The sequence below is a fragment of the Carnobacterium sp. FSL E2-0243 genome, from assembly GCF_038003605.1.
Lineage (GTDB): Bacteria > Bacillota > Bacilli > Lactobacillales > Carnobacteriaceae > Carnobacterium > Carnobacterium maltaromaticum.
The window spans coordinates 2,191,517-2,249,187 of the sequence record NZ_JBBOPM010000001.1 but is presented as its reverse complement, the minus strand read 5'-3'; the positions used below and the strand labels follow the sequence as shown (position 1 = coordinate 2,249,187).

The window sequence follows — 57,671 nt, the reverse complement described above, 5'->3', positions numbered from 1 at the left end:
AATTAAAAACGGTTTTAAAAATAACTTCTGATAAAGTAATAACGGGAGCTGATAAAATGCAAGAAATTGATGCGTTATTAGCAAAAAATATTTCTGGAATGGAAGATTGGAAGGTAAGTAATGGGAAGCGATGAGAATAAACGTATAATGAACCCTGACCATTTAGCAAGTGTAGAAACCACACTTACTACTCATAATTCAGATATTCAAACCATCTATGGTACTACTTGGAAGTCATATAACACTATAGATAAAATTTCGAAAAAGTATAAGTCAGAAGGATTAACTGTCGTTGGCTATGATGGTGGTAACGGTGCTACCTTTAATTTTACAGGAGATTTTTCAGGTAATTTAGCAAGTAGAGCTACATCTTACTCTGAAGGATTCCAAGAAGTTTTTGATTTGTATAAAGAAGCTAAAACTTTTTATCCATTTGCTGATGTGACATTACAATCAAAAATTCAAGAAAGAACGGATGAATTAGTGGAATTAGTGAGCATTCTTTCCTCCTACGGAGATTTTGTAACATCTGGGAAGGCTGAAAGTAACGCTCATGCAAATGAGTTATCTGAGTTGAGAGCTAGAAATTATTCAGTAGGTACTATTTGGGAAAGTACCATTAAAAATATTGAAAAACATTTTGAAAAACAAAAAAATATGACTACAGAAGAAATTATCGCCTATTTAAAAAAAGAATATGGCGATGTTATGGATGAAAATCAAATCCATTTAGTTGCTGCTTTTGCGGAATATAAAGTTAAGAATATTCCAGTTGAGGAATACCATGAAGGTAGAAAAGTGACAGTTTTAAAAAGCAAAGAAGAGTTAATGGAAGGTACAGAAGTAGCATTAATTCGACTTGAAGATGGAACCTATGTTTTCAAAGAAATCAAGGACGTAAAAGGGAATATTGTTTATACTGTAGGTAAAACAAAAGTATCTGCATCAGTTGCTTTACTTGGCCTAGTTAATTATAATTTAGCTACTGGAAAGGCAGAAGCTAATGCAAAAGTGAGAGTTAATCGAGTAAATGGTCAAACAGAATCTGTTTTACCAGGAAATAAGAAAAGTAACATTTCAGTAGGAGCGAGTTTTGCTCTGCTAGGTATTAAATTCCCAGAAAAAACTTTTAATCAGGATGAAAATATAAATGCATTTACTAGTGGAGAAGCTACTTTTGGTAAAGCTGATGCTACATTTAGGTTTGGAAACTCAGAAAGTGCAGTTGATGTAAGAATAGGAGCAACTGCAGCAGAACTATCAGGTAATATAATTGATATTCATGGAGAAGATTATGGTTTTTTTGTCGACGGCAGTTTAGCTGTAGGATCAGCAAGAATAGACGCTAAAATTTCGTGTAATGAAGTTTCGCTAAAAGTAGGTGCTGGAATTATTGGCGGTGGTCTTTCTCTGGGGACCTATGAAACAATTGATAAAAACTTGAACTTTTAGAACTGGAGACTAGACAATGAAAAACATAAAAAATGGGTTATTGATCTTAATGTGTGTATTTATGGTGGCATGTGGGAATAACCCTGATAATGGAATTGATAAAAAGAAATCAGGTGATAAGCAGAGTTTAGTAAGTCACTCAGAAAAGGATACAAATAGTTCGAATAAAGCATACACTACTAAAATGCCTAATAAAATTAATAATGAATTGAAGGATATTTATGAAGCTACAGGCAAAGACATAAATGCTGATAGTGATAAGTATCCCAATAATAGAATTACTTTAACAGGAATTCTAGGAGATTTTGATAATTTTGGCAATTCAATGGTTTTTATGTTAATTAATAAATCTGATAAAAGAGTTACTAATTATAAAGCTGATGTTACAATTGTAAAAAAATCTCTAGGAATAATTATTTTTGATAAATATCAAATAAGTTTTACAAAGGAGGAATACGGGGTTTTAGAGCCTGGACAAATGTTTCCCCAACTTATTCCATTTTCTGAAGACAAGCAGTTTGATATGGAAGTTTGGAATAGTTCCGATTTCAGTTTCCTTGTAGAAAATGTCACCGGAGATTTTGAATAATATTCAGGATAAGAAATTCGTTATTTTTAACTATATATAATAATAAAAAATCAGATTTAGTTTTTCAATAAATAGTTATAGGGAGGTTTTTGATTGATTGAATTAGCATGGCCATTATATTATTTAAAAGATGAGTCAATAAAAAAAGTTTTTAATAAAAAAGAAAATTTAAATGCTTTAAGGATGTATGAAGATGAAGTTAACAAGGAATTAGTAACTTTTAATAGGGAAATAGTTGCTTTTCCAGGTAACATATATATATATCCAGACTATATAGATGTTACGCTAATTATTGTAAATAATACAGATAATCCAATTGCTAATATTGGAATTGATACAGTAATTTCCATAGGGAATGAATTTGTAGAAGGTGGATTCATTTTTATGAAAGATAAGTATGGTGAAATTAAGGAACACACTGGAATTGTCGAATTTTTAAAAATACCAAACCAATTTAAACAAAAATTTAATGAATCTATATTAACAAGAAATGACTATCAAATAGAAGCAAATATTTCCTATGGAATTTATCAAAGTGAAGAGAAGTTAGATTAAGTTTTTAATGGAGGATTTTATGAGTAAAGGGCGTTATCAGTATCAAAAAATTAACTCTTTAGCAGGATACATGATTATAGTTCAAGTTTTTGCGACAATAGCAATTCTAGTAGGTGGTTTTTATATTGACGGTCAAACAGGTTATGATGTTAGTATGACTGCCTTTGTGATTAAAGCAGTGATTCAATGTGGAACCTCTATATTTATGTTGGTTAGACAAATGGAAGAACCCTCTTTGGGGAAAGCACTTTTTGTTCTAATTTTGGCTTTTAGTATTGGGTGGACACGATATAGTGTGATGTTAGCAACTAATTTTTATGTTAGTTTTGGCTTGTCAGGAATAGCGTTAGTCATTATGGCAATTGTTCTTTTAGTTTTTCAAATTAATTATGAACAATATCAAGAAGAATAATGAGTAAATGTGGAGCAAGTATAGTTAGCTGTTATACTTGCTCCATTTTACATAGGTCGAGTGCCGTCAAGTAGTGATATTAGCTATAAAGACAGTATAGGAGATTTAGATAGTGAACTAAATGAGATAGGAATTCCAGAAGACGTAAGAAAAGTAATTATTTCTCAATTGTATGGCGCATATTAAAAAATAAGGTGTTGTATTTATGGGACTTTTTTCAACAATAATTGAAACTCTTTTTAAGAGTAATGAAATAAATGAAATTGGAAATACCGAATTATGGTGAGAAGCAAAAAGAAAGAATAATAAGGAAAAGTTAGAACAATATGATAGCAAATTAAAAAAAATGTTATCTGAAAAAAAGCCAGTTAAACAGAATTATGCAGCTTTTTTATTAACAGTAGGTAGGGATAAAGAAGGAAAGAAATTTTTAGAAGAAAGTCTAGTAGATAAAGAAATTGGCTCAGAAAACAATTATGTTTTATCCTTAAATTATTACTTTACATGGACCGGAAAAGCTTTTTCTGATCATCAAGATAATTCATGGCTGAATGATTTAATTTTTCAAGCAGAAAAAAATGTGGAATTATCTATTCCCAATGCTCATGTAGAGTTAGCAAATGTTTATAATAGTTATTTTAATGTTTGGGATAAGGATTCTGAGGTGCCGAATAAATAAAATTGAAAAACTATTCATTCTCAAGACTATATAAATAGTCTTAGACTTAAGTTAAAGTAAGGATAAAATTATGGGTCAGCATAAAAGAACTTCAGAAGAATTAAACGAATTATTAAAAAAAAGCAAATAATGAATTTCATATGCATTATAGAAAAACAAATTAAATAACAATGGATTTTTTTTGCAACCTGAAGAAGCAATACAAATTGCGAAAGAGTATCATAAGCGAGAAAAAATAGAAGGGGTAGTAAATATAAATTTAGATAGTATTTTATTTGATGAGGCTTATACTTTTAAAATTAATAATAAAGAAGATGATATCAGATCGGTGTTGAGAATTCAAGTTGATTTACCACCAAATGATTTTCTCATGGAAGATTATACACTGATTGTATCAGATAAAGATAAAAAAGTGCTGGGAGTTATAGATCCAAACGGTCATCCAATATTTGAAGGAAATGACTTTACAGATGAAGATATTAAGTATATTACAAATGATGGAAGTGTATAGTTTTTAACTTTTATATAAATTAATTTCTATAAATTTATTATAAAGTAAACCCAATATTTTAGTCTAGTGTTGGGTTTCTTTATAGTAAGCAGTTTACTATAAAGAGATTAGTTATTTAAAAATACATAGACCAAGGTGAATTATGCACCGTTGATTTTAACTGGAGAAATATCAATAAATTAGGCACAAAAGCAGATCCAATTTAGGCAGAGCCAAAATAAATTTTTTCTTTTTCATTTGAAATAATTATAGTGTTCGCTGAATGAGGCCATCTTGAATTGTAAAAATCCTATATATATCCAAAAGAAGATTGTTCTACTTCTTGGATTTTTTAGCTGTTCTACGATTAATATTTTATTTTTTCATATGTTTGACAAAAGACTCGTTTACTGCATTATTCCAGGGATAGGCTATTTTAAATAACAGGGAACGAGGGTATGGTTGTCTAAAAATTGACGTATACTCGTTAACAGTAATTCAAGATATAGAGCTTTTGTCTGATACTAAATTTGTTAGAGTGTATGATGGTACCAATTCAAAACTACAGGGTGGTTGGCTCATGAAAGCTGAAGATATCAAAGGACTTACGCCAGCTCAAATTAAAGATAAATTTGCATTACCTAATTTGCCAGAATATGTTGGAGAGGTGACTCTTCCTAAAGGGAGTAACATCAGAATGGGAGAAGTAAATCCTCTTTTTGGCAGCAATGGTGGTGGTATCCAGTTTGATTTGAAAGGACAATATATTGGAGAATTTAAAGAGGCAGGAAAAATAATAGATTGGAGTGGTTTAAACTAATGTTTAATGTTGAATATAATAAAAATAAATTAAATGTTTCAGGTAAAATCATCGAATTTAAAAGTGAAATTTCAGAATTGAAAGAAAATGATAATTATTTATTTGTAAGAGTGTCTGTTACACCTAGTTTAGAATTAAATGATAATATTTTAAGTAATATATATGCTATAAATAAACTTGGTGAGATTCAATGGCAAATAAAAAATAATGCTCCTAAAGGAAATGCTGAATATATATGTGCTCCTTTAGTTGGTATGGATATAAAAAAAGATGGTTCATTATTTGTAACTGATTTTATGGGTAGAAGATTTGAAGTAAATCAAAAAAATGGAGTATTAGAACAGATGAAAATAGTTAAATAAAATGATATGAATTTTTGCAAGTAATTTTATTTGTAAATGCTATTAATGATTATGGCAACCATTCTTTTAATGTTTTAAATTAAATATGAGAAATACTAAGAGGAATAAGTATTAGGTGTGGAACGAGGGTGGGACAAAAGGCACAAAATAACAAAAATAGGGTGAAATCCATTTTTTAAATGTTTATTTCATCCTATTTATTATTTTGCAATAATCTAAATTTTTGGTCAAAAATAGACTTTTTTCCCACCCTCATTTCCTTTTACATATAGGCCTTGATCCTGATTATTTGGTTGATACTCCTATTTTATTAGATATTAATAAAGTAGATGGATTAAGGGTTCCTGCTGGAAATGAATCTGTTGCGTGTCAAGGACTTTGGGAGCCAGGAGGTTTTACAAATAAGTGATGAATATATTGTTAAAAATATATTTAAATAATAGGAGGACGAATTTTAATGGAAAAAATTCATAAAGGAAATGGATTTGCAGTAATAGAAAGAAATGGAGAATATCAAATAACTTTTCCTAAAGGAATAACTGGTGAACCTGCATTCTTTCCCATTACAAAAGAGTTTATGGAAAAAGCATTCAAGTCATCAGATGATGCATACGAAGTAATGATATATTCTGAAACTGGATTATGGCCAAAGAAAACAACTGAAGAAGAAGAGAACGAGAGAGTACGAGAATTTATTAGACAGTTTCCAGAGTTGCTAATTAAAGTTCCTGATAATCAAGATCTTTTTACTAAAAGAGAGTTAGACGAGTTACTTCCTTTAGCTAAAAAAGAGATAGCCGAATCAGAAGAAAATGAATAAATAGGGTTTTATTGCAAACTTTAAAATTTAAGGAAACTATCGATGTAGCATCTCATCTTTTTTGAGCATAGGGGTGAAAGTTTCTATTCCTTTAATTTAGACTATAAAAGAATAAAGTTTCAAACAAATTCAATTGGTGAAGCATTATAGATACTATATAAAAGGCGATAATATACGGTGGATTTTCATTGTATACATGATTTTATTTACTATGAAAAAATAAAGGAGGTAAAGAATGATTAGGAATTTTCATTTTGATTTTGCTCAAGTTAATTGGTTGTTTAAAGGACGAGAAATAAATATAAAAATGGAGAATATTATTTTTTCTTCAATAGATAAAATCAATGATCAGGTATCCGTTAAAGTAGGCGGAAATTTTATAAGTGAAAGTGAGTATTACTATGATTTTTCTGGGAATTTATTATTTGAACTTCATAAAATGAACGGCGAAATCAAATGGTGTCATAATGGTGAATTATTTAAACGAACTGTTTTAAATATAGAAAACATAGGATTCTATACTAACAAAAGAATCATACTAATCATGTATAAATCAAATGAAAATGAAGCTTTTTTTTGTTGATTTAAAAAATGAATTCTTACATGAAGTAAATAAACAAAAAGGGTTTCAGCTCGCATATTTTGAAGAAACAAAAAATAATATATTAATTGTTTGTAATGGAGATACAGAAAACACTGATAAATTTGGTCGTGATCAGAAAAATTTTATTCTAGATATTTCAACTGGTGAGGTACAAGAAAATGGAATAGCATATTAAAAGTAATAGCAACAAACTTATCTTTTAAAAGAAATCTATATAGATAAATTATCCATTTAAGTAAAAATATTAAGGAGCAAACAAAAATGAGTATTTCAATCAAAAGAGCAACAGGAGTTATGGGGGGCACATCAAAAATTGATGTCCTAGTCAATGATAAGAAAGTCAATAAACTAAAAAATAATGAAGAAATAGTGATTTCAACAGAAACAGAAGATTCAAAAATAAAAGTAAAACAATGGTTTTTTGGTAGCCTAGATACAGTAGTTAAACCCAATTCAAAAATCGAAGTTAAAATCAATCAGACAACTTTATATCTCTATATTGGAGCTTTACTATTAGTTTTTGCAGGGCTTGCTAGCCAATTGATCTTATTCAGTTTCGCAGGGTTAATAGCTTGTATCGCAGTAATCGTCTATTCAAATAAAAATTGGTTTAAACTTGAAATAAATGAGTGATAAATAAAATCTACCTCCTCTAACTTTTACTAAAAATTAGAGGAGGTATTTTAATAAAGGTCATTAAAAAAGTTACCACAAAACCGATAAAAAAGAATATAAATAAAAATATAGTCCATGTTATAATTAAAAGAGATGAAAAGGAAAGTAGGAAATAACATGACAACAATTGGTATTGATTTAGGAACGTCTAATAGTTTAGTTGGCTATTGGAATGGAGAATCAGCTGTTTTAATTGAAAATGAATTTGGCGAAGTATTAACGCCATCGATTATCAGCGTTGATGATAATCAAGAAATATTAGTGGGACAAATTGCGAAAGAGCGTCTGATGACTCATCCACAATTGACATCAGCAACGTTTAAACGTTTTATGGGAACGGAAAAAATTTATAAAATGGGTACATATTCATTTACACCTGTAGAACTCTCAACTCTTTTACTGAAAAAATTAAAACAAAATGCTGAACGTACGTTAAATGAAGAATGCCGTCATGCGATTATTAGTGTTCCAGCCTATTTTAACAATGTTCAACGAGCAGCGACGATTGAGGCGGCGAACTTAGCTGGTTTGGAGGTTAATCATTTAATTAGCGAGCCAACTGCAGCAGCGATGGCTTATGGTATTCATCGACTAGAAGAAGATAGTCGAATTTTGGTCATTGATTTAGGTGGAGGAACGTTTGATGTTTCTTTGTTAGAGATGTTTGAAGGCATCATGCAAGTAGAAGCGATAGCTGGTGATAATCGTTTAGGCGGGGAAGATTTTACTTATGCTATCTTAAAAGATTGCTTAGCTGAAAATAAATTGAATCAAGAAGTATTGCCGGCTGAAATAGAAGCGAGTCTTTATAAAAAAATAGAAATGATCAAGAAAGAACTATCCCCAACGACACCGCAACAATTTGAGTTTGTTTTAGATGAAAAAGAATATACCTATCAACTGACAGAAGAGCGATTTAGGAGTATTTGTCAGCCATTATTAGCTAAATTACGCGCGCCGATTATTCGCGTTTTAAATGACTCAGGAATCAAGTTAGACGAAATTGATCGCATTATTTTAATTGGCGGTGCGACTAAATCAACAACAATTCGTAGTTTTGTCAGTAAGCTTCTAGGCAAGCTACCCTTTACACAAATTAATCCAGATGAAGCAGTTGGTGTTGGAGCAACGATTCAAAGTGCCTTAAAGGAAAACAAAGAGATGCTGGAAGAAATGATTTTAACAGATGTTTGTGGACACACACTAGGTGTCAATACGTCTCGGTTTATGGAGAATGATTATCGAGATGGTTATTTTTCACCTATTATTGAACGGAATACTACAGTTCCCGTTAGTAAAATACAAACATTTTGTACGGTTTATGATGACCAACAAGCTATTGTATTTGATATTTACCAGGGTGAAAATCGACTAGTGAAAGATAATTTGAAAATTGGATCAGTGGAAATCAAGATGCCAAAGGTACCTAAAGGAGAGCCAGTAGATGTTCGATTTACATACGATCATGATGGCATACTAGAAGTAATCGTTACGGTACCACGTACGAAAAAAACAAATCGTATTGTGATTGAAAATACACCAGGTCAGTTAAGTCAAATAGAGATTGAAAATCGACTAAAAAAATTGGAAAGTTTAAAAATTCATCCTTTGGATCGAGCAGAAACAAGATTGCTGTTGGCAAGAGCCGAACGGTTATATGCCGAATCAATTGGTGAAAAACGAGAGTACATTCAGTATTTAATCGGTAATTTTGAAGCAGTCTTACGTAAACAAGATGAAAAAGAAACACGCAAAGCGAGTAGTGAATTGAATAAGTTGCTAAATAAACTAGAAGAGAATTTTCAATTATGAGCATTTGGGAGCAGTTAGAAATAGAGCGAACAACTGATTTAAAACAAATAAAAAAAAGCGTATGCTAAAAAAATGAAAATAGTTTTAAAAGCTGGAAATGATGCAGAATTTCAAGCTTTAAAAGAGGCCTACGACTTAGCCGTTAAATGGGCCAAGTCTGGAAAGGCAGAATCACAAGAAAGTAGGCATGTGGTTCTGCCTAAAGTTGAAGCGACTCAGGAATTTCATGTAGAAAAAGAAGGAAATCACTCTCAATTGCCAACTTTTATTGAAGCAGTAGTAAGTTTAATTAAAACAAATGAACGTAGACAGAAAATTACTGAATGGGAGTTGCTTCTGAAAGATAAGGAAAATTGGAGCATTCCTGAGTATGTTCAGTATCGTGAATTTATGATGCGCTTTTTAATTGATTGGTACATTTTTATCCCTAAAAAAATCATTCGGTTCTTAATTAATAATTTTGAGTTGATTCCTGAGACGGAAGAGGTTGCTAGTGATTCGTTATCTAGTTATTTTAGAGTAGTAAGCCATCAGATTATCAATGTACCCAATTTTTCTTTTGCTGCTTTTTCTGGAATGACAGAAGACTCGATTTTTGAATTTTGCCGTTTACGCTATACGATTTATCAAAAATTGACTACAGACCTAAAAGATGAAAATATAACAGAATTATATTCTGTCGCTATCAAATTAAATGAAAAGGATACCGATTTAATCAATTTATATATATTGTATCTAGTTAAAAAAGAATTGAATCCGAAATGGCAGCCAGAAGAATATATTCATGAACTGGATAGTTACCTAATTAGAGCGAAAGAGAATCAATCTGACAATGAAGTGACCATTTTTATTGATATGTATTATCAAGCGATTACGACTAAAAGCGGTTTGGATCAAAAATTTTTAAATGCATGGCATGATTACTATATTCCAACTGAATTAGCTTACTTAATGACAGGTTATATTTATGATTACAATGGTGACCAAATTACAGCAGTCCAAATTTGGAAAAATTTGCCAAATATTTATTCTATGATTGTTCAGAAAAAAATAATTGCCGTTAAAAAAACTGTTGATGTTGAAGTGAAAGAAAAAAAAGAGAGGAAACAGAGTTATAATGTGGTTATTTGGTTGGCTGTATTTGTGGTTATCGGAATTTTTATTGCGGGTATTACGCAAACTAAAAAACAAGAACCAGATCCTGATTTTGTAAAGTATCTACAAAGTAGAAATGATTTTTCTAGTATTCATAAAGAATATAGAGAAAAATTTCAAGAAAATAGTTGGGGAACAGAAGAGGAAACTAACAACGAATCTGAACCAGTAGATGAAGCAACATTATTAGATGACCAAAAGTTTATCTATTATTTTTTAATGATGAATGATGCTGAAAAACGTCAAATGTTTATTGATCAATCGGTTGCTGAGGATGCTAAAGCCTTTTTCCTAGAACATATCAATGATGCTCCAGCGTTTCCAAGAGCCGACTTTACAGAGTTCAGAATACAGAGCGATTATATAGTCGATTTTGGTAAAGCTCAACTCATTACCTATTCTTTTGAGCAAAGTTATCTTTTACAAGTAGATGAGAATGATAAAATTATGAATGTTCTAGCAAAGGGTTGGACAGAGACGTCAACTGCAGAATTTCAAGCATTAGTTGAAGATATTCATGTGCGTCCAGAAACAAGCACAAACTTTTTTGTGATGGATTATTTACTTTCCGAAAATCAAAAAGAAAGTTTACAAGTGAATTCAGAGTATGTAACGAAAGAGCTATATGGAATATTAGAAAAAAATGCTTCAGGAGCAACTAATGATTATGATGAAGCCTCGTGGCAACTATCTAAATTTAGTGACGGGCGTGTGGCAATTGTTGTCAACGATAATAATGGTAAACATAGGTATATTTTAAGTTTTGATAGGGACGGACGATTAGAGCATATTTATTCTGGTGGTTGGGAGCAGTTAGATTTAGCTGAACGAGAATTTGTTTATGATAATTGTGAGGAAAAAGAAAATTTTTATACATTTTAAAAACGGGAAAATGGGGATGAGATACAATGAAAAAATTAGGATTAGCGTCATTAGGATTTTTAACAATGATAACATTAGCGGGGTGTAGCCCAGAAGCAACGACTCAAAATGAGGCGGAAAATCAAATATCTCAAACATCTGAAACAGACACAAAAGCAGAAACAAAAATCACAGAAGAAATGGTTAATGAGGCTCAACAAAAGTGGGCAGATGGATTAGTGGCAATTGGAAAAGCGTATCAAGAGGGAAATGATTACGAAGAAGAAGCTTCTAAGATGATTGATGATCGTTATGGCTTTCAAGATGGGGTTGTTCTTTTTAAACCCACGAAAACCAGTGAAGAGAATTTTAGATTAACTAAAGAAGATGCGTTGTCATACTTTGTTGGTGGTGCGCATGAAGAAGATGAAGGCTTTGCCTTAGCACCTTGGTCTAACGTACGATTTGAAAATGAAGCAACAATTATAGATTCTGATTCAGCACTTGCATCTGGTTTATATTACTTTACTTCTGCAGAAACTGGTGAAGAAACAGAAGTAGAATACACATTTGGATACTATTTAGATTCAGATGGCGTGTTGAAAATACAATTGCAACATTCAAGTCTTCCGTTTGAGGCTAAATAAAAATTAAGATAGTAAACTAATAGAACAAACTAAAAAATGATAGACAAGTTGAACGTAAAAATTCATCTAGTCTATCATTTTTCTATTTAAATTCGTTTCTGTGCAATTTCAGTATAAACTTCATAGCCATATTTTTGATACGTGTGCTTAGCTATACCGTTATTTGGCTAATAATGCAATTCAACATGTTGGATGTCATGTTCTTTTGCATAAGTGTCAGCAAATTTCAGCAATTCTTGACTTAAGCCTTGTCCTTGGTAGCTAGGCATAATTAAAATATGATGTAAATATAAACGTGTATAGCCATAGCGATAAACGTTTTCTGGCATTTGTTCTTCTTCTAGCCAAAGGTAGGCTGCAATCGCATCTTGATTGTTCTCATCTTGCCACAAATAGACCCGTTGTTTAGGATTCTTAAAATAGTCAATAAAGCTTTTTGTTACGGCTTCAGCATCATAGGGTTTAAAAAAATCAGGATAAAGCTCAATGTGTTTATCTTGCATGGTTTTGCCAAGTAAACCCATCAATTTGGCATCTCTTGTTTCATTAATTTTCATTGGATTCACCTTCCTTAACTAAATTGTGCATCTTAGTTTAACATAAATCATTGAAAGGGGCTATTTAAAAACAGAGGATCGAAGTAAAAAAGAAACAGCATTTTGTTTCAATTTATGCGATAATAGAAGTTCCTTTATAATAGAAGGAGAAAGTGGTGCAAGCATGATGATAGAAACGGACCATCTCCTATTAGTACCTTATAAAATAGCTTTTCTGGAAGCTACATTAATAGGCGATGATAAACTTACAGAAGTGTCTGGTTTTCAAGTTGCCAAGCAGTGGCCTGGAGTAGAATTCTTTTTTTATTTGCCATTTGTTTTGGATGAATTGAAGGCGAATCCAGAAATGGAAGAATGGACTTACTTAGTTGTATTAAAAGAAAATCAAACCATCATAGGGGAATTAAGTGCCCAAGGAAATCCTGGGAAAACTGGGATTGCCGAAATTGGCTATGGAATTGTTGATGAGTACAGTGGAAATGGATATGCTACTGAAGCAAGTCAGTCTTTTATTCAGTGGTTGGTAAATTATCCTATTTTAAAAATTGTGGCTAAAACCTATCAAAAACATCGGAAATCGCAACATATTTTGCAAAAATTAGGCTTTCATAAGACTGGAGAAGAGCTTTTAGGTGGCGATGAAGTCGTTTATCATTTTGAGTATGATTCTCAATTAAAGTCATAAAACTCTTGCTAAATGAGTAAGGAAAAGCTATGATAGTATGGTGTCTAGCTTTTTGAAATCAGTCATTTAAGCTAGTCAGTTTATAATTACTATTAATTAAGTAGAGAGGAATGAAACAATGAAACAATCATCTAAATTAACAGTTCGTGATCTAGTTACAATCGGTATTATGAGTATTTTAATTATTTTCTTTGGTCTAATTGTCTCAATGGTTGGTCGTTTGGCGACTGGCGGATTGTCTATTATAATATCTGGAGCTTTAAGTGCATTCTTTTGTGCGCCAATCTATATGCTTTTATCTTTTCGCGTAGCTAAACGCGGCGTAGCTTTCTTAAATGCCATTTTACGTTCATTAATGTATGTAGTGATGGGGGTTCCCCACGTATTATTAATTTTTATTCCAGCGGCTTTATTAGCTGAGTTGGCGATGACGCCTGCAGATACAAGTTACCGTAGTTTAGGAAGAACAACATTATCTTGGTCAATCTTCTCAACATTTAATGCCTTACATGGTCCATTATTGTTTGTGATGTTAGGTGCGAAGTATATGATGGAAAAAGCACCACATAGTCCAAGTGCTGAGCGTTTAGCCTTGATGTTAGAGTATTATTATAGCCCAATGTGGTTAGTCGTTATTGGCGGTTTAGCCTTTATTGGTGCAGCAGCCGGTTGTTTAGTTGGTTGGAAATTATTGCATAAGCATTTTGTTCCAGCTGGCACAGTGAAACTTTAAAATGAAATTAGTAGAACCAGGGGAGACGATGAGGATGGAATCGATTAAGTTAGACGCACGAACCAAAACCTTAGTCGTTCTAGTCTCTGGTTTTTTTATTTTTTTTATCTCAGATTTTGGTTTAATCCTATTATTTCTCTTTTTACTTGGCTATAGCTATCTAGCTGGAGAAAGAAAAGTATTACCTTATATCACAATTGCATTTATTTTTACAAATTTCTTTCAACGCTTTGCTTTTGGTTATGAAGATTCTGTCATTATGGCAACTTTTGCTTTTTTTGCGTACTTTGCCGTACGAACGATTCCTCTGTTGCTTGGTGGAATAGTTTTATCTAAGACTCCACCAGGTGAGTTGATTGCGACACTGCAAAAATGTTATATGCCACGAGCGATTTTAATCCCATTAGCCGTTGGGTTGCGGTTTTTGCCGACGATAAGACAAGAAACGGGAGCTATTTTAGATGTGATGCGTTTACGGGGAATTTCTCCGACTGTCTGGAATATTTGGCGTCACCCATTATTGACTTTTGAATACTTATTGGTTCCTTTAGTAATACGAAGTTTAACGATTGCTGATGATATTTCAATGGCGGCTGTTACAAGAGGAATTGAAAATCCTGCGGCAAGAAGTTCTTTACGAGAAATTAAATTTAGTACAGCAGATAGATTTGTTTGTCTGGCGTTAGTCATAGTTGTCGCTGTGTTACTATATGTAGGCTGAAAAAGAAAAAAGCCAGTTCTTATAAGCCAGGCCTAAACGGCTCAACAAACTTTTTATTCAGGCCAGTTCTTATGAGCCAGCCCTTCGGAAAAAAGATAAATTCCCAAAAAAGTAAAGAGCTACTTTTCTTGGAATTTTCTATTTTTCTGCCAGGTCTAAACGGCTCAACAAACTTTTTATTCAGGAGGTGTCGAGATGATAAAATTAGAGCAAGTTGATTTTGCTTATAAAGCCGAGGAACCGCTATTAAATCAAGTTGATTTAGCCATAAAAAAAGGTGAGTTTATTTTATTAACGGGTCCGAGTGGCGGAGGAAAAACAACGTTGACTAGAATTATCAATGGCTTGATTCCTTATTTTTTTGGTGGTGCCCGGACGGGAACTGTTGAAGTTGCAGGGAAAGAAATATCAGATTTGAATTCTTGGGAATTAGCTAAGGAATTGGGCAGTGTCTTTCAAGATCCTCGTAGTCAGTTTTTTGCGCCAATTGTCAAAGATGAGATTGCTTTTTTTTGTGAGAACTATGGTTTGCCTACAGCTGAAATTAAAGAGCGAGTTACCCGTGCTAGCTTAGAGGTGGGAATTGAACATTTGCTGGAGCACCAGGTGATTCAATTATCTAGTGGTGAAAAGCAAAAAGTGGCAATTGCTTCTATTCGAGTTGCGGATCAGCAAATCTATTTATTAGATGAACCTTCTGCCAATCTTGATAGTAAAGCCACACTTGAATTGCAAGATATTTTAACGCAATGGAAAGCAAAGGGACATACGATTGTTATCGCAGAGCACAGATTGTATTACTTAAATGAATTAATTGACCGAGCTGTCTATTTGCGAGAGGGAAAAATGGAACGGATTTTTTCTCAGGCTGACTGGCGAAATCTTACAGAGGAAGAGTTAGTTGATTATGGTTTACGTAGTCCTGTATTGGCTTGGAAAGATGTCCCAGAAATACCAAAAAAAGTAATGGATTTATCTTCAGGCTTTGAATTAGAAAGCTTAAGTGTTGGTTTTCCTAAAGTGAAGCAGCCGGTATTAGAAAATTTAACGACTCATATTGGTGCTGGTGAAATTGTGGCCATCATTGGAAAAAATGGAGCGGGGAAAAGTACGCTAGCGAAAACTTTAACAGGATTATTAAAAGAAAAACAAGGTCAATTTAAATATAAAGGGCAAGCTATCCCAGTTAAAAAACGCAGTAAAGTAGCCTGGTATGTCATGCAAGAAGCTGATTTTCAATTGTTCTCAGCTAGTGTTTTGGAAGAGTTAACGATTGGCCAAAAAAAGAGTGAATTAATTCAAGAACGGGCGAAAGAATTATTAACTTCCTTAGGTCTATGGGAATACCGCCATCGTCATCCCGCTTCTTTATCTGGTGGGCAAAAGCAACGTTTAACGATTGCAGTAGCCTTAATGCAAGAAACACCATTGATTATTCTAGATGAACCAACAGCTGGATTAGATGGGGCTAACTTAAAGCGAATTGTCTCAGTTATTAAGCAAACCGCTGCTAAAGGTACAAGTTTTTTAATCATTACTCATGATTTTGAATTTTTAAATCAAGCTGTTGAACGCGTACTGTATTTTTCTAATGGTGGTTTACAGGCTGATTATCCTTTAAATAAGCTGACAGCCACGGAAGTTCAAGAAAATATGTTGGGGATAACCCACAGTTAAAAACCAAAAATAAAGGGAATTTTCCTCTTGTTTTTGGTTTTTTTATTGTCATAAAGTAGTCACAAATAACCGATAAATCAATGAGTTTTCCATAAAGACTAAGTTTTCATTCTTGCTTTTAGAAATAGAAATCGTTAGAATAGTAAAAAGGTTTGATTAGAAAAAAATGAGAAAGAGGTGATGCGCATGATTGGCATTTCTAGTAATTTACTTACCACACCTTTGCCAGATACCATCACCAACCAACGCTATCATTTAAGTACGGATTATATTCGTTCTGTAGTAGAAGCGGGCGGCTTACCGATGATATTGCCACAATTAAATAAAAAAGCAGCCAAAGAAATTGTGCAGAAAATCGATGGCTTGATTTTATCTGGTGGATTGGATGTTCATCCAAGTACGTATCAACAACAAATACAGGATGAATCTTACTCTTATTCAGTGGAGAGGGATCAATATGAGTTAGCCTTGTTAAAGGAAGCTTTAAAGCAGAATAAACCAGTCCTGGGAATTTGTCGTGGAGCCCAGCTGATAAATAGTGCTTTTGGAGGTAATTTAGTCGCAGATATTGAAGCGAAATTGCCAAAGTCAAAGACGAAGCATATACAAGAATTGGAACCTGAAAAAGGGACACACGGGATTACTATCTGCCAAAATTCAATTCTCTATCGGATTCTTAAAGAGCCTTCTTTGGTCGTTAATTCTTTCCATCATCAAGCAGTAAATCAAGTTGGAAAAGGATTAAAGGCTTCGTCTTGGACTGAGGATGGTTTGATTGAAAGTATCGAAGGAACAGAGTTTAAATTTTTGGTAGGTGTACAATGGCATCCTGAAATTATGAGTGGGAATGACTTAGCTAGTCAATTATTATTTCAACGTTTTGTTGAAGCAACAAAGTAAAAAGAATGGGGGATTGAAATGAAAAATAGAACAAAAGTTAGTTTGTTTGCTATGTTAGCAATTATTTTAGTTATTGGAGCTTGCGGGAACGATAAAAAAGAATCAACAGCAGAAACAAGTAGTGAAAAAGTGGAGAAGGTTGCAGATAAGCAAGAGATTACGGTTACTACAACAGCAGAGTTAGCAACTTTAGATAGTGCCTTATACACTGATGTAGTCAGTTCTGATGCAATTGGTCAAATTTTTGAAGGGCTTTATCGGATTGATAAAAATAATGATGCTGAGTTAGGAATCGCTAAAGCAGAACCAAAAATCAATGAAGCGAAAACTGTCTACACGTATCAAATTAGAGATGACGCTAAATGGTCTAATGGTGATCCGGTAACAGCTGATGATTTTGTCTATGCGTATCAAAAAGTTGTGAATCCAGCAACTGGCTCCCAAAGTTCCAATCAAATGGATATCTTTGAAAATGCTGAAGCAATCCGAAATGGAAAGCGCCCAATCACGGATTTGGGAGTCAAAGCGTTAGATGAAAAAACCTTAGAAATTACTTTAACTAGTCCCGTTCCTTATTTGGCAAAATTATTGACAGGAACACCATTTTACCCACAAAATAAAAAAGTATCCACTGATTTGGCAGACAAATATGGAACTAATAGTGAAAATGTGATTGGAAATGGACCATTTACGATTTCTAAATGGGATGGAACAAATTTGAGTTGGGCTTATACAAAAAATAAAAATTACTGGGATGCTAAGAATGTAAAATTAGAGCATATTGATGTTGAAGTAGCTAAGGAAACAGCTACAGGAGCCAATTTATTTGATGGTGGCGAAGTTCAGTACACTGGATTAACGGATGAATTTATTCAAAAATACCAAGGTAGTGAAAATTACCACGAACAACCTAAGGCGTTAATTGGGTATCTCGGATTTAATACAGAGCGAGAAAACACAGGGAATGTTCATTTGCGTAAGGCCTTAGCTTTAGCCTTTGATAAAAAAAGTTACACTGAAGGAGTTTTAATTGATGGTTCTAAACCGTTAGATGGTTTTATTCCAACTGATTTTGCTAAAGATCCAAAAAATGGCAAAGATTTTCGTAAGGAGAATGGCAATTTAATGGCTTTTGATGCTAAAGAAGCAAAAGCAGAGTGGGAACTAGCTAAAAAAGACTTAGGTATTTCTGAATTAACTTTGGAAGTTTTGTCATCAGATGCCGGCTCAGCTAAGAAAACAGTGGAATATTTACAGGCGCAATTTGAAGAAAATTTACCTGGTTTAACGATTCAATTGAAAAGTGTTCCGTTAAAAAACCGTTTAGATTTAACAAGAGCAGGAGACTATGATATTTTCTTTGGAACTTGGACGCCAGATTATGCAGATCCAATTAACTTTTTAGAAATTTATCAATCAAATGGTGGGATTAATTTTTCTAAATATTCAAATCCAACTTACGATGCTGGTATTACGGAAGTGAAAACAAGTTTAGCAACAGAACCTGAGAAACGCTGGGATAAAATGTTAGAACTTGAAAAACAACTGATTCAAGAAGATGCTGCAATCGCAACTGTCTACCAAGGAGCGCAAGCTTATTTATTGGCCCCAGAAGTTACTGGATTACAAGTCTTACCATTTGGTAGAACTGTTTCGTATCGTTTAGCACAAGTAAATTAGAAAAAAGTCTTGAGTATCGGGTAAAAGATACTTAAGACTTCTTTTTTTAATCCATTAGAATGGTTTGTTTGGTGTGTTCAACGACTAAACCTGTTTTTAATTCCCACCATTTAATCATATCTCTTGAATAAGTTTTGGGAAATCCTTCTAAAATATCAATAAGTAACTTTGTGTGAATTCGAGCATGAGGGTAACTCATTTTGACATTATGTTTTAATTCTTCCAGCAAGCTGTAGTATTGAAACATCGCATAATAAACATCTTCATCATTATCTCTTAATAAAAGACAAGGTGTCTTTTCCAACATAAAGCCCAGTGATCGCATGACAAATGCCAACCCATCAATTTGGTCAGGTTCAATTTGATCAACATTTTTTAGGATATCAACATGTGCTGCAAGCGCTTTAGCTAAATCCATTTTTAAATCATCCATACATAACTCTTTTTCTTCTGTCATCATAAACACTCCTTGTAATAAAAGTTTGTTGCGCCGTTTAGCTCCGGCAAGAAAATAGGAAAAATTGATAGGACGCTTTTTGTCCTCTCGAATTTTTATCTTTTTCTCGAGGAGTTGGGTCAAAAAAACTAGCCATAATAAAAGTTTGTTGAGCCGTTTAGCTCATTTAAAAGCTTGTTGAGTTGTTCAGGCTTGAATGAAGAATAGAGAAATTTGATGTGACGCTTTTTGTCACCTCGAAATTTCATCTTTCTTCCGAGAGGCTAACTCATAAGAGCTGGCCTAGGCAAGAAAATAGGAAATTTATCTTTTTTCCGAAGGTGTGGGTCAAAAGAACTAGCCATAATAAAAGTTTGTTCACCTCACAATCTTAGGCTTGCGATGTGAAAGGTACTATACAAAAAAAGCCAACTAGCTGATAAAGACTAGTTGACTTAGATTGTCAAAGAATAATATTATGAAAAAAATCGTTTTAATAAAGATTTTTTTTCGGTTGGAACAGATTCTTCTTCTTTAGGTGTCGGATCGGCAAGAGGGTATTTTTCGCTGACAGCAATGACCTCTTGATTGACAGCATTAGCAGCAACAAAAAGTAAACCAGTGTCACTTTTCTTAGCAAACTGATTGGTAACAATAGTAAATTGAACCGACTCTTGTCCGCATAGTTTTAAGTAAGGTCCTAAAGCACGACTGTTGACTTCGCCATTTAATAGAACTTGCCCATCAGGATGTAATTCCAGTTCCTCTTTAAGAGCATCAATATATAATAGAGAACTCAATTCTTCAATTGACATAGAGAGGTAGACACGTTCTCTGAGACTACCTAAATACCGGTTACGTTCTTCAGGTTTTGTTTGAGGTGTCCCATAGATTCCACTCGTTAAGTAATCATTAACATCTTTTTCACCCATAATGATAGAAATCCTCCTCAGTGTATAATAAAAAGTTTGTTGAGCCGGTTAGGCCTGGCAGAAAAATAGGGGAATTTGATGTGGCGCTTTTTGCCACCTCGAAATTTCATCTTTTTTCCGAAGGCCTGGTTCAAAAAAACTAGCCTTGATAAAAAGTTTGTTGAGCAGTTTAGCTCCGAAAAGAAAATAGGAAAAATTGATAGGACGTTTTTTGTCCTCTCGAATTTTTATCTTTTTCTCGAGGAGTTGGCTCAAAAGAACTAGCCTATACCGATTTAATTATACCATAGTAGGAACTGGATTTGAAATGAGGCAACTTAAAATGCAGTTTATTTTGTGAAAAGCATTGCAATTTAAATCAAAATTGAGTAAACTAAATTAATGGGAATGAAAATCATTCTCAATTAGAATTGTTGTAAACTAGCGATATTTAAGCTAGTTGAAATAAGAAAGGAAGCATTTATGAGAAAGGGGATTTGGATTGTATTACTTAGCGTTATTGCATTTGTTTCATTGTTTATTGGTGTACAAGATATTGAACTTAGTCATGTGCTTCAGTTCAACTTCACTAAAAATGAGCAACTTATTTTGCAAAGCACAAGAATTCCGCGAACCGTTAGCTTGATTATTGCCGGAGCTACACTGAGTATTTGTGGCTTAATCATGCAACATTTAACGCAAAATAAATTTGTTTCGCCAACAACAGCAGGAACAATGGATAGTGCACGAATCGGAATTTTAGTTGCGATGCTTTTTTTTACAGATGCAAGTATTTTTCAAAGAACAGTGATTGCTTTTCTATTTGCTTTTGCTGGAACAGTCGCCTTTATTTTTATGGTCAACCACCTGCAGATTAAAAATGCAGTGATGGTACCACTTATTGGTTTAATGTTCGGAAGTATTTTAGGGTCAATTGCGACGTTTTTAGCGTATCAAAATAACTTGGTTCAAAATATGGCGTCATGGCTACAGGGGAATTTTTCATTAGTTTCTAGGGGGAATTATGAATTAATGTACTTAGCTATACCGTTAATGATAATCGCCTATCTCTATGCAGATTATTTTACATTAGCTGGTTTAGGGAAGGAAGTTGCCATAAATGCTGGGGTATCCTACCAATTTGTGCAATTCGGCGGAATTTTAATTGTTGCATTAGCTTCTTCCATTGTGATTTTAACCGTTGGAAGTTTACCTTTCTTAGGTGTAGTGGTGCCTAATTTAATCGCCATTGCTCGAGGAGATCATTTGCGCAAAACACTTTTTGAAACTGCTGTATTTGGATCGATATTTTTATTAATTTGCGATATTATCAGTCGCATTGTGATTGCACCCTATGAAGTTTCGGTCAGTTTAGTAGTGGGCATTATTGGCAGTGTGTTGTTTATTTACCTATTATTGCGAGGTGAAAAACAATGATGCAGCGTATCAAGAAAGAACAGTGGGTATATGGATTACTACTACTGGTTATTCTAGTGTTAATTGGACTGTATTTAGTTCTAGAGAATAATGGCAATTGGGATTATATTTTACCTTTGCGAAGTAAAAAACTAGTCGCCTTTATAATTGTAGGAATTAGTACAACCGTTGCTACAATTAGTTTTCAAACCTTAGCTCAAAATAATATTTTAACGCCTAGTATTTTAGGCTTGGATTCTTTATATGTTTTATTTCAGACAATGATTCTTTTCTTCTATGGAAGCAATCATCTAGTTGTACGTGACAAACAGATAAATTTCTTAATCAGTGTCGTTTTAATGGTAGGAATTAGCTTTGTGTTGTATCAAATTGTTTTCAGAAAATATAGTAGCAATTTGTATTTATTGATGATGGTTGGGATGATTGCTGGAACCTTTTTTAGAAGTGTTAGCACATTTTTGCAAGTATTGATGGATCCAAATGAGTTTGATAAGATTCAAGGCAAATTATTTGCGAGTTTTAATAATATTGATGTGGCGTTACTAGGGATTACTTTGTTGATCGGTGTGGGTGCATTAATGCTCTTATTTCGCCAAAGAAAAGTTTTGGATGTCTTGCATTTAGGTCGTGACCAAGCGGTGAATTTAGGTGTAAATGTTGAAGGAACAATGTTAAAAGTCTTAGTTTTAGTCGCTATTTTGACCTCGATTTCAACAGCTTTAGTGGGACCAATTACCTTTTTAGGCTTTATGGTTGCCAATTTGACTTATCGAATCTTTAAAACCTATCAACATGGAATTTTATTTATCGGTGGGAGTTTTCTTAGCATCATTGTTTTATTAGTAGGACAATTAGTTGTCGAGCGAGTATTTCATTTAACAACGACATTAAGCGTCGTAATTGAATTTTTAGGTGGATGTTATTTCATTTATTTATTAATTAAGGAAAGGAAGCGTGAGTAAGGTATGCAAATTAAAAATGTTTCAAAATCATATGGAAATAAAAAAGTGATTAGTGAAATTACTTTGCCGATTAAAGAAGGAGCAATCACAGCTTTTATTGGACCTAATGGCGCAGGTAAAAGTACGTTACTCTCGATGATGAGTCGCTTGATTCCAAAAGATACAGGCTCAATTTATATTGATGGTGGGGAAGTGAAATCTTGGAAACAAGACGAACTAGCAAAAAAATTGTCTGTGTTAAAGCAGTCAAATGCCTTCAATTTAAAATTAACTGTTCGAGAATTAGTTGCCTTTGGACGCTTTCCTTATTCTAAAGGACGCTTGAAAGAAGAAGACCAACTTAAAATAGAAGAAGCTTTAAGCTATTTAGGACTAGTGGAGCTGGCTGAAGAGTATGTAGATACGCTTTCCGGTGGTCAACTACAACGTGCCTATATTGCTATGGTTTTGGCTCAAGATACAGATTATATTTTGCTAGATGAACCGCTAAATAATTTAGATATGAATTATGGAGTTCAAATGATGAAAACTTTACGTCGCTTAGTAGACGAATTGGGTAAGACGATTGTTCTCGTCATTCATGATATTAATTTTGCAGCAAGCTATGCTGATGAGATTGTCGCGATGAAAAATGGACAATTATTTGCAACGGGTACAACGAGCGAGATGATGACAAAAGAAGTTTTAGATCCGCTATACGAAATGGATATTCGTATATGTGAAGTAGAAGGAAAACGGTTTTGTCTCTATTTTAGTGAGTAAAAAATAGAAATCAAGAAAAGGACATGGAAAAATGAAAAAGATTAAATTAAGCGTATGTTTAGTCGCTTTAGGGTTTGTGTTAGCAGCTTGTGGGTCAGGAAATGAATCTGCAAAGAAAGAAAGCAGTAGCACATCAAAAAATACAGAAGAAACAATGATTACAGTGAAGGATGTTAATGGTGATGTTGAAGTGCCAAAAAATCCAGAAAGAGTTGTTGTTTTTGATATGGGTATGCTAGATACTATTGATGCTCTTGGTGAAAGTGACGCTGTTGTTGGCGTAGCAAAAGATAGTCTACCTAAATATTTAAGCAAATTTGATTCAGATAAAGTTGAGTCAGCCGGTGGAATTAAAGAACCCGACTTTGAGAAAATTAATGCCCTAAAACCTGATTTAATTATTATCTCAGGACGTCAGTCTGATTCATTAGACGAGCTGAAAAAAATTGCTCCAACACTTTCTTTAGAAACAGACAGTAAAGATTTATGGGAATCAATCAATAAGAATGTTTCAACAATTGGAACAATCTTTGATAAATCAGATGAAGCTAAAAAGAAATTAGACGCTCTATCAGAGAAAATTGATGTATTAAACAAAAAAAATACAGGTTCAGATATGAAAACATTAACAGTATTACTAAATGAAGGTAGTTTGTCTGCATACGGAAAAGGTTCACGTTTTGCTATTCTAAATGACGTTTTTGGTTTCCCATTAGTCGATGATAAAATTGAAGCATCTACTCATGGTCAATCCGTTAGCTTTGAGTACGTGTTAGAGAAGAATCCAGATGTATTATTCGTTATTGATCGTACAAAAGCAATTGGTGGCGACACAAGTAAAAATAATTTAACTGAGAATGAATTGATCAAGCAAACAAATGCCGCTAAAAATGACAAGATTGTAATGCTTGATCCAGAAGTATGGTATTTATCTGGTGGAGGGTTAATTTCAACAGAGATGATGCTAGAAGAAGTGAGTAACGTAGCAAAATAATAGGATAAGAAGCAAGTTCAACTGGATTTATTCGTTGAATTTGCTTTTTTTATTGAAAAGATGAGTGTCTAGTTAAGAATTATGCTAAAATAGAAGGGTAGAAATGAGACGGGAGCGAGAACTAAATGAACGAAGTAACCTTTACACAAGAAGATTTTGATGTATTTAAATTAGAGGGATTAGATACTAGAATGACAGCGATTCGTAGTCAAATCCAACCAAAATTTAAAGCCTTGGCAACAAAATTTGCGCAGGAATTAGCTAGTGACTTACAGGAAGAAGAACCATTACATGTGCATATTGCACAACATATTCGTCGTACTAAAAATGCTCCAAATGATACATGGTGTGCGATTGGAGGAGATAAACGAGGCTATAAAAAGTACCCACATTTCCAATTAGGTATTTATGCAGATCATTTATTTATTTGGTTGGCGATGATCGACAATCCTCAAGCTGAAAAAGAAATTGCTACAAGTTTATTAACTCAATTAGATTTTTTCGCTAACTTGCCAAAAGGCTATGTCGTGTCACTAGACCATCATTTTCCAAAAACGACCCCGGTATCTGAAATAGACTTAAAGAAGGGACTAGAACGCTTTAGGGATGTGAAAAAAGGGGAGTTTTTAATTGGACGCGAAATTTGGTCAGATGATACGTTATTAGAAGATCCTGCAGCAACACAAGCTTTCATCTTAGAAACGTATCGAACCTTGCTACCGATTTATCAAACCGCAATGAAAGCTCAAAAACATGCCAAATAAAAATAGTTTTAAAATTCCTTACGCCTTTAGTGCATAAGGAATTTTTTGCTAGAATCCAATGAAATTTCTTTGGGCCGCATAAATAGTATGACAAATTAAAGAATGTGTTATTGTTTGACGAATAGTATGTAGTAGTTATATACTATGAAATGTAATAATTAGTGTTTTTTATAGGAAGAGGAGTTGGGTAGGTTGAAGAAAGAAAAAGTTAAGTTGCTCGTACAAGGAATTATTTTACTAATTTTAGGAGTATTATTTATGATGAATCCTGTTCGTCAAGGCGTATTATTTTTATTAATATTAGGAAGTGTTTTTGCTTTTTCAGGAGTTGTGATTATTTTAGATGGTATTTTCATTACAAAAGGTGTGAAGTATAAAGTTTTTAGAATTTTGGAAGGAATTCTTTTAGGCGGATTTGGACTCGTTTTCTTTTTAAGAAACCCTGAAAGTGGGGCAGTTATTATTATTTATTCATTAGTGTGGTTAATGATTCTAATGTCTATTTTTAATACAATTGCTATTTTTAAAGTTAAAAGTGGAATTAAGTGGTTGTCTATTGCATTAAATATCATTGTAATTTGGATTGGTATTCAATCTTTATTTGACCCTCAATTAGCACTGGCTATTTTTTATTGGACAGTTGCTTTCCAATTGATTTTTATGGGAATCAATCACATTACGTTGTACTTTGTGCTACCAAATGAAGAAGAAGGTATTCGTTAAAGTCTTATTTTCTGAATAAAAAAGAAGCTCCTTGAAGAAGGGGCTTTTTTTTTATAAAAATGAAGTAATTAGCGGAAAAGTTTTTTTAAATTTTTGACTACTATGATAGAAATTTTTGATAAGATAAAACTGGAAGCTATTATAGAAAAGATAACTACAGATACTTTTAATAAATTATTTTGCCATTCCTCATTTAAAATAGAATAATGAATTAAAATTTTGTAGATTACTATTGAAAAAAAGACTCCTACTAAGTAAAAAATAACTGTTTCAAAAAGACTTTGAGTAGTTTTATTTGCTTCGTATTCAGAATACCCACTTTGAAATGGTATCGGAGTACCATTTTGTGAAGGATCAGCTTTCATTGTATTTCTAGCTAGAGTAGCATTATCTATTTTAGTAGCATCTTTAAACTTGTTTTGAGACATACATTCCCTCCTCTTTTTAATACAATATTTTTATTAAAATTTAGAGCATTCGCAATCACTATAGTTAAGTGAGTCTGTGTTTTACTTATTATACAATAGAAGATTCATAGTGACAATGAATAGTCGTTTCCTACAAATTTACTAAGGGTATATAAAATATTATTGAATAAGCTAATGTAATATATTGCCTGGTATAATATTTTAACTCCACAAATACATTTAAAACTTATTTTACCTTAAATAACTCCGCATAAAGCTCCGCGAGTTAGTATGTTTTATTACATTTCAACATATTTCGATAAATAAGAAAAAACCGCAAAACCTTGTTTACACAAGATTTTACGGTTTTTAATGTGAGAATAATCTTAACGGTTGTAGAACTCAACGATGAATGCTTCATCGATTTCAGCGTACAACTCTTCACGTTCTGGTAAACGAGATAGAGAACCTTCAAGTTTTTCAGTATCGAAAGTAATAAAGTCAGGACGACCAAATAATCCTTCAACAGCTGCCTTGATAGTTACCATGTTTTTAGATTTTTCACGAACAGAAATTACTTGACCAACTTCAACGTGGTATGATGGAATATCAACACGTTTGCCATCAACTAAAATATGACCATGGTTTACTAATTGACGTGCTTGACGACGAGTGCTAGCAAGACCTAGACGGTAAACAACATTATCTAAACGTTGTTCTAAAAGAATCATGAAGTTAACACCATGTTTACCTTCTTTAAGTTTACCAGCTTTAACGAACAAGTTTTTAAACTGACGTTCGTTCATGCCGTACATGTTACGTAATTTTTGTTTTTCTTGTAATTGCATACCATATTCAGAGATTTTCTTACGGCTATTTGGACCGTGAGGACCTGGAGCGTAAGGGCGACGTTCGATTTCTTTACCTGTTCCTAAAAGTGAAATACCTAGACGGCGTGACACTTTCCAACTTGGGCCTGTATAACGTGACATAATAAAATTCCTCCAATAAATAAATGTTTTTTGGAGTAAAATAATAAGTTGAGAGTTCAGTATTTCGTGCAGTTTATTATTTCAATCTTCACCTTTGCAGCCGCAGGTTACGCAATTGAACCAATCGAGTTGGCAATAAACTGTTGACGTGAATACCACTTTCACGCTGCATTATTTTACACAATGATTAGTATAACCTAAATGACTAGCTAGAGTCAAACAAATCTTACGATTAATAAGGATTTAAAGCGAAGTAAGTTTAGGATTTATATTTATAACGAACTATTTTTTAATAATAGTTGCACAAAAGTTTCTAAATGTTCTTGATCTTCTTGGTCAAATCGAGCTTTGATAGGTGCATCTATATCTAAAACGCCTATGATTTTTCCATTCTTTTCAAGAGGGATAACAATTTCAGATTGGCTTCGAGCATCACAAGCAATATGTCCTGGGAATTCATGGACATCATTGACAAACAAAGACTCTTTTTTTTGAAAAGCTGTTCCGCAAACTCCACGTCCAACGGGAATCCGAATACAAGCAACTTTACCTTGGAAAGGGCCTAAAACAAGTTCTCCACTAGCTTCTTCAAATAAATAAAAACCAGACCAGTTAATGTCTTTTAAATTTTCAAATAGTAAAGCTGCAGCGTTGCTAAGATTAGCAATTAAATTGGTTTCATCGCCAATAATTGCTTCTAGTTGAGCGTTGGTTAAACGATAGTCTTGTGCTTTTGTCATTCGATATATTCCTCATTTCAGTTTATTTTAGTTCTTTATTATAATCAAACCCAACTTTATCTTTCTTGAGTCCAACTTGTTTTTCGCCTTCTTTAGTCCAAGCAATTTTTCCATTGGCAATAAATTTACCGATTTCTCCACCGTTATCCACGTTGAATCGAACGAATAAAGAATCAACACCCTTTTTTTTCTCTTTTTTTTCAAGAGTATTAAAAATGGTTTCAAGATCTTTTTTATTTTTACTAAAGACAAGAACACGTAAAAATGTTTGGCTACCTTCTAGAGTTGACTTACTAGAAATCGTGTAAGTTTCACGCTGAACAGCGGCTTGTTTTGATAATTTAAACTGACTAAAACTAAAAAGAGCGAGACTAACAAAAAAAATCAGTCCAATTTTTTTTTGGAATTTTTTTGATCCTACTTTTTTAATTTTTAAAGCGAATCCTACTAGCACTAGGCAAAAGATAAAACCTAAAATTCCACATATTTTTAATAATAATAGCATACTATCGCTCCTGATTTGAAAAATTCCAACAATGAAATAGAAAAATAACGTGAATTGAATGATTTCTAGTGTTAGTTTTTTCTCACTGTGGTATAATCTACAATAGGTGTTTTTAATAAAAAAATCAAGTCAATTGTTTATTAAAAATTAGTTATATTTTCCTTAATTAAGTTCAAAGAAATTTAACAATCTATTCGTATTGTTACATAAACTGTAATTATAGAATCAATTTTAATCGGAGGTTTTCAAATGAATGTTATTGTTATTTTAATTGTGATTATTGTATTAGCCCTGGTCCTTTACGGAGCCAGCTATTTTCTTAAGAAAAAGCACTACCATAAAATTGATGAATTAGAAAATCGTAAGTTAAGCTTAACTGAAATTCCAGTAATTGATGAGATTAATAAATTGAAAAAATTACAGCTAACGGGTCAAACTGAAAAATCATTTAAAGAATGGGAGAAAGTTTGGCGTAATATCGCCACTGTTCATTTTCCAGATATTGAAAACTATTTATTTGATGCGGAGCAAGCAACTGACCGTATGAAATTAGTTAAGGCCCAGCAAGCAGAAGATGCTGCAACGAAATTAATGGACGATACTCAAGTCAGCATTGATAAAGTTCAAGCAGCTTTAAAAAAATTAATTCAAAGTGAAGAAGAAAATCGTTTAGAAATTAAAAAAACACAAGAAATATACCAAAACATTCGTAAAAAACTATTAACTCAAAGCTTTTCATTTGGTGGTGCCTTAGAAAATTTAGAACGTCGTTTAACTTATTTAGAATTAGATTTTACTAAATTTTCAGAATTAACCACTTCTGGTGATCATATTGAAGCAAGAGAAGTTTTAGAGCGTGTCGCCACTGATACTGCGGAATTAGATCGAGTAGTGGGATTAGTCCCTACCTTATTAAAAACGCTAACGGTTGACGTAGTTGATCAAGTTACTGAGTTGAAAGAAGGACATGCTCATTTACTTGCTGAAAATTTTGTGTTTTTAGATAGCGATATTCCAGCAGAAATTAAAACGATTGAAGAAAATAGTGAAGCAGCTAAGAGCTTAACTGAGACTTGTGAAGTTGATGAAGCTCAAAAAATGGTGCAAGATATTGAAACGAATATTGATAAGCTTTACGATCTTATGCAAGATGAAATTGATGCTAAAGCATTTGTTAATGATCAACAAAAAATGTTTGAGGATTATTTGACACATGTGATTGGCAACAATCGTAAGTTATTAATTGAAATTGATCGAGTGGCTCAAAGCTATACTTTGAATCATGATGAATTAGAAGCAGCTAAAGGAATCGAAACGGAATTGGATACTCTTAAAACCAGTTTTGATAACTTTATGGAAGATAGTAAGAACAATCAAGTTGTTTATTCTGTTTTGGCTGATTTTTTTGAAGAAACAGGCGATAAATTAACTGAAATTGAAGAAAAACAACAAAGTATTAATTCAGGTCTTTTGCATTTACGCAAAGATGAGATGGAAGCTCGTAAAAAACTTGATGAATATGAATTTGAAATGCGTGCTATGAAACGCTATGTTGAAAAACAGCATTTACCAGGTTTACCAGAAGAATATTTAGACTTATTTTTCTCAACAACCAAACGCATCGAAGAGTTGGCTCAACAGTTAAATAAGTTAAAAGTAGATATGAAAGAAATTTCACGCTTATGCTTCATGTGCCAAGATGATGTAACGTTAGCTAAAGAAAAGACGGAAGAAATTGTTGATAGTGCATTGTTAACTGAATATATGATGCAATATGCTAATCGTTACCGTCACTCTAATGAATCGATTGCAGATGCAATTGACAGTACTTTACGTTTGTTTAATAAAGATTATCGCTACCAAGAAGCACTTGAAACCATTTCAACAGCATTAGAGTTGGTAGAAGCTGGTGCATATAAAAAAGTCGAAGACAATTATTATGCAGATAAAAAAATAAATCAATAACGTGCTGAAGAATAACGAGACGAAGGAAAAATCCTAGGCTCGTTATTTTTTTTGAGTAATTTGTAAATACGCGTATTTAGTAGGTAGAAACCTTGTGATTCTGAGGAAGTCTGTTATAATAAATAATGGTTTTTAAGATAATAAGAAACCTTAATTAAGTTAGGGTTTTATAAATAGAAAGTGTGAACTAAATGATTTATTTTGATAATAGTGCAACAACACAAACAGATCCTTCTGTAGTAGCAACTTATGTGAAGGTAACGGAAGAAGTCTTCGGAAATCCTTCAAGTTTACATCATCTAGGCGATCATGCGGATGGCTTATTGCAGCAGTCCAGAAAACAAGTGGCATCAATTATGGGAGTAGAGCCAAAAGAAATCTTCTTTACTAGTGGTGGAACAGAGGGTGACAATTGGGCAATTAAAGGGACAGCAATTGAGAAGGGTAAATATGGGAAACATTTGATTACTAGCTCTGTTGAACATCCAGCCGTCAAAGAATCAATGGCTCAACTGGAAAAACAGGGCTTTGAAGTGACGTATCTTTCTGTAAATCGTGAGGGTATTATTTCTTTGGAGGAGTTAAAAGAAGCGTTACGTTCGGATACGATTTTGGTCTCAATTATGGCAGTAAATAATGAAGTTGGCAGTATTCAACCCATTGCGGAAATTGGAGAAATCTTAAAAGCATATCCAAAGGTTCATTTTCATGTGGATGCTGTTCAAGCAATTGGAAAAATTAAGTTAGATTTATCTGCGAGTTCTCGAGTAGATTTAGCAACATTTTCAGCTCATAAATTTCATGGACCAAGAGGCATTGGTTTTATGTATATTAGACAAGGGAAAAAAATTGCGCCACTATTAAGTGGTGGGGGACAAGAATTTGGTCGTAGAAGTGGAACCGAAAACCTGGCTGGTATTGTGGCCATGTCAAAAGCACTGCGTTTACTTTATACTGATGCACTAGTAAAACAGCAAAAGCAACGCGAGATAAAAGAGTATCTAAGTGCGGGTTTGGAAAAATATTCTAAAGTAAGTGTTTTTTCTTCGCCAACAGGTGCTCCGCATATTCTTTGTTTTGCTTTACGCGGCATTCGTGGCGAGGTATTTGTTCATGCGATGGAAAAAGTTGGGATTTATATTTCAACCACAAGTGCTTGTTCAAGTCGAAGTCAAACGAGTTCGAGTACTTTATCCGCGATGCATGTACCCGAAAATTTAGCAACAAGCGCTGTTCGAGTTAGCTTAACAGATACCAACACATTAGCAGAAGCCAAGCAATTTTTAGTTGAATTTGCTAAGTTAGAGGAACAATTTAGAGACATTCACTAATAGGAAGGAAACAAATTATGAACTATACAGAAATTATGGTTCGCTACGGCGAATTATCAACAAAAGGAAAAAATAAACGTACATTTATCAATCGATTATCTCAAAATGTGAGACGGGCGTTACATGATTTTCCAGAGATTAAAATTCTTGGTGAACGTGATCATATGTATTTAGAATTAAATGGAGCAGATAGTCACATTGTAATGAAACGTTTAGAGCCTATTTTTGGGATTCAAAATTATTCACCAGTTGTTCGCTTGCCTCGTGATATGGACGTTGTCAAAAAAGTTGCTGTTGAAATGGTGCAATCTGTTTTTAAAGAAGGGCAAACCTTTAAAATTACAACAAAACGTGCAGATCACCTTTTTGAATTAGATACAAATGATATCAATCAATTACTTGGTGCAGAAGTTTTGCGTAATGTTGAAGGAATTAAGGTTCAAGTTAAGAAGCCAGATATTGAAGTCAAAGTGGAAGTCCGTTTAGAGGGTATCTTCCTATCTTGTCAACGAATAGCTGGAGCAGGAGGTTTACCTGTTGGTTCAGGTGGACGAGCAATGCTAATGCTTTCTGGAGGAATAGATTCTCCAGTTGCCGGATATTTAGCAATGAAGCGTGGTGTTGAAGTTCAAGCGGTTCATTTCCATAGTCCGCCTTATACAAGCCCTCGTGCGCTACAAAAAGCGAAAGACTTAACCGTTAAATTAACTGCTTATGTTGGAAGTATTCAATTTATTGAAGTTCCATTTACTGAAATTCAAGAAGAAATCAAACGTGTTGTACCAGAAGGTTATTTAATGACCGTTACTCGTCGGATGATGATGCGTTTAACGGATAAAATACGTGAACAGCAACGTGGCTTAGCAATTGTAAATGGGGAATCCCTTGGGCAAGTTGCTTCTCAAACGCTCCAAAGTATGGTATCCATTAATGAGGTTACGAATACTCCAATTATTCGCCCAGTTGTTTCAATGGATAAAAATGAGATTATTGAAATTGCACAAAAAATCGATACATTAGAACTATCGATTCAACCTTTTGAAGATTGTTGTACAATTTTTGCTCCACCAGCACCAAAAACAAAGCCGAAATTAGAAAAAGCACAAAAATTCGAAGCTCGCTTAGATGTGGATGGTTTAATCGAACGCGCAATGGCAGGCTTAGTCATTTCAGAAATTAAAACAGGTGATTCATTGGAAGAGCAACAAGAAGAAGCCTTTTCAGAATTTTTATAAAGTGCGATGAAAGCTGTTCTGCTCCGAATATACTGGAAACAAATGCAAGCAATTGCGGTCTTCAATTGTGCGCAGTTGTAGAAGTATAAGAAATAGCAAGCTTTAAGAGCCGGATTATAAAGTACGATGAAAGTTGTTCTACTCTGATTAAAATCAAGTTCATCTCGGATAAATTGAGAGGCTGAGATAAAATTCTCAGCCTCTTTTTAGTATTTTTCAACAACAGAAATGAGGAATAAAAATGAAATTATGGAAAAATGGTCTTTTTTATACGATGTCAAACGAGGGTGAGACAGTTGAAGCCGTTTTAACAAATAATGGAGAAATCATTGGAGTCGGTACGGAAGAGTCATTAAAAGAATATTATCCAGAAGTATTAGAAGAAATAGACCTAGCAGGAAGTACTGTATTTCCAGGTTTTGTTGATAGCCACTTGCATTTGCTTTGGTATGGTCAAAGTTTAGCTCGTTTAAATTTAAATCAGTGTACATCTAAAAAAACGGCCTTACGAATGATTAAAGAGAAAGTAGCAAAACTTAGAGAAAAAGAGTGGCTTTTTGTCGAAGGATACAATGAGAATAAATGGCAAGATAGTACAGAAGCATTTAAAAAATCTGATTTAGATGCTCTTTCAATGACTCATCCAATCCTTGTTAGACGAATTGATTATCATAATGTAGTTATCAATGAAGCCTTTACTCAAGAAATTGGAATTAAAAAATGGCAAAAATTTGAAGGTGGGGGAGAAATTGTACTAGATGAGAAGGGTGAGTTTACTGGAGTTTTAAAAGATGAGGCGACTAATTTAGCTATCGATGCTTTTCCACCAGCAACACCAAGTGAGATGGAAGATTATCTTACTCTGGCTGTTAAAGATTTGTGGACTAAAGGGATTACAGGCGGTCATACAGAAGATTTGCACTATTTCAATGGATTTGAAGGAACTTTGGCCACTTTTAAAGCGTGTCTCGGTGTAGATAAGTTACCTTTTAGGAGTCATTTACTAATTCATAATGCTGAATTAGAAGCTTTTAATCAGTCTAATCAACAATTTTTAGATGGTGATCCATTTATTGAATTAGGTGCAATGAAAATTTTTTATGATGGGACGGTTGGATCAAGAACGGCATTAATGAAAAATGGCTATGCATCAGATTCTGAACATCATGGTTTACAAATTCAAACAGATGACATTTTTGAAAAGATGGTCCAATCGGCAAGAAATGCTGGTTTACCAGTTGCCATTCATATATTAGGTGATTTAGCATTTGAAAAAGTGATTCAGACCTTAAAAGCTTATCCACCCAAAAAAGGACAACGAGATCGGATGATTCATACGCCGTGGTTGAATCCAGGATTGTTAGCAAAAGCTAAAAATATGCCTTTATTATTCGATGTTCAACCTCAGTTTATGAGCAGCGATTTGCCATGGGCCTTAGAGGTTTTAGGAACCAATCATCCTCCTTTGGCCTTTGCTTGGCGCAGTATTGCCGAGGCGGGTTTTCCTACAGCTGGCGGAAGTGATGCTCCAGTTGAGACTCCAAATCCATTTCTAGGGATTCATGCTGCTGTTACACGGACTGTCAGCTCAGATAAAAATGGAAAAGCTTATTTTCCTGATGAAGGATTATCTGTATTTGAAGCGATTAGCCTTTATACAACAGGAAGTGCTTTGGCAGGTTATCAAGAAAAAACACGCGGACAAATTAAAGTCGGATTTGTAGCAGATTTCACTGTTTTAGAAGAAAATCCATTTACGATTGAAAAAGAAAACTTAGCAGATATCCATGTTTTGAAAACCATTATTTCAGAGCAAATTGTTTTTGGCTGAATAGATTAAATAAATACCGAAAAGAGCGCCTTATTTTAAAAAGTAAGGTGCTCTTTTCAGTTCTAAGGGATTAAGCAGAGTAAGATTTTGATTAAAATAATGTGAATCATGTCACATATAAATTGAATTCACTGTTTTACAATGGTAATATAAGATTATATGAAGTAAATTAGGAAGGTGAGTTGTATGGAGAAAGTAGAGAAAAATAAAAATGTTCCTAAAGCAACAGCCAAGCGTTTACCGTTGTATTATCGCTATTTAAAATCGTTAGAAGAATCTGGGATTCATCGGATTAAGTCTAAAGATTTCAGTACGTTAACGCAAGTTCCTTCCACTACAATTCGTCGTGATTTTTCACATTTTGGAGAATTGGGTCGAAGTGGTTATGGCTATGAAGTTGGTCATGTTTTAAATGTTTTTGATCAAATATTAAATGTGAATAGAGTAACAAAAGTAGCTTTAGTTGGAGTTGGGAATTTAGGGCGCGCTTTGATGTCCAATAATTTTAGACGAGATGACAATTTGAAAATCACTTGTGGTTTTGAAACAAATGAAGAATTGTGTAATCAAAAAATTGGTGGAATCCCTGTTTACCATATTAGTCAGATGGAAGAAATTATTCAGCATGAATCAATAACCACAGCCATCTCAACAGTTCCTAGTCAACATTCGCAAGAAGCAATTAATCAATTAGTGGCTGCAGGTGTTACAGCAGTTCTTAACTTTGCACCGGGTCGAGTTAAAGTATCTAATGAGATAGACGTTCGTTATATCGACTTAACAACAGAGTTACTAACACTTATCTACTTTAATGAAAAAATTCGCAAACAAACGCAATTGAGCTAAAAAATCGGTTGTTATAATAATCAAGGGACTAAGAATTAATTTGACAGTCTCTTGAGATTTTGTAAGCAGAATAATTGCCTATCCCTAAGAAGAAACTGTATACTTAATTAGAAAGAGTGTAAAAGCACATAGAGATGTAGTTCTTATGAGCCAACTCAACAAACTTTTTTATAAATAAGGGAGCGATAAATAATGGAAATTACCAAAAGAGGAACAGTCATCAAAGTTGAGGGAACTCAGCCAAAAACAGGTGAAAAAGCACCTCATTTTACATTGAACAACTTATCAGATAAAAAAATTAATTTAGCTGATTATCAAGGAAAAGTTGTTTTGGTTAGTGTTGTACCAAACATCGATACATCAGTTTGTGCGATTCAAACAAAACATTTTAATCAAGAAGCGGGACAATTAGAAAATGTTCAATTGATTACGATTTCTAACAATACCAAAGAAGAGCAAGCGGACTGGTGTGCAGGAAATGGTGTTGAAATGGAAATGCTACATGATACAGATTTAGAATTTGCTAAAGCATATGGGGTATATATGCCAGAACTAGGCTTATTAGCTCGTTCGGTTTTTGTAATCGATCAAGACGGTGTTTTAGTATATGAAGAAATTGTGCCAGAAATGAGCCATGAGCCAGACTATACAGCTGCATTGGCAGCAACAAAAGCCTTAATTTAAATCATTCAATCAGCTAGAAATCGATTTTTCTGTTGAGTTTACTATCATTCAATGCTAAAATAAAGTCAATGAAAAGCATTGATCAAGAGGAGTAGTTTTAGATACTAATTTTAAGAGAAAAGAACAAATGCTGAGAGTTCTTTATTAGTCTAAAATGAATGTAGCTTGGGAGCTGATAGAGGGAAGTTAGAGTAACTCTATCCGGAGGTAGCGATCCGTTAACAGCGTTTAGAGTGGTGTGTTGTTTTCAACATGCAAAATAGGTGGTACCGCGAATTCAAAGCATTCGTCCTAATTAATTTTAGGCGGATGCTTTTTGTCATGGTTCTTGTTGCTTTAGCAACTTAGAACCATGATACACATCCATCAAAGATGGACTGTGATCCTTAAATGTTGGTTTGTTGAGGTTCTTGTTGCTTAAGCAACTTAGAAACACAGTATGCATTAATCAAAAGGTTGATGTAATCCGATAATTTTGGTTTGTCGTATTTTAAGTAAAAATACAAATGAAATTGCATAAACCTAAAATAACTTTGCTTAGTTTATAAAACTTAAAATCAAATGAAAAATAGGGAGGAAGATAGTATGTCAGAAGAACTAAAAATGCCAACTAAGTATCAACCCCAAGAAGTAGAAGCTGGACGCTACGAAGAGTGGCTAAAAAAAGATTTATTTAAGCCAAGTGAGGATCAAACTAAAGAACCATATTCGATTGTGATTCCACCTCCAAACGTGACTGGAAAATTACATTTAGGCCATGCTTGGGATACCACATTACAAGACATTATTATTCGTCAAAAACGCATGCAAGGCTACGATACATTATGGTTGCCAGGGATGGATCATGCGGGAATTGCGACTCAAGCAAAAGTCGAAGAAAAATTAGCCCAAGAAGGTATTTCACGCTATGATTTAGGCCGTGAAAAATTTATTGAAACAGTTTGGGATTGGAAAGAAGAGTATGCTAGCGTGATTCGCGCGCAATGGGCAAAAGTTGGAATTTCAGTTGATTATAGTCGTGAGCGTTTTACTTTAGACTCAGGTTTATCAGATGCAGTTCGTAAAGTTTTTGTATCCATGTATGAAAAAGACCTTATTTATCGTGGAGAATATATTATCAATTGGGATCCTAAAGCTAAAACAGCCTTATCGGATATTGAAGTCATTCATAAAGATGTTGAGGGTGCTTTTTACCATATGAGTTATCCGTTAGCAGATGGTAGTGGGACTGTTGAGTTAGCTACAACTCGTCCAGAAACAATGTTAGGTGATACTGCAATTGCTGTTCATCCAGAAGATTCACGTTACAAACACTTAATTGGGAAAATGGTTATCCTACCTTTAGTTAATAAAGAAATTCCAATTATTGCAGATGACTATGTTGAAATGGATTTTGGTACAGGAGTCGTTAAAATTACACCGGCTCATGACCCTAATGATTTCGAAGTTGGAAATCGCCATGATTTACCTAGAATCAATGTAATGGATGAATCTGGTGTCATGAATGAATTAGCTGGAAAATATCAAAATATGGATCGCTTTGCTGCAAGAAAAGCGGTTGTAGCTGATTTGAAAGAATTAGGTCATTTAATCAAAATTGAAACAATGGTTCATAGTGTTGGTCATTCTGAACGTACTGGAGTTGTTGTTGAACCGCGTTTATCAACACAATGGTTTGTGAAAATGGCGCCTTTAGCAAAAGAAGCGATGGACAATCAAGCAACGGATCAAGCGATTGAGTTTGTACCTGAGCGTTTCGAAACGAACTACATGCGTTGGATGGAAAATATTCATGACTGGGTTATTTCTAGACAACTATGGTGGGGACATCAAATTCCAGCTTGGTATCATAAAACAACTGGCGAACTTTATGTTGGCATGGAAGCCCCAGTAGATAGTGAAAATTGGGTACAAGATCCAGATGTATTAGATACTTGGTTTAGTTCAGCTTTATGGCCATTTTCAACAATGGGATGGCCTGATACAGAAGCGCCAGATTTTAAACGTTACTTCCCAACTAATACACTTGTAACAGGCTATGATATTATTGCCTTTTGGGTAAGTCGTATGATTTTCCAAAGCTTAGAATTTACCGGCAAACGTCCTTTCCAAAAAGCGTTAATCCATGGTTTAATTCGCGATGAAGATGGACGCAAAATGAGTAAATCTTTAGGCAATGGGATTGATCCGATGGAAGTTATTGATAAATATGGTGCAGATGCTTTGCGTTGGTTCCTATCAAATGGTTCAGCTCCAGGGCAAGATGTTCGTTTTAGTTATGATAAAATGGATGCAGCATGGAACTTTATCAACAAGATTTGGAATGCTAGTCGTTTTGCGATTATGAATATGAACGGTTTAAGCTATGAAGAAATTGATTTTAGTGGCGAAAAAACTATTGCAGATCGTTGGATTCTAACGCGCTTGAACCAAACAGTTGAAAAAGTAACGGATTTATTTGAAAAATTTGAATTTGGTGAAGCCGGTCGTCACTTATATAACTTTATTTGGGATGATTTTTGTGATTGGTATATTGAAATGAGTAAAGGGGTACTAAATGGTGAAAACGAAGCAGCTAAGCAAACAACTAGAAGTATTTTAGCTTATGTTCTTGACCAAACATTGCGCTTACTGCATCCAATTATGCCATTCGTAACAGAAAAAATTTGGGAAAGTGTTCCTCATGAAGGGGAATCTCTAGTTATAGCTGAATATCCGGTAGTTCACCCAGAGCTAAACGATGAGGATGCTGCAAAAGGTATGGATGTGTTAATGGAACTTATTCGCTCAGTTCGCACGATTCGTTCAGAAGTGAATACTCCTCTTTCTAAGAAAATTGAATTGCTAATCAAGACGAATGATGCTTCAATTGAAACCTTCTTAAAAGAAAATGAAACTTATATTGAGCGTTTTTGTAACCCAGAAAATCTAGTGATTTCTAGTCAAATTGAAGCTCCAGAGTCGGCTATGAGCGCGGTTATTACAGGCGCAGAAATTTATCTACCATTAGCAGGTTTAATTAATATTGACGAAGAAATTATCCGTTTAGAAAAAGAAATGGCTAAATGGGAAAGTGAAGTTAAACGCGTGCAAGGTAAGCTTTCAAATGAACGCTTTGTATCTAGTGCACCTGAAGCAGTTGTACAAGTTGAGCGAGAAAAAGAAAAAGATTATTTAGAAAAACGTGAAGCTGTTGCTGAACGTATTGCCTCACTAAAAGCGCAACAATAAAATCAGATAGAATGGGTTAAAAGGGCTGAAAAGAACTTTTAACTCATTCTGTTTTTTATTTTTACGCTAGTCATTTTTAAACAAGAGCGGTATAATAGAGAAACAAAAAAGAACGTAATAACTAGTATAAATGACGAATGTGAAGAATTGGTGGGATGTAAGTTGTTTAAGACGTATGAAGAAGCACTAGAATGGATTCATGGAAGATTAGTGATGGGAATGAAGCCAGGATTGAAAAGAATGGAATGGATGATGAAGCGTCTAGGGCATCCCGAAAGACGATTTAAATCTATTCATGTAGCAGGCACAAACGGAAAAGGATCGACAGTTACGTACTTACGAGAGATGTTAGAGGCTGCTGGTCAAGTAGTAGGGACATTTACGTCGCCTTATATTACCACTTTTAATGAACGTATCAGTGTCAACGGAGAACCTATTTCAAATGAAGAAATTTTACGTTTAGCAAACTTAGTTTACCCGCTAGTGATGGAGTTAGAAGAAACTTCATTGGGCGGTCCTAGTGAGTTTGAAGTTGTAAATACAATGATGTTTATTTATTTTGGTGAAGGACATGCGGATGTTGTTCTAATCGAAGTAGGCTTAGGAGGATTAGTTGATTCAACCAACGTTGTGACGCCAGTCGTTTCGGCTATTACAACTATTGGTTTTGATCATATGCACATTCTAGGTGGTACAATTGCTGAAATTGCAGAACAAAAAGCAGGTATTATCAAACCAGGTATCCCAGTTGTTGTTGGAAATGTTGATTCAGAAGCTTTAAAAGTCATTGGTAAAGTTGCAGAAGAAAATGCTAGCCCACTGCTGTGTTTTAACAAAGATTATTTTATCTCAAAATGGAAAACATTACCGACATGGGGTGAGACGTTTACTTTTGAAGACGACTTTATTTGCTTAAGACAAGTCGTTTTGTCAATGCTAGGGAAACACCAAGTTGAAAATGCAGCATTAGCATTAGAAGTTTTACGAGTATACGGTCATGAAACAGGTTTAGCTATTGGTCATGAACAGATGTTGCGTGGATTAAAAGCGGCTTTCTGGCCAGGTAGATTGGAAAAAATAAATGAAGATCCATTAATTATTTTAGACGGCGCTCATAATGAGCCGGCGATGAACAGGCTGGTTGAGACGCTAAAAAATGATTTTGAGCAACAAGAAATATACGTACTATTCGCGGCTTTGGGGGATAAGGCAGTTGATAAAATGTTAGGTCAGCTACAAGTTCTGCCAAATGTTCATCTTATTTTAACGAGTTTTGATTATCCAAGAGCGGCATCAGCAAATCAGTTAACAACTAATTTGACTGGTAATTATGATGTTGAAGAAGTTTGGCAAGAAGGTTTAGTAAAAACTGTAAATGAAATGGATAGTAATAGTGTTTTGATTATAACAGGGTCACTGTATTTTATTTCTGAAGTTCGACACTATTTTTTAGATGAAACAAACAACTAAGGGGGACAAGTAACGTGGGTAAAGTAAAAGCAGTAATTTTTGATATGGATGGATTAATTTTTGATACAGAAACGCTTTATTATCGCTCAATGCAAGAGGTGGCGGATCGATTAGGCTTACCTTTTGATTATAAATATTATCTTAAATTTGTTGGGACATCAGACGAAGAGTTGCACGAAAATTTATATCGCGATTTTAAAAATGATGAAAAAGTTGCGACTCTCATTACAGATAGCCGTACTCGTTTAGATGAAATTGTTGAAGATGAAGGTTTAATGGTGAAAGCTGGTTTCATTGAATTGCTTGATTTCTTGGAAGCAGAAGGAATTAAAAAAGTAGTGGCTTCAAGTAATTTAAAAGAAATGGTGGCTAATTTTCTAAAACGTGAAAATATTCAGCATCGTTTTGATTATTTTGTTTCTGGTGATGAAGTTAAACGTGCAAAACCAGATCCTGAAATTTTTGAAAAAGCTTGGTCTGGTTTGGCTGTGCCAAAAGCTGAGACATTAATTCTTGAAGATTCAATTAACGGAATTAGAGCTGGATTTGATGCAGGTATACGCGTAATTATGGTGCCTGATTTAATTCCACCTTCGCCTGAAGCTGAAGAAAAAACTAGCGCTATTTATGAAGATTTATCTTACGTTAAAGACTTCATTAAAAATCAAAATAAATAAAACTTACGACCTCTTTTTACATATTATATTGTAAAAGGGGGTCTTTTTCATGCAAGAAAGAAGTTTAGTTTTAGAAGTTCCCAAATATAGTCGGCCTAGGGAACGTTTAGAGGAATATGGAGAGAAGGCCTTAGGAACACATGAATTATTGGCTATTTTATTACGAACAGGTTCAAAAGATAACAATGTTTTGGCTGTAGCAATGGAGTTGCTGAACAATTTTGGCGATTTACACCAACTTAAGCTAGCCTCTTTAGAGGAGCTCAGGGAAATAAAGGGAATTGGTCATGCTAAGTCAATCGAGATTAGGGCTGCAATTGAGTTTGGTGTTCGGATAGCAAGTGCCTCGCAATTAAAAATTGGGCATATTACATCTAGCCAGATGGTAGGGGATTTACTATATACAGAGATGAAGGATTTGCCACAAGAACATGTTGTTGCCTTATATTTGAATACCAAAAATCATTTAATCAAAAAAGAAACTATTTTTGTTGGCGGATTAAATTCTTCGATAGCACATCCGCGAGAGATTTTCCGTGGTGCTGTGCGAATTTCGGCAGCAAGGATTATTCTAGGTCATAACCATCCTTCAGGCAACCCAGAGCCATCGCAAGCAGATATTAGTTTTACAAAACGAATTATCGAATGTGGTGAATTAATGGGGATTGATTTATTGGATCATATTGTAGTTGGAGAAAAGGGGTATATTAGTTTAAAAGAAACTGGAATTATTTAAGTAGGAAATCCAATCAATTATCATAAAAATAGAACTAAAAAAAGAAATTCATAACCGATATATTTAATTACAAGTTATTTATTAGAAAATAATTTTAAACTTAAATTAAGAATTGGTCAGAAAATAACCATGTAGCCAAGGAAAGGGGTTACACTGAGAAGAAAGAAATCGGAACCATTTAATAAAAAAGTGAATGAATTAATAGGAAAACTCTTGTCGAAAAAAGAAATTTATGGTATACTAACTTTAGTGTTTTTGTTAGGTAAAGAAAAGATTGTTTCAGAACATTCCAATTCGTACCGTAAAGCAAGAATATCAAATATTATGTGCTAAAGGCACGAGGAGGAATTTTAACTATGGAACAAGGTACAGTAAAATGGTTTAACTCAGAAAAAGGATTTGGATTTATCGAACGCGAAAACGGAGACGATGTATTCGTACATTTCTCAGCTATCCAAGGCGACGGATTCAAAACTTTAGAAGAAGGACAAGCAGTTACTTTCGACGTTGAAGATGGTAACCGTGGACCTCAAGCAGCTAACGTAGAAAAAGCGTAAGCTCATTCACTTATAACCTTTAAAGACTAAGTATGTATGTACTTAGTCTTTTTTTATTTTTATTGTCTTATTTAATGATTAAATAAAGTATGATTATACTAATTAGACCCAACTATTATCTTGAATATCCCTCCTAATTTTCAAGATAACTTTAATTGAGCTACGGTTCATTTTCATTGGGGAAATTAAATTTGACGTTATTTTATTTTTGGGTTGAATTTAATAACAATATCTTATAAAATAAGAGTTGTCATTTGATTTGATGAATCAATAAAATTTTAAATTGAAAAGTAGAGTAGAATAGTTTACAACTAGAAGAAATATAAGCTTAAAAGGCATTTTGGTATGTCAAAAAGTTTACAAAAATAATAAATGTTTAAAATTATATTAAAATACGGTCGAAATTAATGTTTTCTTTGGTAATATGAAGTATGATTATTCCTGTTACAGTATAGAGCGTATATTTAATAGATTATTTTGGTAGGTCTAAAAAATAATTGAAATTTTGTGATGGATGACCATTTATGATAGAGCTGAGAGGATGAAGTTGTGTGTTTGGATTTGGAAGCAAGGATATTGGAATTGATTTAGGTACTGCGAATACAATGGTCTATTTGGATGGTAAAGGAATTGTCTTAAGAGAACCATCAGTAGTAGCAAAAAATACAAATAATGGTGATATAGTAGCAGTTGGTGAAGAAGCAAGAAATATGATTGGTAGAACCCCAGGAAGCATTGTAGCAATTCGCCCAATGAAAGATGGAGTTATTGCTGATTATGAAACAACTGCAGCTATGATGAAATATTATATTCAAAAAACAATTGGAAAATCGAGTTCAAAACCTTATGTGATGGTATGTGTACCTAGCGGAGTAACTGAAGTTGAAAAACGTGCAGTTATCGATGCTACACGCACAGCTGGTGCAAAAGATGCCTTTATTATCGAAGAACCGTTTGCTGCTGCTATTGGTGCAGGTCTTCCAGTAATGGACCCAACAGGTAGTATGGTTGTTGATATTGGTGGTGGAACAACGGATGTTGCAACGATTTCTTTAGGTGGAATCGTGAGTAGCCGTTCAATTCGTATGGCTGGAGATCGTCTAGATGATGCGATTATTCATTATGTACGTAAGAAATTCAATTTATTAATTGGTGAAAGAACAGCTGAAGCTGTGAAGATGGAAATAGGTTGTGCTTCTGTTGAAAAATCAAAAGAATATGGCGATATGAGTGTTAGAGGTCGTGATTTACTAACTGGTCTACCGAAAACAATTGAAATTTCAGCAGTCGATGTATCTCAATCACTACAAGAAGTTGTCGAAGCAATTATAGTTGCTGTTAAAGAAACTCTTGAAGAAACATCACCAGAAATTTCAGCAGATGTTATTGATCACGGAATTGTATTAACAGGTGGCGGAGCATTATTGAAAAATATTGCTGAAGTCATTGCAGACGAAACACAAGTACCAGTATTTGTAGCAAATGAGCCACTTGATTGTGTTGCCATTGGGACTGGTGAATCATTGAAACATATTGATTTATTTAAGAAAAACGCAAACCGTTAGAATCTATTCTTTCAAGTACACCTAGTTGTAGATGATGAAATATCCGTTCTTTTAATTAAGTGAGCTATCTGAATAGTTTGACGTTGCGAGGAGTTTTTAACTTCTCGCTTTTTTTAAGGGCTAAAAAGCATAACTGAGCAGTGATTAAATGTCGAAAAATAGCTTAAAAATAGAAAAAACAACACAAAAAAACTATTTTTCTTAAAAAATTACAAAGAGTTTAGTTTTTCTTAATAAAATTAGTTTATTATTACAGAGATATGGTAAAATAGAGAAGGCCATTAAGGCAAAGTGGGGTGACGAATTGCATCAATTTTTTTCAAATAAGAAGTTAATTATTTTGTTAGTAAGTGTAATTGCTTGTATGGGTTTAATTGCATACTCTATCAAAGAACGAGCAAAACTGCCAATTGTTCAACAATTTACCAATGATATTACGGCAATCACTGGTCGTGTTTTTGCTAAACCCGCGAATGCGGTCGTTAGTTTTATTGACTCTATTGATGACTTGAAAAATACTTATGAAGAAAATCAATTGTTAAAATCTAAAATTGATAAACTTTACGAGCAACAGGTTCAGCTTGCTGATTTAAAAGAAGCCAATAAAAAAATGCAAGAACAGTTAGACTTGCAAAGTGATATTTCTGATTTTAATAAAATCAACGGAACCGTTATTGGGAGAAATCCAGATACTTGGATAGATCAAATTATTGTTGATCGAGGCAGTCAAAATGGAATCGAAAAAGGCATGGCTGTAATGTCTGGTCCAGGACTTGTGGGGCGTGTTAGTGAAGTTAGCCCAACTAGTTCAAAAGTTCAATTAATTACAACAGCAGACACTAAAAACAATCGAGTTGCAGCAGAAGTTCAAGGTGGAGCAGCTCCAGTTTTTGGGATTATTAATGGATACGATAAAGAAACGAAACGTTTAATTATGAAACAAATTACAGCAGACGCAGTTCCAGAGAAAGGCACGCAAGTTGTGACATCAGGATTAGGTGGAAAAACCCCTAGAACACTTCCAATCGGTGAAGTAGATGAAGTCAAGCTAGATTCTTTTGGATTATCAAAAGAAGTTTATGTGAAACCTTATGCGGATACAAATGATATTCGTTACGTGACGTTTATTCAACGTAGCGCTGAGAGTGGTGAATAACTAAATGAACATGAATTTAAAGAAAAGTTTTTTACCACCGCTAATTATTTTTTGTTTTTTTCTGATTGATGGAGTTTTAGCTGCTTTATTTTCTAAAACGTTTTATGATGGAAACTTTGTTTTAGTTCCTCGTCTTATAGTCATTAGTTTTGTGATGATGTCCTTTTATCTTCCTAGAAATAAAATGTTGCTTTATGCAATTATTTTTGGTTTACTGTATGATAGTTACTACAGTGGAGTTTTAGGTGTATATGTAGCCCTATTTCCAATAATTGTTTATATTACCGAAAAGTTAAAAAAAGTATTAAACCCGAATGTTTTAGTCGTGGGAATGATGTTAATTATCAATCTTAGTATGGTTGAGGGAGCGCTTTACCTTTTCTATCAAGTCTTAGGTCAAAATACGATGGACGTTAATAGTTTCTTGGCGGAACGTCTGGGACCTACGTTGCTTCTAAATAGTGCGATTTTTATTTTTCTATATTTTCCGTTGAAAAAAACTATTTTAAAGCTTACTGAGAGCTAGAGCAGAAAATATAAGCTTGAGTGTGAAAAGTAACAAATGGTGTTGGAGGTTATGAAAATGAAACAAAGTGTGACGTTAAAAGGGACGAAAGACGGTTTTGTTTTGACTTTAGATGAAAGTGTTGCTTTTGAAACAGTACTAAGTGATTTAGATCAATTACTTGAAAAGTTACATTCTGAAAATAAAGAACAAAAAGAAGTCCAAAAAGGAATCAGTCTAGAAGTGAAAACAGGGATGCGACTTTTTTCAGAAGATGAAAAAGCTAAGATTACTGAAAAGATTAGTAGCAAAAGTCAATTTCAGTTAAAGAAAATTAGCGCTGAAGTATTGACCTATCAACAGGCCACAGAATGGCACGAAAGCAACAGCTTGCAGATGGAGATTCAAACGATTCGAAGTGGACAAGTTTTGCAAGCACCAGGTGATATTTTATTAATTGGAAAGATTCATCCAGGTGGCACGATTCGGGCTAGCGGAAGTATCTTTATACTGGGAGAGCTTTTAGGTCTAGCTCATGCTGGGTTTGATGGAGACAATGAAGCTATTGTTGTGGCTGATTTTCAAACAGATGCACAAATTCGAATTGCTGAAAGTGTACAAATTATTGAAAATAAAGCTAAAAATCAAGCTGGCACGGACGAAAAACAATTTGCATATATTAATGACTTGCATATTTTAGATTTTGAAGGATTAGATAAATTAAGAACGATACGACCTAAGATGGGCAAAGTGACAGGAGGATTATTTTAATGGGGACAGCAATTGTCATTACATCTGGTAAAGGTGGAGTTGGTAAAACAACATCAACAGCCAATATTGGAACAGCTTTAGCATTGCAAGGGAAAAAGGTATGTTTGATCGACATGGATATTGGACTTCGTAATTTAGATGTTATTCTAGGTTTAGAAAATCGAATTATCTATGATATTGTGGATGTTGTTGAAGAGCGAGCAAAACTGCATCAAGCGATTATTAAAGATAAACGATTTAATGATAATCTTTATTTATTACCAGCTGCACAAAATGCAGATAAAAGTTCTGTTAGTGGGGAACAAATGATTGAAATCGTGGATCAATTACGACCAGACTATGATTATATTTTAATTGATTGTCCAGCTGGAATTGAACAAGGCTTTAAAAATTCAATTGCAGCAGCAGATAGTGCGATTGTTATTACAACACCAGAAATATCAGCTGTGCGTGATGCAGATCGAATTATTGGATTATTAGAACAAACGGAAATGGAATCACCTCGTTTGATTATTAATCGTATTCGTCAACGTATGATGCAAGAGGGTGAAGTATTGGATATCGATGAAATTACGAAGCATTTATCGATTGATTTATTAGGTATCGTTTTTGATGATGATAGTGTTATTCGTTCATCTAATAAGGGAGACCCAATTGTTTTAGATCCTAAAAATCCAGCTTCATTAGGGTATCGCAATATAGCGCGTCGTATTTTAGGTGAAACAGTTCCTTTAATGTCCTTTAAAAAAGAGAAAAAAAACTTTTTTCAAAAAATATTTGGCAAATAATTAAGAGTGTGCTATACTATTAAAAAATGATTAGAAAAAAGCTTTGAAGAGAAAAAGTAAGACTAGTGAATTTTTAGAGAGATTGCGGTTGGTGGGAAGCAATCAAGGAACTAGATTCTGAACACACATCTCTGAGCTGGCAGTTGAACCTCCATATGTGAGCAGTAAACTATCCCGGGAGTTCCCGTTATAGGACTAGCGTTTAGAAGCTTGAACGTGAAGAGGTAGCTTTTGTGAAGAAGCTACGAATAAAGGTGGAACCACGATACTTAAACATCGTCCTTTGATTCTCAATTATGAGAGTCAAAGGACTTTTTTTGTTTTACAAGCTAAAACAAGCACTAAAAAAAAGAAAAAGGGGAGTAAAAAAATATGAAAAAATTACAAATGATCTTAGTCATAGCAGGGGTATTTATCTTAGTTGCAGCGTGTGGCAAATCAGGAGCAGGAAATAAAAAAGAAGCAAAAGAACAAGACTCATATAGTCAAATTGAAAAAAATGGAAAACTTGTTGTTGGGTTAGATGATACATTTGCACCGATGAGTTATCGTGATAATAATGGTGATATTGTAGGTTTTGATGTTGATTTAGCTAAAGCTGTAGGTGAAAAATTAGACTTAAAACTTGAATTTCAAGCAATTGATTGGGCGATGAAAGAAACAGAACTAAATGCAGGTAATATTGATTTAATCTGGAATGGCTATACAATTACACCAGAAAGAAAAGAAAAAGTTGCCTTTTCAACTCCGTATCTAGACAATAGTCAAGCGATTATTGTTTTAAAAGATAGTGAAATTCAGAAGAAATCAGATTTAAAAGGTAAGACGGTGACCGCTCAACAGTCTTCTAGTGCCGTTGATGCAGTGAAAAACGATTCCGAGGTTACTTTGACGGACTTAAAAACAGGTGATTTAGTTCAATATCCATCTAACAATGATGTATTTAATGATCTTGAAGCTAAACGTAGTGAGGCAGCAGTTGCCGATGAGGTATTAGCTAGATACTATATTAGTTTGAAAGGTGCTGAAAAATATCGTATTTTGACTGAAAATTTTGGTAAGGAAGAATACGGTGTTGGTATGCGTAAAGCTGATAAGCAGTTAAAAGAAAAAATTGATCAAGCTTTAGCCGAGTTAAAAACAGATGGCACCTACGATAAGATTTATGCAACATGGTTTGGCAAAGAAAAATAAATAAGTTGAAAATGGGGGAATAAAGATGAAAAAGAAATTAATTTTAGTTAGTCTGCTGTGTTTAGCTTTTGTAATCGGGGGATGCAAAAGTGAAACAAAGGCAAATACAAATGAAAAGAATAAAATTATTGTTGGTTTAGATGATACATTTGTACCGATGGGTTATCGAGATAAGGCTGGTAAAATTGTAGGTTTAGATGTGGATTTAGCTAAGGAATTTGGTAAACGTGCAAATGTTGACATTGAATTTCAGCCAATTGATTGGGCGATGAAAGAAACAGAGCTAAATTCTGGTAATATTGATTTAATTTGGAATGGGTATGCGATGAATCCTGAACGTAGTGAAAAAGTTAATTTTAGTACACCTTATTTAGAAATTGGTCAAGCGATTATTGTTTTAAAAGATAGTCCAATTGAAACGAAAAATGATTTAGCAGGCAAGACAGTCGCTGCGCAACAATCTTCTAGCGCTGTTACGATTTTAAGCCAAGATGCACCAGAGTTGTTAAAATCATTTAAAGGAGGCGAAATGGTTACGTACGCTTCGAATAATGATGTGTTTAACGATTTGGATAGCAAGAGAAGCGAAGCGATCATAGTAGGAGAAACATATGGCCGTTATACAATTAAGCAAAAAGGTGAAGACAACTATCGCATTTTAAAAGAAAATTTTTGTGTTGAAAACATTGCGGTAGGTGTTCGTAAAGCAGATAAAGAATTATTAAAACAAGTGAATCAAGCTTTGAAAGAAATGGAAGAAGATGGAACGAAAGAAAAAATAGTCAATAAATGGTTTAGTGAGTAGACAAATCAACTAGATTATTAAAGAAAATTATGAGGTGAAGTAAATGATAACGGAGATAATTCCCGCTTTATTAGATGGATTGAAAATGACATTGTTACTCTTTTTTATTATATTAATTATTAGTATTCCTTTAGGGTTTTTGGTAGCATTAGCTAGGGTTTATGCACCGAAATTTATCTCCTTTTTTATTCAAGTTTATATTTATATTATGCGTGGGTCACCCTTGTTGCTCCAATTAATGATTGTTTTCTTCGGGTTGCCATTAGTTGGGATTACATTAGATCGTTTTTCCGCAGCAATCATTGCTTTTAGTTTAAATTACGTTGCTTACTACGCCGAAATTTTTCGCGGCGGAATCATAGCCGTTCCAGTTGGTCAATTTGAAGCCATTCAAGTTTTAGGAATTGGGAAAATTCGTGGTTTCCAAAGAATCATTCTGCCACAAGTTTTCCGGGTGGTCTTGCCATCTGTTGGAAATGAAGTGATTTCATTGGTTAAAGATACCTCATTAATTTATGTAATCGGCTTAGGTGAGTTACTTCGAGCGGGGCAAATAGCTGCTAATACTTATGCATCATTAATTCCATTTGTAGCTGTCGGATTGGTTTATTTAGCGATTACGGGCATTGTTACACTTGGTTTAAATCAAATTGAAAAAAAAGTTCGTTTTTAATTTTATCTGGATAGAAAAGTATTACTTAGATAGAATCTCAGACGAAAAAAGTTCGTGTTAATTTTTGAATAAAAGGAGTGAAGATAGATGATTTTAGAAGTAAAAAATGTAACAAAAAAATTTAATGGGCTACCAGTTATTCAAAACTTTGATTTTAGTATCGCTGCTGGCGAAATTGTTACCCTAGTCGGAAAGTCAGGAACTGGGAAAACAACCCTTATGCGCCTGATCAATAATTTAGAAAAAGCGGATAGCGGAACAATTAAAATTGGCAATCAATTGTTATGTGAAACGAAAAATGAACAGAGTGTTTATGCATCAAAAAAAGATATTCGTGCCTATCATAATTCAATCGGGATGGTCTTTCAAGATTATCAACTATTTCCTAATCTAACGGTACTAGAAAATTGCTTAGAGGCCCCGATTGCTCAAAAATTAGATACAAAATCAAATTTAATAAAAAAGGCAGAAGAGTTATTAGGACAAGTTGGATTAAGCGATAAAATTCAAGTTATGCCTAGTACATTATCCGGTGGCCAAAAACAAAGAGTTGCTATTGCACGAGCGATGATGCTCAATCCTAAAATCTTATGTTTTGATGAACCTACATCGGCTTTGGATCGTGAATCTACAGTCGAAATTGGAAAAATGATTCAAAAAATCGCAACAGATCAAACGGGAATTCTAATTGTTACTCATGATTTAGAATTTGCTGAAGATATAGGAACTCGAGTTGTTAGTTCAGAAGAATTCATCAATAAATGAGTTTTCATGGATTCATTTCAATAAAAACATTGACGGAGCAGGGTATATTTGTTATGATGTTAATGTTGTAAATGTGTAGCACCACAACTACAACCGCGCGGGAATGAGTCTTAAGTTCATCTAGGTGACGCTCACGACGGCGAGTCTAAGTCTAATAAGGAGGTGCGAATAAATGTACGCAATTATCAAAACAGGTGGAAAACAAGTTAAAGTTGAGGTAGGCCAAGCAATTTACGTTGAAAAATTAAACGTTGAAGCTGGTGAAACTGTTAGCTTTGATGAAGTAATCTTAGTAGGTGGCGAAGAAACAAAAGTTGGAGCGCCAACAATCGCAGGAGCTACTGTTGAGGGTACTGTAGAAAAACATGGTAAACAAAAGAAAGTTACTACGTTCAAATACAAACCTAAAAAACATACTCACCGTAAACAAGGTCATCGTCAACCTTATACAAAAGTTGTTATTAACGCAATTAACGCATAAGAAAAGTGGTGTTCAAAATGATTCAAGCACTATTCAAGCGTGATGAAGATGGAAACCTAGTTTCTTTCGAAATTACTGGACATGCAGAGTCAGGACCCGATGGCAGTGACATTGTGTGTGCCGCTGTATCAGCTTTGACTTTTGGAGCAACAAATAGTATCGAAGCCTTAGCCGGATTCCAACCACTAGTTGAGATGGATGAAGAAAATGGTGGACATCTTTATGTTGAAGTTATCCAAGATATTAATCGTGAGCAGTCACACATAGCTCAGATTCTTTTAGAGAGTCTTCTGTTGTCAATAGGGACTATCGTAGAAGAGTATCCTGAGTATGTCAAAATAATAAAATAAATACAAAAAAGAAAACATTCAGGAGGTGCAACTCATATGTTGAAAATGAATTTACAATTCTTCGCCCACAAAAAAGGTGGCGGATCTACAACTAACGGACGTGACTCAAACTCTAAACGCTTAGGCGCTAAAAGAGCAGATGGTCAAACTGTTACAGGTGGTTCAATTTTATACCGTCAACGCGGAACTAAAATTTACCCAGGTGTAAACGTTGGAATTGGTGGAGACGATACACTTTTTGCTAAAGTAGATGGTGTAGTTCGCTTCGAACGTAAAGGTCGCGACAAAAAACAAGTATCTGTATACCCTGCAGTTGCTCAATAAGTCTAACCAATTAAAAGAAGGAAAGAGAAGTTGATTCTCTTTCCTTCTTTTTTATTTACTGAAAAGCTTTGACTTCAATAAGAACATATGTTAAATTAAAAACAGTAAGCGTTTTCTTTTTGTGTAGAATGAAACGTTTCATTTTAAAAGGCTAGTTTTTATGAGCCAACTCCTCGAGAAAAAGATGAAAATGCGAGGTGACAAAAAGTGTCACATCAAATTCCCTTATTTTTCTGCCGAGCTAACCGGCTCAACAAAATTTTTATTCAGGAGGTGATAAAATGGCGACAACGATAAAAGATATCGTCGAAAGAACGGGTTTATCTTTAGGAACAGTTTCAAAATATTTAAATGGTGTATCTGTAAAACCAAAAAATAAAGTATTAATTGATGAGGCAGTTGAATTTTTAGATTTTAAAGTAAATTTATTTGCACGAGGTTTAAGAACAAAAGAGTCAAAATCAATTGGAATCATTATTCCTTCTTTAGAGCTAACGTTTTCAACAAAAATCGTGGCCATTACAGAAAAATACTTAGCTCAAAATGGATATGTTGTGATGATTTGTGTGGTTACAGGCGATGAAGAAATTGATTCAGAAAAATTACAAAATCTAGTTAATCAAAGTGTGGATGGTTTGTTGGTGATTCCGCCAGCTAAAAATCGCTTTTTAACTACATGGCTAGAAAAAATGAATGGATTCATTCCAGTTATTGTCTTAGATCGCTATCTAGAATCAAATGTAGTGTTTGACCATGTAGTTGTAGATAATCGTCAGGCGGCTAAAAAGGCAGTTACAAGGCTTCTTCTAAAAGGACATACTAGAATTGGAATTATTGTAGGAGACAAAGGGGGCTATACTTCTAAAGAACGACTTTTAGGTTACCAGGATGCTTTAAATTCTCAAGGAGTTTCTTTAAAACCAGAATATATTGTTTACGGTGATTTTTCAAAAAAAAGTGGTTATGATGCCTGCCAAGAATTATTTGAGTTGCAAAATGTCCCCACAGCAATTTTTGTAACAAATTATGATATGACCGTTGGAGCTTTAGAATGTTTTAATTCATACCAGAAAAGAATAGGAGAGGATATTTCTTTAATTGGTTTTGATTCTGCTGAAATCTCAACAATTCTAACACCAAAACTTTCAATGGTGATCCAACCAGTTGATAAAATGGCAGAATTTGTCGCTGAAGAATTATTAAAAGCCATTAGAGAACCAGAAAATGTAAAATCTAAAAGCACAGTATTTACTTGTGAGTTATTGATCGAGGATTCAATCCAATCTATAAAATAAGGGTAAATAGAATAGTAAAACAATAAAAATGAAACGTTTCATTTTTAGGGTAATATAAAAAATAGAATTCAGTTATAAATATAATCACGAATCCAAGACGGCAAGATAGTCAAATGAACTAGGAGGAAAATAAAATGACAAGAAGACCAATTATTATTGATACAGATCCAGGAATTGATGATGCAGTTGCAATTGCAATTGCATTAAATAGTGAAGAGCTTGATGTTAAATTAATTAGCACTGTAGCAGGAAATGTAGATGTTGAAAAAACAACGAGAAATGCCTTGAAATTAGTGACATTTTTAGGGAAAGAGACCCCAGTTGCTAAAGGTGCTGATCGGCCATTACTAAAAGAGCTGGAAACTGCTAGTGATGTTCACGGAGAATCAGGTATGGATGGATATGAGTTTCCTGAGTCGCAAAATAAAGAACTATCTATTCACGCTGTTGAAGCATTGAAAAAATATATTTTAGCAAGTCCAGAAAAAATTACGTTGGTACCGATTGCAGCTCTAACTAATATTGCCTTATTATTTACTATGTATCCAGAAGTGAAAGAAAATATTGAGGAAATTGTTATGATGGGCGGGACACTGTCAAGAGGGAATACGAACTCAATTGCTGAATTTAACACATATGTGGATCCTCATGCTGCACAGATGGTTTTTCAAGCAGGTGTTCCAATTACAATGGTTGGCTTAGATGTTACGGACACAGCGGTTTTAACCTCAGTTGAAAATGAACAAATCAAAACTTACGGAAAAGTTGGAGAAATGTTTTATGCACTCTTCCAACATTATCGTGGAGGAAGTTTGAAATCCGGTTTGAAAATGCATGATGTTTGCGCTATTGCTTATTTACTTCAACCAGAAATGTTTAAAACACAACTAACCCATGCAGAAATCCAATTAGAAGGGCCAGCTGCTGGAGCTGTAATTGCTGATTTAAAAATGAATTACCATACAACTACAAATGTATCCGTTTGTTTAGAAATTGATGTAGAAAAATTTCGTCATTGGACATTAAAAGAGTTGCAAAAAAATCAATAGAGGGGGGATGAAAGAAAAATGATTGAAATTTTTTTAGTTATACTTGTTTTAGGAGTTGTTGCGTACTTAATTATTAAAAACTATAATCCAATTCTGACCTTAATTAGTGGAGGATTAGTCTTATTAGCATGTGCGGTTATACTAGGCCACCCGTTATATCCAGCTGGAGAAGGGACAGGTTTAGGTGTTTTTGATATTTTTATGAAATTTAAAGATACGATTATTGGGCAAGTTCAATCAGCGGGCTTAGTTATTATGATTTTATTTGGCTACTCAGGGTACATGAATAAAATTGGGGCCAATCAAGTTGCCGTCAATTTATTAGTGAAACCAATGATGAAAATTAAAGCTAAAGCTCTATTTGTACCCATTATTTTTCTAATAGGAAACTTAATGTCTTTAGTTATCCCAAGTGCATCGAGTTTAGCGATTATTTTAATGTCAATTCTATATCCTATGTTACAAGGTATTGGTATTTCTTCCCTAACTGCAGCCGGAGTGATCGCGATGACTGCAACTATCATGCCTACACCTTTAGGAGCAGATAACGTTATTGCGGCAGAAACATTAGGCTATGACTTATTAAATTATGTGATGTGGAATGCAAAAATATCCATTCCAACACTATTCATTATTGCAGTGGCACACTATTTTTGGCAGAAATACTGTGATAAAAAAGAGGGCGCTAGTGCTTTTATCGAAATGGATCAAGCTAAGCTAGAAAAGATTGAAGAAAGTAATACACCTACTTTTTATGCAATTTTACCATTAATGCCATTACTCTTAATTTTAATTGTTGGGATTATGAGTATAGTTATAAAAGGAATTACGATGGATATCTTTGTATTAACAATGATTGCTTTCTTTATTGCAGTTTTGATTGAAACATGCCGTTATCGTTCTTTTAAAACAGTCCAGTTGTCAGCTGTTGAAATGTTCAATGGCATGGGCCAAGGTTTTAGCCGAGTAGTGATGTTGGTAGTGGGAGGCTCTCTTTTTACTACAGCTATCCAATCATTAGGAGTTATTGATAGTCTTCTTTCTTCTGTTGAATCCTCAACATCAGCTGGTATTGTCACAATGTTTATTTTTAGTGGTGCAACAACATTGTTTGGCATTTTAAGTGGTGGAGGACTAGCTATGTTTTATGCGGTGATTGAACTAATCCCGAATATTGCAGATAAAGCAGGTGTGGACGGAATTTTAATTACGTTGCCAATGCAAATGATTGCCAATTTGGCTAGGACTATTTCACCTGTGGCAGCGGTGGTTATGATTGTTGCTTCAACTGTTGGGGTTTCACCTGTTCGAGTTCTAAAAAGGACCAGCGTCCCAACCATTGTAGGTATTGTTTCTGTGATTGTGTCGTCGTTATTAATTTTGCCTTATTAAAATGCAAAAAAGCTTCTTATAAATGGTGTGTTCATTTTTAAGAAGTTTTTTTTATAAAAATAATAACGAAGTATCTTAGTGAAGTTAAAAAGAAATGAATAATAGGAACATAATAATTTTATCTTGAAAAGAAGCACAATATCAGATAGAATAGGACAAGTAGCTGTGACCTAATAATAACAAGCGATTGACTATTTTGGTTCGTGTTATGTTTAGAATGTGAAGAAGAGGTGAATGTACGTTGACCATCAATCAAATTGAACAATTATTTAAACTTTTAGATGAATCTTCGTTAGTATTGAAAAATGAGCTAGATAGTTCTTATTTAGATGCTCTTTTGGAAACTGGAGAAAATCTAATTGATGGAAAACAAGCAAGACAAGTTGAAGGCGTCCCAACCGAAGCCGTTATTGAGCGTTTAAATCGTTTGTATGCGCAATGGGAAAAAGATGAAGTAACTCCAGAAGAAATCAGAAAAGCTTTTCAGTTAGCCTTATTAAAAGGTGCTAAAGTAGATAATCTACAAGCTAACCATCAGATGACACCAGATGCAATTGGTTTCATAATGAGTTATATTATTGAAAAAATGATTGGCGATGAGGCTACTAAGATTCGTATTTTTGATCCTGCAGTTGGAACAGCAAACCTGTTATCAACTATCTACAATCACTTAACACTTAAAAACATAGTGGTGGAAGCAGAAGGAGTAGATATTGATGATCTATTGCTTTCCCTTGCATCGGTACTAATAGGGCTTCAGAGACAGTCAATTAAGCTGATTCATCAAGATGCTATTCAAGATTTATTAGTTGATCCTGTTGATGTTGTCGTTAGTGACTTGCCGGTCGGTTTTTATCCACTAGATGAGCGAGTAACAGACTTTAAAACGAAAGCCAAAACAGGTCATTCGTATGCACATCATCTGTTAATAGAACAAAGTGTTCATTATTTAAAACCAGGTGGAGTAGGCGTATTTCTAGTTCCTTCTCAACTATTTGAAACAGAAGAGGCTCCGGCTTTGACAAAATTTATTCAAGAAACAAGTTATTTACAAGGTATGTTACATTTACCAAAGGAATTATTTAAAACAGAACACTCACGTAAATCAATTCTCTTGATTCAAAAGAAAGGCGCAGAAGCAAAACAAGCGAAACAAGTTTTACTTGCGCAAATTCCCGACTTTAAAAATCAAGCAGCTATGCTGCGTTTTATGAATGAAGTTGACACTTGGAAAAAAGAGAATAATTAATAAATTAACTATAAAAGGGGACTTATAAAAAATGACAAAAACAATTGCAATTAATGCCGGAAGTTCAAGTCTAAAATGGCAATTATTTGAAATGCCAGCAGAAACAGTTATCGCTAAAGGAATCGTGGAAAGAATTGGATTAAATGATTCTATTTTCACAATTAAATACGGTGAAGGTCAAAAATTTGAAGAAATTTTAGATATTAATGACCATGAATTTGCAGTTG

63 protein-coding genes and 3 other annotated features (2 of these 66 running past the window's edge) are annotated in these 57,671 nt (G+C 33.9%); of the genes, 56 read left to right on the top strand and 7 right to left on the bottom strand.

Annotated features, from left to right (window positions below; all coding sequences use genetic code 11):
* From MHI00_RS10565 to MHI00_RS10490, 16 genes are all read left to right on the top strand, one after another.
* Positions 1-134, top strand: partial view of a WXG100 family type VII secretion target gene (locus MHI00_RS10565; RefSeq protein ID WP_341113493.1) — the final stretch only. Its footprint begins 355 nt before the window's first position; only the last 134 of its 489 coding nucleotides appear in the window; its start codon lies beyond the left edge, outside the window; the stop codon is at positions 132-134.
* Positions 121-1,452, top strand: coding sequence for a hypothetical protein (locus tag MHI00_RS10560; RefSeq protein ID WP_341113490.1), 1,332 nt, complete (start codon positions 121-123; stop codon positions 1,450-1,452). Before MHI00_RS10565 ends, MHI00_RS10560 begins: the two co-directional genes overlap by 14 nt.
* A 16-nt stretch (positions 1,453-1,468) precedes the next feature.
* Positions 1,469-2,041: a hypothetical protein gene (locus MHI00_RS10555; RefSeq protein WP_341113485.1), complete on the top strand. Its 573-nt coding sequence runs from the start codon at positions 1,469-1,471 to the stop codon at positions 2,039-2,041.
* Positions 2,042-2,134: 93 nt separating this feature from the next.
* Complete coding sequence (locus MHI00_RS10550) at positions 2,135-2,596, top strand: hypothetical protein (RefSeq protein ID WP_341113483.1); 462 nt, start codon at positions 2,135-2,137, stop codon at positions 2,594-2,596.
* A gap of 19 nt (positions 2,597-2,615) precedes the next feature.
* Positions 2,616-3,008 (top strand): hypothetical protein, encoded by a 393-nt coding sequence (locus MHI00_RS10545; protein ID WP_341113481.1) that lies wholly within the window; start codon positions 2,616-2,618, stop codon positions 3,006-3,008.
* 346 nt (positions 3,009-3,354) lie between these two features.
* Positions 3,355-3,687 (top strand): hypothetical protein, encoded by a 333-nt coding sequence (locus tag MHI00_RS10540; RefSeq protein ID WP_341113478.1) that lies wholly within the window; start codon positions 3,355-3,357, stop codon positions 3,685-3,687.
* 181 nt (positions 3,688-3,868) lie between these two features.
* Positions 3,869-4,198, top strand: coding sequence for a hypothetical protein (locus MHI00_RS10535; RefSeq protein ID WP_315528692.1), 330 nt, complete (start codon positions 3,869-3,871; stop codon positions 4,196-4,198).
* Positions 4,199-4,757: 559 nt separating this feature from the next.
* Positions 4,758-4,997 carry a hypothetical protein gene (locus MHI00_RS10530; protein WP_341113474.1) on the top strand — a complete coding sequence of 80 codons (240 nt, stop codon included), beginning with the start codon at positions 4,758-4,760 and terminating at the stop codon, positions 4,995-4,997.
* On the top strand, positions 4,997-5,359 hold the full coding sequence (locus MHI00_RS10525) for a hypothetical protein (RefSeq protein WP_341113473.1): 363 nt from the start codon (positions 4,997-4,999) through the stop codon (positions 5,357-5,359). Before MHI00_RS10530 ends, MHI00_RS10525 begins: the two co-directional genes overlap by 1 nt.
* A gap of 457 nt (positions 5,360-5,816) precedes the next feature.
* Positions 5,817-6,179: a hypothetical protein gene (locus MHI00_RS10520; protein WP_287429359.1), complete on the top strand. Its 363-nt coding sequence runs from the start codon at positions 5,817-5,819 to the stop codon at positions 6,177-6,179.
* A gap of 235 nt (positions 6,180-6,414) precedes the next feature.
* Positions 6,415-6,762, top strand: a complete 348-nt coding sequence (locus MHI00_RS10515; RefSeq protein ID WP_341113471.1) for a hypothetical protein — start codon at positions 6,415-6,417, stop codon at positions 6,760-6,762.
* Positions 6,737-6,958 (top strand): hypothetical protein, encoded by a 222-nt coding sequence (locus tag MHI00_RS10510; RefSeq protein ID WP_287429362.1) that lies wholly within the window; start codon positions 6,737-6,739, stop codon positions 6,956-6,958. Before MHI00_RS10515 ends, MHI00_RS10510 begins: the two co-directional genes overlap by 26 nt.
* Before the next feature lie 86 nt (positions 6,959-7,044).
* On the top strand, positions 7,045-7,416 hold the full coding sequence (locus MHI00_RS10505; protein WP_341113469.1) for a hypothetical protein: 372 nt from the start codon (positions 7,045-7,047) through the stop codon (positions 7,414-7,416).
* A gap of 159 nt (positions 7,417-7,575) precedes the next feature.
* Entirely contained in the window at positions 7,576-9,270 is a 1,695-nt protein-coding gene (locus tag MHI00_RS10500) for an Hsp70 family protein (RefSeq protein WP_341113466.1), read from the top strand.
* Positions 9,271-9,342: 72 nt separating this feature from the next.
* The gene (locus tag MHI00_RS10495) at positions 9,343-11,307 is read left to right on the top strand and encodes a hypothetical protein (RefSeq protein ID WP_341113465.1); all 1,965 of its coding nucleotides are present in this window, start codon (positions 9,343-9,345) and stop codon (positions 11,305-11,307) included.
* Positions 11,308-11,333: 26 nt separating this feature from the next.
* Entirely contained in the window at positions 11,334-11,933 is a 600-nt protein-coding gene (locus MHI00_RS10490; protein ID WP_341113462.1) for a hypothetical protein, read from the top strand.
* 167 nt (positions 11,934-12,100) lie between these two features.
* Here the strand turns inward: MHI00_RS10490 and MHI00_RS10485 are convergent, their stop codons facing one another.
* Positions 12,101-12,490: a GNAT family N-acetyltransferase gene (locus MHI00_RS10485; RefSeq protein ID WP_341113460.1), complete on the bottom strand. Its 390-nt coding sequence runs from the start codon at positions 12,488-12,490 to the stop codon at positions 12,101-12,103.
* Positions 12,491-12,653: 163 nt separating this feature from the next.
* Here MHI00_RS10485 and MHI00_RS10480 point away from each other — a divergent pair, with 163 nt between their 5' ends.
* The 6 genes from MHI00_RS10480 to MHI00_RS10455 all read left to right on the top strand — a co-directional run bounded on the left by MHI00_RS10480 (position 12,654) and on the right by MHI00_RS10455 (position 18,886).
* Positions 12,654-13,175: a GNAT family N-acetyltransferase gene (locus tag MHI00_RS10480; protein ID WP_157455137.1), complete on the top strand. Its 522-nt coding sequence runs from the start codon at positions 12,654-12,656 to the stop codon at positions 13,173-13,175.
* Positions 13,176-13,293: 118 nt separating this feature from the next.
* Positions 13,294-13,908, top strand: a complete 615-nt coding sequence (locus tag MHI00_RS10475; RefSeq protein WP_010050391.1) for an MptD family putative ECF transporter S component — start codon at positions 13,294-13,296, stop codon at positions 13,906-13,908.
* A gap of 34 nt (positions 13,909-13,942) precedes the next feature.
* Positions 13,943-14,629, top strand: a complete 687-nt coding sequence (locus MHI00_RS10470; RefSeq protein ID WP_201731308.1) for an energy-coupling factor transporter transmembrane component T family protein — start codon at positions 13,943-13,945, stop codon at positions 14,627-14,629.
* Between the two features lie 195 nt (positions 14,630-14,824).
* Complete coding sequence (locus MHI00_RS10465; RefSeq protein WP_341113449.1) at positions 14,825-16,306, top strand: ABC transporter ATP-binding protein; 1,482 nt, start codon at positions 14,825-14,827, stop codon at positions 16,304-16,306.
* A 186-nt stretch (positions 16,307-16,492) separates the two neighbouring features.
* Positions 16,493-17,206 carry a gamma-glutamyl-gamma-aminobutyrate hydrolase family protein gene (locus MHI00_RS10460; protein WP_015076052.1) on the top strand — a complete coding sequence of 238 codons (714 nt, stop codon included), beginning with the start codon at positions 16,493-16,495 and terminating at the stop codon, positions 17,204-17,206.
* Between the two features lie 18 nt (positions 17,207-17,224).
* A complete protein-coding gene (locus MHI00_RS10455; protein WP_341113444.1) occupies positions 17,225-18,886 on the top strand; it encodes a peptide ABC transporter substrate-binding protein in 1,662 nt (553 codons plus the stop codon).
* Between the two features lie 46 nt (positions 18,887-18,932).
* Here the strand turns inward: MHI00_RS10455 and MHI00_RS10450 are convergent, their stop codons facing one another.
* Complete coding sequence (locus MHI00_RS10450) at positions 18,933-19,343, bottom strand: hypothetical protein (protein ID WP_056998637.1); 411 nt, start codon at positions 19,341-19,343, stop codon at positions 18,933-18,935.
* A gap of 455 nt (positions 19,344-19,798) precedes the next feature.
* Positions 19,799-20,254, bottom strand: coding sequence for a YueI family protein (locus MHI00_RS10445; RefSeq protein WP_135054712.1), 456 nt, complete (start codon positions 20,252-20,254; stop codon positions 19,799-19,801).
* Positions 20,255-20,716: 462 nt separating this feature from the next.
* Between MHI00_RS10445 and MHI00_RS10440 the strand changes: the two genes are divergently transcribed.
* From MHI00_RS10440 to MHI00_RS10415, 6 genes are all read left to right on the top strand, one after another.
* Positions 20,717-21,670 (top strand): ABC transporter permease, encoded by a 954-nt coding sequence (locus MHI00_RS10440; RefSeq protein WP_015076057.1) that lies wholly within the window; start codon positions 20,717-20,719, stop codon positions 21,668-21,670.
* Positions 21,667-22,632 carry an iron chelate uptake ABC transporter family permease subunit gene (locus tag MHI00_RS10435; RefSeq protein ID WP_229251798.1) on the top strand — a complete coding sequence of 322 codons (966 nt, stop codon included), beginning with the start codon at positions 21,667-21,669 and terminating at the stop codon, positions 22,630-22,632. The genes MHI00_RS10440 and MHI00_RS10435 overlap by 4 nt, the downstream gene beginning before the upstream one ends.
* Before the next feature lie 3 nt (positions 22,633-22,635).
* Positions 22,636-23,394 carry an iron ABC transporter ATP-binding protein gene (locus tag MHI00_RS10430; protein WP_010050406.1) on the top strand — a complete coding sequence of 253 codons (759 nt, stop codon included), beginning with the start codon at positions 22,636-22,638 and terminating at the stop codon, positions 23,392-23,394.
* Positions 23,395-23,425: 31 nt separating this feature from the next.
* Complete coding sequence (locus tag MHI00_RS10425) at positions 23,426-24,388, top strand: siderophore ABC transporter substrate-binding protein (protein ID WP_056998639.1); 963 nt, start codon at positions 23,426-23,428, stop codon at positions 24,386-24,388.
* Between the two features lie 125 nt (positions 24,389-24,513).
* A complete protein-coding gene (locus tag MHI00_RS10420; RefSeq protein WP_015076062.1) occupies positions 24,514-25,152 on the top strand; it encodes a YktB family protein in 639 nt (212 codons plus the stop codon).
* A 192-nt stretch (positions 25,153-25,344) separates the two neighbouring features.
* Entirely contained in the window at positions 25,345-25,875 is a 531-nt protein-coding gene (locus MHI00_RS10415) for a DUF308 domain-containing protein (protein ID WP_015076063.1), read from the top strand.
* Between the two features lie 68 nt (positions 25,876-25,943).
* On the opposite strand, the gene MHI00_RS10410 is transcribed toward MHI00_RS10415, so the two are convergent.
* The 4 genes from MHI00_RS10410 to MHI00_RS10395 all read right to left on the bottom strand — a co-directional run bounded on the left by MHI00_RS10410 (position 25,944) and on the right by MHI00_RS10395 (position 28,519).
* Positions 25,944-26,303 (bottom strand): hypothetical protein, encoded by a 360-nt coding sequence (locus MHI00_RS10410; protein ID WP_056998642.1) that lies wholly within the window; start codon positions 26,301-26,303, stop codon positions 25,944-25,946.
* Between the two features lie 365 nt (positions 26,304-26,668).
* The gene (gene rpsD / locus MHI00_RS10405; RefSeq protein WP_010050416.1) at positions 26,669-27,274 is read right to left on the bottom strand and encodes a 30S ribosomal protein S4; all 606 of its coding nucleotides are present in this window, start codon (positions 27,272-27,274) and stop codon (positions 26,669-26,671) included.
* 272 nt (positions 27,275-27,546) lie between these two features.
* The gene (locus tag MHI00_RS10400; RefSeq protein WP_016356395.1) at positions 27,547-28,014 is read right to left on the bottom strand and encodes a GAF domain-containing protein; all 468 of its coding nucleotides are present in this window, start codon (positions 28,012-28,014) and stop codon (positions 27,547-27,549) included.
* A gap of 22 nt (positions 28,015-28,036) precedes the next feature.
* A complete protein-coding gene (locus MHI00_RS10395; RefSeq protein WP_056998643.1) occupies positions 28,037-28,519 on the bottom strand; it encodes a hypothetical protein in 483 nt (160 codons plus the stop codon).
* Positions 28,520-28,768: 249 nt separating this feature from the next.
* Here MHI00_RS10395 and MHI00_RS10390 point away from each other — a divergent pair, with 249 nt between their 5' ends.
* From MHI00_RS10390 to MHI00_RS10255, 28 genes are all read left to right on the top strand, one after another.
* Positions 28,769-30,484 carry a septation ring formation regulator EzrA gene (locus MHI00_RS10390; RefSeq protein ID WP_341113422.1) on the top strand — a complete coding sequence of 572 codons (1,716 nt, stop codon included), beginning with the start codon at positions 28,769-28,771 and terminating at the stop codon, positions 30,482-30,484.
* Between the two features lie 191 nt (positions 30,485-30,675).
* A complete protein-coding gene (locus MHI00_RS10385) occupies positions 30,676-31,815 on the top strand; it encodes a cysteine desulfurase family protein (RefSeq protein ID WP_317943319.1) in 1,140 nt (379 codons plus the stop codon).
* A 17-nt stretch (positions 31,816-31,832) separates the two neighbouring features.
* Entirely contained in the window at positions 31,833-33,050 is a 1,218-nt protein-coding gene (gene thiI / locus MHI00_RS10380) for a tRNA uracil 4-sulfurtransferase ThiI (protein ID WP_010050424.1), read from the top strand.
* A 241-nt stretch (positions 33,051-33,291) separates the two neighbouring features.
* Positions 33,292-34,881: an amidohydrolase gene (locus tag MHI00_RS10375; RefSeq protein ID WP_341113412.1), complete on the top strand. Its 1,590-nt coding sequence runs from the start codon at positions 33,292-33,294 to the stop codon at positions 34,879-34,881.
* A 186-nt stretch (positions 34,882-35,067) separates the two neighbouring features.
* Positions 35,068-35,727, top strand: coding sequence for a redox-sensing transcriptional repressor Rex (locus tag MHI00_RS10370; RefSeq protein WP_015076076.1), 660 nt, complete (start codon positions 35,068-35,070; stop codon positions 35,725-35,727).
* Between the two features lie 192 nt (positions 35,728-35,919).
* Positions 35,920-36,411, top strand: a complete 492-nt coding sequence (tpx, locus tag MHI00_RS10365; protein WP_010050427.1) for a thiol peroxidase — start codon at positions 35,920-35,922, stop codon at positions 36,409-36,411.
* Positions 36,412-36,480: 69 nt separating this feature from the next.
* Positions 36,481-36,708 (top strand) — a binding site (T-box leader).
* 288 nt (positions 36,709-36,996) lie between these two features.
* Positions 36,997-39,642: a valine--tRNA ligase gene (locus MHI00_RS10360; protein WP_135054730.1), complete on the top strand. Its 2,646-nt coding sequence runs from the start codon at positions 36,997-36,999 to the stop codon at positions 39,640-39,642.
* Between the two features lie 162 nt (positions 39,643-39,804).
* On the top strand, positions 39,805-41,112 hold the full coding sequence (locus MHI00_RS10355) for a bifunctional folylpolyglutamate synthase/dihydrofolate synthase (protein ID WP_341113406.1): 1,308 nt from the start codon (positions 39,805-39,807) through the stop codon (positions 41,110-41,112).
* Positions 41,113-41,126: 14 nt separating this feature from the next.
* Positions 41,127-41,789, top strand: coding sequence for an HAD family hydrolase (locus MHI00_RS10350; RefSeq protein ID WP_010050430.1), 663 nt, complete (start codon positions 41,127-41,129; stop codon positions 41,787-41,789).
* A gap of 49 nt (positions 41,790-41,838) precedes the next feature.
* On the top strand, positions 41,839-42,525 hold the full coding sequence (gene radC, locus MHI00_RS10345) for a RadC family protein (RefSeq protein WP_010050431.1): 687 nt from the start codon (positions 41,839-41,841) through the stop codon (positions 42,523-42,525).
* A 356-nt stretch (positions 42,526-42,881) separates the two neighbouring features.
* Positions 42,882-43,082 (top strand): cold-shock protein, encoded by a 201-nt coding sequence (locus tag MHI00_RS10340; RefSeq protein ID WP_010050435.1) that lies wholly within the window; start codon positions 42,882-42,884, stop codon positions 43,080-43,082.
* A 551-nt stretch (positions 43,083-43,633) separates the two neighbouring features.
* Positions 43,634-44,647: a rod shape-determining protein gene (locus tag MHI00_RS10335; RefSeq protein ID WP_010050438.1), complete on the top strand. Its 1,014-nt coding sequence runs from the start codon at positions 43,634-43,636 to the stop codon at positions 44,645-44,647.
* A gap of 304 nt (positions 44,648-44,951) precedes the next feature.
* Complete coding sequence (mreC, locus tag MHI00_RS10330; protein WP_010050442.1) at positions 44,952-45,803, top strand: rod shape-determining protein MreC; 852 nt, start codon at positions 44,952-44,954, stop codon at positions 45,801-45,803.
* A 4-nt stretch (positions 45,804-45,807) separates the two neighbouring features.
* The gene (gene mreD / locus MHI00_RS10325) at positions 45,808-46,329 is read left to right on the top strand and encodes a rod shape-determining protein MreD (RefSeq protein ID WP_010050443.1); all 522 of its coding nucleotides are present in this window, start codon (positions 45,808-45,810) and stop codon (positions 46,327-46,329) included.
* Positions 46,330-46,386: 57 nt separating this feature from the next.
* Positions 46,387-47,079, top strand: coding sequence for a septum site-determining protein MinC (locus MHI00_RS10320; RefSeq protein WP_010050444.1), 693 nt, complete (start codon positions 46,387-46,389; stop codon positions 47,077-47,079).
* The gene (gene minD / locus MHI00_RS10315) at positions 47,079-47,867 is read left to right on the top strand and encodes a septum site-determining protein MinD (protein ID WP_010050445.1); all 789 of its coding nucleotides are present in this window, start codon (positions 47,079-47,081) and stop codon (positions 47,865-47,867) included. Before MHI00_RS10320 ends, minD begins: the two co-directional genes overlap by 1 nt.
* Positions 47,868-47,901: 34 nt before the next feature.
* Positions 47,902-48,154 (top strand) — a binding site (T-box leader).
* Between the two features lie 85 nt (positions 48,155-48,239).
* Positions 48,240-49,061 (top strand): amino acid ABC transporter substrate-binding protein, encoded by an 822-nt coding sequence (locus MHI00_RS10310; protein WP_015076084.1) that lies wholly within the window; start codon positions 48,240-48,242, stop codon positions 49,059-49,061.
* 25 nt (positions 49,062-49,086) lie between these two features.
* Positions 49,087-49,866 (top strand): amino acid ABC transporter substrate-binding protein, encoded by a 780-nt coding sequence (locus tag MHI00_RS10305; RefSeq protein WP_341113394.1) that lies wholly within the window; start codon positions 49,087-49,089, stop codon positions 49,864-49,866.
* Between the two features lie 43 nt (positions 49,867-49,909).
* Positions 49,910-50,539 carry an amino acid ABC transporter permease gene (locus tag MHI00_RS10300; protein ID WP_010050450.1) on the top strand — a complete coding sequence of 210 codons (630 nt, stop codon included), beginning with the start codon at positions 49,910-49,912 and terminating at the stop codon, positions 50,537-50,539.
* 87 nt (positions 50,540-50,626) lie between these two features.
* Positions 50,627-51,304, top strand: coding sequence for an amino acid ABC transporter ATP-binding protein (locus tag MHI00_RS10295; RefSeq protein WP_010050452.1), 678 nt, complete (start codon positions 50,627-50,629; stop codon positions 51,302-51,304).
* An 81-nt stretch (positions 51,305-51,385) separates the two neighbouring features.
* Positions 51,386-51,461, top strand: a sequence feature (ribosomal protein L21 leader region).
* A 15-nt stretch (positions 51,462-51,476) separates the two neighbouring features.
* Entirely contained in the window at positions 51,477-51,785 is a 309-nt protein-coding gene (gene rplU / locus MHI00_RS10290; protein ID WP_010050453.1) for a 50S ribosomal protein L21, read from the top strand.
* 17 nt (positions 51,786-51,802) lie between these two features.
* Entirely contained in the window at positions 51,803-52,135 is a 333-nt protein-coding gene (locus MHI00_RS10285; RefSeq protein ID WP_010050454.1) for a ribosomal-processing cysteine protease Prp, read from the top strand.
* A 36-nt stretch (positions 52,136-52,171) separates the two neighbouring features.
* A complete protein-coding gene (rpmA, locus tag MHI00_RS10280; protein ID WP_015076086.1) occupies positions 52,172-52,459 on the top strand; it encodes a 50S ribosomal protein L27 in 288 nt (95 codons plus the stop codon).
* A gap of 281 nt (positions 52,460-52,740) precedes the next feature.
* Positions 52,741-53,754: a LacI family DNA-binding transcriptional regulator gene (locus tag MHI00_RS10275; RefSeq protein WP_341113385.1), complete on the top strand. Its 1,014-nt coding sequence runs from the start codon at positions 52,741-52,743 to the stop codon at positions 53,752-53,754.
* A gap of 134 nt (positions 53,755-53,888) precedes the next feature.
* The gene (rihC, locus tag MHI00_RS10270) at positions 53,889-54,803 is read left to right on the top strand and encodes a ribonucleoside hydrolase RihC (protein ID WP_015076088.1); all 915 of its coding nucleotides are present in this window, start codon (positions 53,889-53,891) and stop codon (positions 54,801-54,803) included.
* 18 nt (positions 54,804-54,821) lie between these two features.
* Positions 54,822-56,195, top strand: coding sequence for a C4-dicarboxylate transporter DcuC (gene dcuC / locus MHI00_RS10265; protein WP_341113382.1), 1,374 nt, complete (start codon positions 54,822-54,824; stop codon positions 56,193-56,195).
* Between the two features lie 241 nt (positions 56,196-56,436).
* A complete protein-coding gene (locus tag MHI00_RS10260; RefSeq protein WP_010050539.1) occupies positions 56,437-57,444 on the top strand; it encodes a class I SAM-dependent methyltransferase in 1,008 nt (335 codons plus the stop codon).
* Between the two features lie 31 nt (positions 57,445-57,475).
* Positions 57,476-57,671: the start of an acetate/propionate family kinase gene (locus tag MHI00_RS10255; protein ID WP_010050540.1), read on the top strand. 995 nt of this gene lie beyond the right edge of the window; the window shows 196 of its 1,191 coding nt (coding positions 1-196); it begins with the start codon at positions 57,476-57,478; the stop codon falls past the right edge of the window.

Bases quoted from the DNA above. Each gene is read 5' to 3' on its own strand.
- rpsD (WP_010050416.1), bottom strand. From the start codon at position 27,274: ATGTCACGTTATACAGGCCCAAGTTGGAAAGTGTCACGCCGTCTAGGT.
- MHI00_RS10375 (WP_341113412.1), top strand. From the start codon at position 33,292: ATGAAATTATGGAAAAATGGTCTTTTTTATACGATGTCAAACGAGGGT.
- MHI00_RS10275 (WP_341113385.1), top strand. From the start codon at position 52,741: ATGGCGACAACGATAAAAGATATCGTCGAAAGAACGGGTTTATCTTTA.
- MHI00_RS10560 (WP_341113490.1), top strand. From the start codon at position 121: ATGGGAAGCGATGAGAATAAACGTATAATGAACCCTGACCATTTAGCA.
- MHI00_RS10470 (WP_201731308.1), top strand. From the start codon at position 13,943: ATGGAATCGATTAAGTTAGACGCACGAACCAAAACCTTAGTCGTTCTA.
- rihC (WP_015076088.1), top strand. From the start codon at position 53,889: ATGACAAGAAGACCAATTATTATTGATACAGATCCAGGAATTGATGAT.
- MHI00_RS10460 (WP_015076052.1), top strand. From the start codon at position 16,493: ATGATTGGCATTTCTAGTAATTTACTTACCACACCTTTGCCAGATACC.
- MHI00_RS10455 (WP_341113444.1), top strand. From the start codon at position 17,225: ATGAAAAATAGAACAAAAGTTAGTTTGTTTGCTATGTTAGCAATTATT.
- MHI00_RS10420 (WP_015076062.1), top strand. From the start codon at position 24,514: ATGAACGAAGTAACCTTTACACAAGAAGATTTTGATGTATTTAAATTA.
- MHI00_RS10385 (WP_317943319.1), top strand. From the start codon at position 30,676: ATGATTTATTTTGATAATAGTGCAACAACACAAACAGATCCTTCTGTA.
- MHI00_RS10495 (WP_341113465.1), top strand. From the start codon at position 9,343: ATGAAAATAGTTTTAAAAGCTGGAAATGATGCAGAATTTCAAGCTTTA.
- MHI00_RS10370 (WP_015076076.1), top strand. From the start codon at position 35,068: ATGGAGAAAGTAGAGAAAAATAAAAATGTTCCTAAAGCAACAGCCAAG.
- MHI00_RS10340 (WP_010050435.1), top strand. From the start codon at position 42,882: ATGGAACAAGGTACAGTAAAATGGTTTAACTCAGAAAAAGGATTTGGA.
- MHI00_RS10525 (WP_341113473.1), top strand. From the start codon at position 4,997: ATGTTTAATGTTGAATATAATAAAAATAAATTAAATGTTTCAGGTAAA.
- MHI00_RS10300 (WP_010050450.1), top strand. From the start codon at position 49,910: ATGATAACGGAGATAATTCCCGCTTTATTAGATGGATTGAAAATGACA.
- MHI00_RS10540 (WP_341113478.1), top strand. From the start codon at position 3,355: ATGTTATCTGAAAAAAAGCCAGTTAAACAGAATTATGCAGCTTTTTTA.
- MHI00_RS10555 (WP_341113485.1), top strand. From the start codon at position 1,469: ATGAAAAACATAAAAAATGGGTTATTGATCTTAATGTGTGTATTTATG.
- MHI00_RS10430 (WP_010050406.1), top strand. From the start codon at position 22,636: ATGCAAATTAAAAATGTTTCAAAATCATATGGAAATAAAAAAGTGATT.
- MHI00_RS10480 (WP_157455137.1), top strand. From the start codon at position 12,654: ATGATGATAGAAACGGACCATCTCCTATTAGTACCTTATAAAATAGCT.
- MHI00_RS10465 (WP_341113449.1), top strand. From the start codon at position 14,825: ATGATAAAATTAGAGCAAGTTGATTTTGCTTATAAAGCCGAGGAACCG.
- rpmA (WP_015076086.1), top strand. From the start codon at position 52,172: ATGTTGAAAATGAATTTACAATTCTTCGCCCACAAAAAAGGTGGCGGA.
- mreD (WP_010050443.1), top strand. From the start codon at position 45,808: ATGAACATGAATTTAAAGAAAAGTTTTTTACCACCGCTAATTATTTTT.
- dcuC (WP_341113382.1), top strand. From the start codon at position 54,822: ATGATTGAAATTTTTTTAGTTATACTTGTTTTAGGAGTTGTTGCGTAC.
- MHI00_RS10440 (WP_015076057.1), top strand. From the start codon at position 20,717: ATGAGAAAGGGGATTTGGATTGTATTACTTAGCGTTATTGCATTTGTT.
- tpx (WP_010050427.1), top strand. From the start codon at position 35,920: ATGGAAATTACCAAAAGAGGAACAGTCATCAAAGTTGAGGGAACTCAG.
- MHI00_RS10520 (WP_287429359.1), top strand. From the start codon at position 5,817: ATGGAAAAAATTCATAAAGGAAATGGATTTGCAGTAATAGAAAGAAAT.
- MHI00_RS10545 (WP_341113481.1), top strand. From the start codon at position 2,616: ATGAGTAAAGGGCGTTATCAGTATCAAAAAATTAACTCTTTAGCAGGA.
- MHI00_RS10320 (WP_010050444.1), top strand. From the start codon at position 46,387: ATGAAACAAAGTGTGACGTTAAAAGGGACGAAAGACGGTTTTGTTTTG.
- MHI00_RS10450 (WP_056998637.1), bottom strand. From the start codon at position 19,343: ATGACAGAAGAAAAAGAGTTATGTATGGATGATTTAAAAATGGATTTA.
- MHI00_RS10305 (WP_341113394.1), top strand. From the start codon at position 49,087: ATGAAAAAGAAATTAATTTTAGTTAGTCTGCTGTGTTTAGCTTTTGTA.
- MHI00_RS10530 (WP_341113474.1), top strand. From the start codon at position 4,758: ATGAAAGCTGAAGATATCAAAGGACTTACGCCAGCTCAAATTAAAGAT.
- MHI00_RS10390 (WP_341113422.1), top strand. From the start codon at position 28,769: ATGAATGTTATTGTTATTTTAATTGTGATTATTGTATTAGCCCTGGTC.
- MHI00_RS10400 (WP_016356395.1), bottom strand. From the start codon at position 28,014: ATGACAAAAGCACAAGACTATCGTTTAACCAACGCTCAACTAGAAGCA.
- MHI00_RS10360 (WP_135054730.1), top strand. From the start codon at position 36,997: ATGTCAGAAGAACTAAAAATGCCAACTAAGTATCAACCCCAAGAAGTA.
- MHI00_RS10395 (WP_056998643.1), bottom strand. From the start codon at position 28,519: ATGCTATTATTATTAAAAATATGTGGAATTTTAGGTTTTATCTTTTGC.
- MHI00_RS10510 (WP_287429362.1), top strand. From the start codon at position 6,737: ATGAAAATGAAGCTTTTTTTTGTTGATTTAAAAAATGAATTCTTACAT.
- MHI00_RS10490 (WP_341113462.1), top strand. From the start codon at position 11,334: ATGAAAAAATTAGGATTAGCGTCATTAGGATTTTTAACAATGATAACA.
- MHI00_RS10410 (WP_056998642.1), bottom strand. From the start codon at position 26,303: ATGTCTCAAAACAAGTTTAAAGATGCTACTAAAATAGATAATGCTACT.
- MHI00_RS10295 (WP_010050452.1), top strand. From the start codon at position 50,627: ATGATTTTAGAAGTAAAAAATGTAACAAAAAAATTTAATGGGCTACCA.
- MHI00_RS10485 (WP_341113460.1), bottom strand. From the start codon at position 12,490: ATGAAAATTAATGAAACAAGAGATGCCAAATTGATGGGTTTACTTGGC.
- minD (WP_010050445.1), top strand. From the start codon at position 47,079: ATGGGGACAGCAATTGTCATTACATCTGGTAAAGGTGGAGTTGGTAAA.
- MHI00_RS10285 (WP_010050454.1), top strand. From the start codon at position 51,803: ATGATTCAAGCACTATTCAAGCGTGATGAAGATGGAAACCTAGTTTCT.
- MHI00_RS10500 (WP_341113466.1), top strand. From the start codon at position 7,576: ATGACAACAATTGGTATTGATTTAGGAACGTCTAATAGTTTAGTTGGC.
- MHI00_RS10310 (WP_015076084.1), top strand. From the start codon at position 48,240: ATGAAAAAATTACAAATGATCTTAGTCATAGCAGGGGTATTTATCTTA.
- MHI00_RS10435 (WP_229251798.1), top strand. From the start codon at position 21,667: ATGATGCAGCGTATCAAGAAAGAACAGTGGGTATATGGATTACTACTA.
- MHI00_RS10505 (WP_341113469.1), top strand. From the start codon at position 7,045: ATGAGTATTTCAATCAAAAGAGCAACAGGAGTTATGGGGGGCACATCA.
- MHI00_RS10425 (WP_056998639.1), top strand. From the start codon at position 23,426: ATGAAAAAGATTAAATTAAGCGTATGTTTAGTCGCTTTAGGGTTTGTG.
- MHI00_RS10445 (WP_135054712.1), bottom strand. From the start codon at position 20,254: ATGGGTGAAAAAGATGTTAATGATTACTTAACGAGTGGAATCTATGGG.
- thiI (WP_010050424.1), top strand. From the start codon at position 31,833: ATGAACTATACAGAAATTATGGTTCGCTACGGCGAATTATCAACAAAA.
- MHI00_RS10475 (WP_010050391.1), top strand. From the start codon at position 13,294: ATGAAACAATCATCTAAATTAACAGTTCGTGATCTAGTTACAATCGGT.
- MHI00_RS10515 (WP_341113471.1), top strand. From the start codon at position 6,415: ATGATTAGGAATTTTCATTTTGATTTTGCTCAAGTTAATTGGTTGTTT.
- radC (WP_010050431.1), top strand. From the start codon at position 41,839: ATGCAAGAAAGAAGTTTAGTTTTAGAAGTTCCCAAATATAGTCGGCCT.
- rplU (WP_010050453.1), top strand. From the start codon at position 51,477: ATGTACGCAATTATCAAAACAGGTGGAAAACAAGTTAAAGTTGAGGTA.